The organism is Parabacteroides sp. AF48-14 (assembly GCF_003477465.1).
Lineage (GTDB): Bacteria > Bacteroidota > Bacteroidia > Bacteroidales > Tannerellaceae > Parabacteroides > Parabacteroides acidifaciens.
Genome location: NZ_QUDI01000033.1, coordinates 1 through 57,671 on the forward strand (window position 1 = coordinate 1; position 57,671 = coordinate 57,671).

Annotated in this window: 44 protein-coding genes and 3 pseudogenes (1 of these 47 running past the window's edge); 12 read left to right on the forward strand and 35 right to left on the reverse strand. The window is 48.6% G+C overall.

All coding sequences use genetic code 11. The annotated features are described in order from the left end of the window. Positions 1 to 261 precede the first annotated feature (261 nt). From DW083_RS15195 to DW083_RS15205, 3 genes are all read right to left on the reverse strand, one after another. Positions 262 to 1,563, reverse strand: coding sequence for a PAS domain-containing sensor histidine kinase (locus DW083_RS15195; protein WP_115498166.1), 1,302 nt, complete (start codon positions 1,561 to 1,563; stop codon positions 262 to 264). Positions 1,564 to 1,575: 12 nt separating this feature from the next. Next, positions 1,576 to 2,949: a sigma-54 dependent transcriptional regulator gene (locus DW083_RS15200; RefSeq protein WP_122332951.1), complete on the reverse strand. Its 1,374-nt coding sequence runs from the start codon at positions 2,947 to 2,949 to the stop codon at positions 1,576 to 1,578. A gap of 167 nt (positions 2,950 to 3,116) precedes the next feature. Next, positions 3,117 to 4,598, reverse strand: coding sequence for a TolC family protein (locus tag DW083_RS15205; protein ID WP_115498164.1), 1,482 nt, complete (start codon positions 4,596 to 4,598; stop codon positions 3,117 to 3,119). A 165-nt stretch (positions 4,599 to 4,763) separates the two neighbouring features. On the opposite strand from DW083_RS15205, the gene DW083_RS15210 reads away from it, so the two are divergent. From DW083_RS15210 to DW083_RS15220, 3 genes are all read left to right on the forward strand, one after another. Beyond that, on the forward strand, positions 4,764 to 5,147 hold the full coding sequence (locus tag DW083_RS15210; protein WP_115498163.1) for a diacylglycerol kinase family protein: 384 nt from the start codon (positions 4,764 to 4,766) through the stop codon (positions 5,145 to 5,147). Positions 5,148 to 5,231: 84 nt separating this feature from the next. Beyond that, positions 5,232 to 5,444, forward strand: coding sequence for a hypothetical protein (locus tag DW083_RS15215; protein ID WP_122332952.1), 213 nt, complete (start codon positions 5,232 to 5,234; stop codon positions 5,442 to 5,444). 24 nt (positions 5,445 to 5,468) lie between these two features. Then, the gene (locus tag DW083_RS15220) at positions 5,469 to 6,026 is read left to right on the forward strand and encodes a phosphatase PAP2 family protein (protein ID WP_122332953.1); all 558 of its coding nucleotides are present in this window, start codon (positions 5,469 to 5,471) and stop codon (positions 6,024 to 6,026) included. A gap of 74 nt (positions 6,027 to 6,100) precedes the next feature. Here the strand turns inward: DW083_RS15220 and DW083_RS15225 are convergent, their stop codons facing one another. From DW083_RS15225 to DW083_RS15280, 13 genes and pseudogenes are all read right to left on the reverse strand, one after another. Beyond that, the gene (locus DW083_RS15225) at positions 6,101 to 7,399 is read right to left on the reverse strand and encodes an ABC transporter permease (protein ID WP_115498160.1); all 1,299 of its coding nucleotides are present in this window, start codon (positions 7,397 to 7,399) and stop codon (positions 6,101 to 6,103) included. 7 nt (positions 7,400 to 7,406) lie between these two features. After that, positions 7,407 to 8,708, reverse strand: a complete 1,302-nt coding sequence (locus DW083_RS15230; protein WP_122332954.1) for an ABC transporter permease — start codon at positions 8,706 to 8,708, stop codon at positions 7,407 to 7,409. Positions 8,709 to 8,758: 50 nt separating this feature from the next. Next, the gene (locus DW083_RS15235) at positions 8,759 to 10,039 is read right to left on the reverse strand and encodes an FtsX-like permease family protein (protein ID WP_122332955.1); all 1,281 of its coding nucleotides are present in this window, start codon (positions 10,037 to 10,039) and stop codon (positions 8,759 to 8,761) included. Between the two features lie 12 nt (positions 10,040 to 10,051). Next, entirely contained in the window at positions 10,052 to 10,558 is a 507-nt protein-coding gene (locus DW083_RS22985; protein WP_233552230.1) for an ABC transporter permease, read from the reverse strand. Beyond that, entirely contained in the window at positions 10,555 to 11,358 is an 804-nt protein-coding gene (locus DW083_RS22990) for an ABC transporter permease (RefSeq protein ID WP_233552231.1), read from the reverse strand. Before DW083_RS22990 ends, DW083_RS22985 begins: the two co-directional genes overlap by 4 nt. Positions 11,359 to 11,373: 15 nt before the next feature. Next, positions 11,374 to 12,039 (reverse strand): ABC transporter ATP-binding protein, encoded by a 666-nt coding sequence (locus DW083_RS15245; RefSeq protein ID WP_122332956.1) that lies wholly within the window; start codon positions 12,037 to 12,039, stop codon positions 11,374 to 11,376. Positions 12,040 to 12,223: 184 nt separating this feature from the next. Beyond that, positions 12,224 to 13,498: an ABC transporter permease gene (locus DW083_RS15250; protein ID WP_122332957.1), complete on the reverse strand. Its 1,275-nt coding sequence runs from the start codon at positions 13,496 to 13,498 to the stop codon at positions 12,224 to 12,226. Between the two features lie 6 nt (positions 13,499 to 13,504). Next, on the reverse strand, positions 13,505 to 14,773 hold the full coding sequence (locus tag DW083_RS15255) for an ABC transporter permease (RefSeq protein WP_122332958.1): 1,269 nt from the start codon (positions 14,771 to 14,773) through the stop codon (positions 13,505 to 13,507). A gap of 21 nt (positions 14,774 to 14,794) precedes the next feature. Next, the gene (locus DW083_RS15260) at positions 14,795 to 16,066 is read right to left on the reverse strand and encodes an FtsX-like permease family protein (RefSeq protein ID WP_115498153.1); all 1,272 of its coding nucleotides are present in this window, start codon (positions 16,064 to 16,066) and stop codon (positions 14,795 to 14,797) included. 18 nt (positions 16,067 to 16,084) lie between these two features. Then, positions 16,085 to 17,358 (reverse strand): annotated as a pseudogene (locus tag DW083_RS15265) (ABC transporter permease). 12 nt (positions 17,359 to 17,370) lie between these two features. Beyond that, the gene (locus tag DW083_RS15270; protein ID WP_122332959.1) at positions 17,371 to 18,639 is read right to left on the reverse strand and encodes an ABC transporter permease; all 1,269 of its coding nucleotides are present in this window, start codon (positions 18,637 to 18,639) and stop codon (positions 17,371 to 17,373) included. Between the two features lie 20 nt (positions 18,640 to 18,659). Then, positions 18,660 to 19,928 carry an ABC transporter permease gene (locus tag DW083_RS15275; protein WP_122332960.1) on the reverse strand — a complete coding sequence of 423 codons (1,269 nt, stop codon included), beginning with the start codon at positions 19,926 to 19,928 and terminating at the stop codon, positions 18,660 to 18,662. A 1-nt stretch (position 19,929) separates the two neighbouring features. After that, complete coding sequence (locus DW083_RS15280; RefSeq protein ID WP_115498149.1) at positions 19,930 to 21,174, reverse strand: efflux RND transporter periplasmic adaptor subunit; 1,245 nt, start codon at positions 21,172 to 21,174, stop codon at positions 19,930 to 19,932. Positions 21,175 to 21,380: 206 nt separating this feature from the next. Between DW083_RS15280 and DW083_RS15285 the strand changes: the two genes are divergently transcribed. Next, positions 21,381 to 22,241, forward strand: a complete 861-nt coding sequence (locus tag DW083_RS15285; RefSeq protein ID WP_122332961.1) for a PepSY-like domain-containing protein — start codon at positions 21,381 to 21,383, stop codon at positions 22,239 to 22,241. Positions 22,242 to 22,900: 659 nt separating this feature from the next. On the opposite strand, the gene galB is transcribed toward DW083_RS15285, so the two are convergent. Further along, entirely contained in the window at positions 22,901 to 25,405 is a 2,505-nt protein-coding gene (gene galB / locus DW083_RS15290; protein WP_122332962.1) for a beta-galactosidase GalB, read from the reverse strand. An 85-nt stretch (positions 25,406 to 25,490) separates the two neighbouring features. Here galB and DW083_RS15295 point away from each other — a divergent pair, with 85 nt between their 5' ends. Then, complete coding sequence (locus tag DW083_RS15295) at positions 25,491 to 26,804, forward strand: anaerobic C4-dicarboxylate transporter family protein (protein WP_122332963.1); 1,314 nt, start codon at positions 25,491 to 25,493, stop codon at positions 26,802 to 26,804. Between the two features lie 58 nt (positions 26,805 to 26,862). On the opposite strand, the gene DW083_RS15300 is transcribed toward DW083_RS15295, so the two are convergent. The 7 genes and pseudogenes from DW083_RS15300 to DW083_RS23655 all read right to left on the reverse strand — a co-directional run bounded on the left by DW083_RS15300 (position 26,863) and on the right by DW083_RS23655 (position 35,102). Further along, entirely contained in the window at positions 26,863 to 28,593 is a 1,731-nt protein-coding gene (locus DW083_RS15300; protein ID WP_122332964.1) for an ATP-binding protein, read from the reverse strand. A gap of 3 nt (positions 28,594 to 28,596) precedes the next feature. Further along, positions 28,597 to 29,718, reverse strand: coding sequence for a sensor protein KdpD (locus tag DW083_RS15305; RefSeq protein WP_122332965.1), 1,122 nt, complete (start codon positions 29,716 to 29,718; stop codon positions 28,597 to 28,599). A 16-nt stretch (positions 29,719 to 29,734) separates the two neighbouring features. Continuing rightward, on the reverse strand, positions 29,735 to 30,427 hold the full coding sequence (locus DW083_RS15310) for a TorF family putative porin (protein WP_233552232.1): 693 nt from the start codon (positions 30,425 to 30,427) through the stop codon (positions 29,735 to 29,737). Positions 30,428 to 30,508: 81 nt separating this feature from the next. Then, positions 30,509 to 31,092 (reverse strand): annotated as a pseudogene (locus tag DW083_RS15315) (K(+)-transporting ATPase subunit C). A gap of 116 nt (positions 31,093 to 31,208) precedes the next feature. After that, positions 31,209 to 33,250: pseudogene (kdpB, locus tag DW083_RS15320) on the reverse strand (potassium-transporting ATPase subunit KdpB). A gap of 37 nt (positions 33,251 to 33,287) precedes the next feature. After that, positions 33,288 to 35,000 carry a potassium-transporting ATPase subunit KdpA gene (kdpA, locus tag DW083_RS15325; protein WP_122332967.1) on the reverse strand — a complete coding sequence of 571 codons (1,713 nt, stop codon included), beginning with the start codon at positions 34,998 to 35,000 and terminating at the stop codon, positions 33,288 to 33,290. Positions 35,001 to 35,021: 21 nt separating this feature from the next. Further along, a complete protein-coding gene (locus DW083_RS23655; RefSeq protein ID WP_115498138.1) occupies positions 35,022 to 35,102 on the reverse strand; it encodes a potassium-transporting ATPase subunit F in 81 nt (26 codons plus the stop codon). 363 nt (positions 35,103 to 35,465) lie between these two features. Here DW083_RS23655 and DW083_RS15335 point away from each other — a divergent pair, with 363 nt between their 5' ends. Together DW083_RS15335 and DW083_RS15340 are read left to right on the forward strand one after the other, a co-directional pair. Then, positions 35,466 to 36,755, forward strand: a complete 1,290-nt coding sequence (locus DW083_RS15335) for an AAA family ATPase (RefSeq protein ID WP_122332968.1) — start codon at positions 35,466 to 35,468, stop codon at positions 36,753 to 36,755. Next, positions 36,742 to 37,422, forward strand: a complete 681-nt coding sequence (locus DW083_RS15340) for an HNH endonuclease domain-containing protein (protein WP_122332969.1) — start codon at positions 36,742 to 36,744, stop codon at positions 37,420 to 37,422. The genes DW083_RS15335 and DW083_RS15340 overlap by 14 nt, the downstream gene beginning before the upstream one ends. A 127-nt stretch (positions 37,423 to 37,549) precedes the next feature. On the opposite strand, the gene DW083_RS15345 is transcribed toward DW083_RS15340, so the two are convergent. The 3 genes from DW083_RS15345 to DW083_RS15355 form a co-directional block, all read right to left on the reverse strand. After that, positions 37,550 to 38,443, reverse strand: a complete 894-nt coding sequence (locus DW083_RS15345; protein ID WP_122332970.1) for a PAS domain-containing sensor histidine kinase — start codon at positions 38,441 to 38,443, stop codon at positions 37,550 to 37,552. Between the two features lie 35 nt (positions 38,444 to 38,478). Then, positions 38,479 to 39,030, reverse strand: coding sequence for a PAS domain-containing protein (locus DW083_RS15350; protein ID WP_158582122.1), 552 nt, complete (start codon positions 39,028 to 39,030; stop codon positions 38,479 to 38,481). A gap of 788 nt (positions 39,031 to 39,818) precedes the next feature. After that, on the reverse strand, positions 39,819 to 41,159 hold the full coding sequence (locus DW083_RS15355; RefSeq protein ID WP_122332972.1) for a sigma-54 dependent transcriptional regulator: 1,341 nt from the start codon (positions 41,157 to 41,159) through the stop codon (positions 39,819 to 39,821). A 162-nt stretch (positions 41,160 to 41,321) separates the two neighbouring features. On the opposite strand from DW083_RS15355, the gene DW083_RS15360 reads away from it, so the two are divergent. Continuing rightward, complete coding sequence (locus DW083_RS15360) at positions 41,322 to 42,158, forward strand: OmpA family protein (protein WP_122332988.1); 837 nt, start codon at positions 41,322 to 41,324, stop codon at positions 42,156 to 42,158. Between the two features lie 65 nt (positions 42,159 to 42,223). Here the strand turns inward: DW083_RS15360 and DW083_RS15365 are convergent, their stop codons facing one another. Beyond that, positions 42,224 to 42,727: a hypothetical protein gene (locus DW083_RS15365; RefSeq protein WP_122332973.1), complete on the reverse strand. Its 504-nt coding sequence runs from the start codon at positions 42,725 to 42,727 to the stop codon at positions 42,224 to 42,226. A gap of 356 nt (positions 42,728 to 43,083) precedes the next feature. On the opposite strand from DW083_RS15365, the gene DW083_RS15370 reads away from it, so the two are divergent. Next, complete coding sequence (locus DW083_RS15370; RefSeq protein ID WP_115498132.1) at positions 43,084 to 44,373, forward strand: ATP-binding protein; 1,290 nt, start codon at positions 43,084 to 43,086, stop codon at positions 44,371 to 44,373. A gap of 486 nt (positions 44,374 to 44,859) precedes the next feature. On the opposite strand, the gene fucP is transcribed toward DW083_RS15370, so the two are convergent. Both fucP and DW083_RS15380 read right to left on the reverse strand, forming a co-directional pair. Then, positions 44,860 to 46,092 carry an L-fucose:H+ symporter permease gene (fucP, locus tag DW083_RS15375; RefSeq protein ID WP_122332974.1) on the reverse strand — a complete coding sequence of 411 codons (1,233 nt, stop codon included), beginning with the start codon at positions 46,090 to 46,092 and terminating at the stop codon, positions 44,860 to 44,862. A gap of 5 nt (positions 46,093 to 46,097) precedes the next feature. Further along, positions 46,098 to 47,591 carry a DUF4153 domain-containing protein gene (locus DW083_RS15380; RefSeq protein WP_122332975.1) on the reverse strand — a complete coding sequence of 498 codons (1,494 nt, stop codon included), beginning with the start codon at positions 47,589 to 47,591 and terminating at the stop codon, positions 46,098 to 46,100. A 242-nt stretch (positions 47,592 to 47,833) separates the two neighbouring features. On the opposite strand from DW083_RS15380, the gene DW083_RS15385 reads away from it, so the two are divergent. Both DW083_RS15385 and DW083_RS15390 read left to right on the forward strand, forming a co-directional pair. Beyond that, complete coding sequence (locus DW083_RS15385; protein WP_122332976.1) at positions 47,834 to 48,262, forward strand: Hsp20/alpha crystallin family protein; 429 nt, start codon at positions 47,834 to 47,836, stop codon at positions 48,260 to 48,262. A 152-nt stretch (positions 48,263 to 48,414) separates the two neighbouring features. Beyond that, a complete protein-coding gene (locus tag DW083_RS15390; RefSeq protein WP_115498128.1) occupies positions 48,415 to 48,897 on the forward strand; it encodes a ferritin in 483 nt (160 codons plus the stop codon). Between the two features lie 81 nt (positions 48,898 to 48,978). Here DW083_RS15390 and DW083_RS15395 read toward each other — a convergent pair whose 3' ends face one another. From DW083_RS15395 to DW083_RS15415, 5 genes are all read right to left on the reverse strand, one after another. Continuing rightward, positions 48,979 to 49,755 carry a GDSL-type esterase/lipase family protein gene (locus DW083_RS15395; protein ID WP_122332977.1) on the reverse strand — a complete coding sequence of 259 codons (777 nt, stop codon included), beginning with the start codon at positions 49,753 to 49,755 and terminating at the stop codon, positions 48,979 to 48,981. Between the two features lie 15 nt (positions 49,756 to 49,770). Continuing rightward, a complete protein-coding gene (locus tag DW083_RS15400; protein WP_122332978.1) occupies positions 49,771 to 51,624 on the reverse strand; it encodes a HAMP domain-containing sensor histidine kinase in 1,854 nt (617 codons plus the stop codon). 171 nt (positions 51,625 to 51,795) lie between these two features. Next, the gene (locus tag DW083_RS15405; RefSeq protein ID WP_122332979.1) at positions 51,796 to 52,809 is read right to left on the reverse strand and encodes a metallophosphoesterase; all 1,014 of its coding nucleotides are present in this window, start codon (positions 52,807 to 52,809) and stop codon (positions 51,796 to 51,798) included. A gap of 10 nt (positions 52,810 to 52,819) precedes the next feature. After that, entirely contained in the window at positions 52,820 to 54,208 is a 1,389-nt protein-coding gene (locus tag DW083_RS15410; protein ID WP_122332980.1) for a hypothetical protein, read from the reverse strand. A gap of 39 nt (positions 54,209 to 54,247) precedes the next feature. Beyond that, positions 54,248 to 56,908: a TonB-dependent receptor gene (locus DW083_RS15415; protein ID WP_122332981.1), complete on the reverse strand. Its 2,661-nt coding sequence runs from the start codon at positions 56,906 to 56,908 to the stop codon at positions 54,248 to 54,250. 148 nt (positions 56,909 to 57,056) lie between these two features. Here DW083_RS15415 and DW083_RS15420 point away from each other — a divergent pair, with 148 nt between their 5' ends. Further along, positions 57,057 to 57,671 carry the 5' portion of a peroxiredoxin gene (locus DW083_RS15420; RefSeq protein WP_115498125.1) on the forward strand. 18 nt of this gene lie beyond the right edge of the window, so the window shows 615 of its 633 coding nt (coding positions 1–615); the start codon lies at positions 57,057 to 57,059; its stop codon lies beyond the right edge, outside the window.

A 57,671-nucleotide genomic window follows, 5' to 3' on the forward strand; every position in this document is an offset into this window, starting at 1 on the left:
GAAAGCAAATCACAACTTGACAACAGCTGTAACCAAACGTTTCACTGTTGTTTTCAGTATGTCAAAGATAATAGATTGAAAGCAAATCACAACCGGTCTGTGTCATAACTACTTCGTTTGCTTGTTGTTTTCAGTATGTCAAAGATAATAGATTGAAAGCAAATCACAACATTATCAGAAAGAGCCGTCTTACCTTTTAGTTGTTTTCAGTATGCCAAAGATAATAGATTGAAAGCAAACCACACAACAAACAGAAAAACATCACTCAAACACAATCCTAAACCTCGTCAGTCCGTCCGCATACGTTCGGAGGGAGAAGGTGCAGTTGTGTTTTTGGAGGACTTCGCGGATGAAGATAAGACCAATGCCTTGGCCGCCACGTTTGGTCGAAAAGAAGGGGCTGAACAACTTCGCTTCCGTCGCTTTGTCGATGCCTTTACCGGTGTCGGCGATTTCTAAGCAGACGGGATTATGCGACGTACGGATGTAGATATGACCGTCGTGGTCGATCGATTCGGCGGCGTTCTTGATGATGTTGACAAGCACTTGCTCGAAAAGCGAATTGTCCAAGTCGACAATCGGCGAAACAGGCGACAAATCCATGACAATACGGATATCACGGTTCTGACAGATCGTCTCCATAAAGCGCTTGCAGGAGAAAACAACCGCGTTCAACGGCTGCCTCTTGGTCTGTGGCTCGGGGATGCGCACAACGTCGGCAAAGTTGGTGATGAAATGGCTCATGCTGTAGCAACGTTCGATCGAGACACGCAGCACCTCGCAGATGTCTTCCGTGTCTTGCATCTCGCTAAAGGTGGACTCGAGCGTGTCGAGAGTCGAAGTGATGCCCGCCGTCGTGTTGTTCACCTCGTGCGCGATCATCCGGATCACCTTCTCGTAGGCTTTCTTCTCGGCCTTGAAGACTTCCTGCGTCAAGATCTCGACCAGGTAGAAGGAATGGTGGAAGCCGCGGTCTACAAACGATGAATGCGTACATTTATATATGTTGGCATCGTTCAGGCGGACGGTCTGCGAATCGTACAGCGGAATCCGCTCCAACTCTGACGCGAGCGGAGAGTCGATTTCCGACAACCGGCACCCGGCGAGATCGGACAACGCGGAAACACCGAACATCTTGCGGGCTGCCGGGTTGGCGGAGAGAAGCTCCTTGTCCAGGTTGAGCATGATCACGCCCATCGGAGAGGCGTTGATCAGCAGGTCGAGGAAGTGGTTCTGCTCGCGGAGGTGCAGGCGCTCGTTTTTCAGCTGTTCCATCATCTTATTGAAGATGTCGACGATGCGGTCCGCCTCTGTCTGCCCGACACGACTCAGACGGGAACTGAAGTCCTGCTCTTTCAGCAGCTCCATACCGTTACCGATGATATGGAGGGGTTTGATGATGCGGCTGTAGAAAACAGCCAAATAGATAATCGTCAGCACGACAACGCCTTCCACAATGAAAAACATCTTGGACGAATCGGAATAGAAGGCATGCCAAGTGAGTATCGCCAGCACTGAGAGCAGCAACACGGTCAAGATCCAGAACAGTCCTTTTATCCTCATGCGCTTTCGGGATTATTTGTCAATGGGTATATCATACTTTTCGAGACGCCGGTAGAGGGCGGCACGACTGATACCGAGGGCGGTCGCAACGTGCGAGAGGTTGCCGGCATGCGTCCGGAGAGCTTGAAGAATGGTCTGCTTTTCCAGCTCATCGAGCGTCAGCCCTTCGAGCGACGGCGCGGAGGGTGTCGCCTGCAGCGAGGGCGCGTGCAGGCATTGGCTCTCGAAATCGGAGACTTCGAGGACGGCTTTGCCGGACACTAATATCGTGCGCTCGACCAGGTTTTTCAGCTCGCGGATATTTCCCGGATAGGGTTGTTTCTGCAGGAACGTCAATGCTTCGGACGAGAAGCGGACGGCGGGCAAGCCGTTCATCTCGGACTGCTTGTCGGCAAAATAGCGGGCCAGCAGCGGAATGTCGTCTTTACGCTCGCGCAGGGCAGGCAGGTGAATAGTGATCAGGTTGATGCGGTAGAACAGGTCTTCGCGGAAGGCACGCTGGGCAACCATCTCGCGCAGGTTACAGTTCGTAGCGCTGACTACCCGGATATCGACTTTGCGGGGGCGGCTGTCGCCCAATACTTCAAACGTCTGGTCTTGCAGAACACGCAGGAGCTTCACCTGGCAAGATAATTCGAGGTCACCGATCTCGTCGAGGAAGATCGTTCCTTTATTGGCCATCTCGAAACGTCCGGTGCGGTCAATATAGGCATCCGTAAAGGCACCTTTCTTGTGGCCGAACATCTCGCTCTCGAAAAGGCTCTGCGACAGGCCGCCGAGGTTGACTTTCACGAAGGGTTCTTTCGCACGGGGGCTGTTGGCATGGATCGCTTCGGCAATCAGCTCCTTTCCGGTCCCGCTCTCTCCCGTGATCAGGACGGAGGCGGTTGTCGGGGCGATGCGCGAAACAGTCCCCAACACTTCCATCAGCGGGGCGCTCTGGCCGATTATCTTGTCGAAATGGAATTTATTGTCGGCATCCAGGCGGTTCAGGGGCGTTTCCTGCTCCTTCTTCTGCTCGCTCAGCTCGAGCGCCGTCCGGATGGATTTCAGTAAAACGAGGTTGTTCCAAGGTTTGGTCACAAAATCGAAGGCGCCGGCCTGCATCCCTTGCACGGCAAGCGAGATGGAGCCCCATGCCGTCATCAGGATCACAGGGACGTCGGGCCGAAAGATTTTCACCTGCTTCAATAGTTGTATGCCTTCCTCACCGGTGGTAGTCAACGTAAAGTTCATATCCATCAGGATAAGCTGCGGAGCTGTCTGACGCACGACAGCCAAGGCTTCCTCCGGACCCGGAACGGCTTCCGGCTCGAATCCGGCCCGTTTCAACAGGAAGGTCAGCGAAGAACGAACGGCAGAATCATCGTCTACTATTAGGATCATTGTTGTTTATATTATGTTTGTATTACCGGACGCAGATTTCGCAGACGACGCAGAAGAACGCAGATCATTTATTGTTTTAAAAGGGAATAAATAAATCTGCGTTCCTCTGCGTAATCTGCGCCCGTTTGCGTCCGGTAAATATTTGCAAATTTACTGAATTAAATCGATTACCGCCGTACGATCTCTTCGAAATCGGCATCGAGGTTGCGGTCATTGATGAAATCGTAGAGGGTAACGCTACGGATATTATAGTAATAATTCCAATAGTCGTAGAGTTCCTGGATGTGCTTTTGCTTGGCTTCATCCTTGGACTGCTGCGCGTCGTTCAGGTCCAGAATGTTAATCTTGCCGATCATGAATGTTTCGATGGAGGTCTTATACCGTTTCTCGGCGATCGCATCGGCTTCCTGGGCAATCTCCAACTGGGCTGCCTGGTTGTTGAAATTCTCGACCAGCAGGAAGATGTCCTGGTTGAAACTGATCTCTTCCTGACGTATCTTGGAAAGAGTCACATCGCGGTTGGACTCGGCGACCTTCACTTTCCCCCGGCGTTTGCCCCAGTCGAGGATCGGGATCGTCATGCCGACTTCGACCACCTGGTTTCCTTTTAGGCGGTTGTAGGCGGCATCGAACGTATGGTCTTTCCCGGTATATCCGATGGAGGCGAACAGGTTGATGCTGCGGCGGTTTCCTTTTGCGGTGGCGACGGCATAGTCGGCTTCCAACTGGCGGCGACGTATATTTTTGGCAAACGAATTATTTTCCTGCGCTTTCTGTAACACTGCCTGATAGACCATCCGGAGCGAGGGAGCCGATTCGGGAAGGATCGGTTCGATCACTTCCTGCTCGCTCAAGCCCAAGAAGGCACGGAGCTGAAACATATTGGCGTTGAGATTGGACTGGGCTTCCGTCAGCTTCCCTTTCATTTGCAGGGCCGACAGCTTCAACTGCATCAGCTCGCTTTCGGAGATGTGCCCGATCTTGCGCTTGGCGATGGCTATCTCGTAGAGCTTGTCGGCGTTCTCGAGGTTCTGGCGGGCGATCTGCAGGTTCTCATCGGCCAGCAACAGATTGAAGAAGTAGCCGATCGCGTTGAGCGTGACAATCTCCACGCTCTCGATATAGGCGGCTTTCGCCTCCTGGTAGCGGACAGGCTCAATGCGGCGTTTCCATTTCTGGTCGTTCACGCCGAATATCGGCTGCGTCAGGGTCAGCCCGACAGGCACGCTCATATATTCGTTGAAGGCGCCATGGCCTAACTGGCGGTTGAAATCGAGAGAAGAGTTGAGCGATATCTTACCGCCGGTCAACGCGATATTCTGGTCGATCGAAATCTCGCCGTTCAGCCCGAGCGCGTTGTTCTGCACAAAGGTGTACGAACCGTCGGACTGCTGGTATTTGGAATATTGCTTACTGTAAGAAGGCAATGTCCCCTTGAAGTTAATTTCCGGCAACTGGTCAGCGACGTGCGTACGGTATTCCCAATAGGCCGTCTTCAGTTCGTTGAGGGCAACCGCCGCATCGACTGACTGCAGCTGCGCCAGGTTGATCGCCTCTTTCAGGGTCAGCCTGATCGTATCTTGTTCCTGCGCCTGCAGCCCGATGCCCGGCAACAGGAAATAAAGAATGGCTATATAGATCTTTTTCATCGTAATAAATGTTTTGCCATTCTTCTGGCAAAAGCTATGCCAAAAAGATATACAACTGATTATCTGCATTGTATAATAAATATCAGTGTCCGAAAATGAACACTGTGTCCGTTTTTGAAGTATTATTCATATCTTTGCGACAATCTCTCAAAAACAATAAATAAGATGAAAAACAGCGGCTTCACTTTTCGTAAACGACTGGCCAGTTTCCGGTACGCTTTTAATGGTATCCGTTTATTGATACAAAAAGAACAGAACGCATGGATACACTGTTTTGCTGCTATTTGTGTAGTTATAGCAGGCTTTTTCTTCGGTTTATCCGAAGCTGAATGGATAGCTGTTATCATCGTTATTGGAGCCGTATTGTCGGCAGAAGCAGTCAATTCCGCCATAGAATCGCTTGCCGATTTGGTCTCGCCCGAATACAACGAGGCCATAAAAAACACCAAAGACCTCGCAGCCGGAGCTGTTTTAATTATAGCGATAGCTGCCGCAATAGTCGGATTTATTATTTTTCTCCCTAAACTCGGTGTTTTACCGGCTATTTAAAATAATAATCCGTTATTTCATTGTTTTACAATTCTCTTTGTTTATATTTGTGCCATTATTAACAAAATATTAAAACAGGAGATTATGGCACGCACAGTAAATTATCCGAAAAGGGCAGAAAAAATCAAAGAAATGATCGATGATTTAGTAAATGAAATGGGACATTCTTCACGCTCGAGAATGATGAGAAAAGACAAAATCAAACTCATCGATATCGACTTTGAAAATGTTGACGTCGTAACATTGATGCAGGTACAGGCTCGTATCAGCCGCATCATTCTTGAAAAAAGCAAATAAAAAAGAACAAGAACATATCTATAAATGAGACGAATTATCACCCTGGTTTTCGTGTTATTCGTTTGTTTATCGGGGAGAGCGCAAGAGGTTGAAATAAGCGGAAGTCGCAAGGCTGTCCGTACATCCGGTGATGTGCTGGCATTCGTAACGCCGGCGGCAAGCTTGGCCACCGTATTGGTGTTGCAGGATTGGCAAGGATTGAAGCAAGGCGCTTTGGCAGGAGTTTCTACTATAGGTATGACGTATGCCCTGAAATATCTGATCAAGAAAGAGCGCCCGGACGGCAGCGACAACCATTCGTTTCCTTCGATGCACACTTCGGTATCGTTTACGGGGGCAGCGTTTATCCAGCGGCGTTATGGCTGGAAATGGGGTATTCCCGCTTATGCGGTCGCTTCGTATGTAGGCTGGAGCAGGACGTATGCTAAAAAGCATGATTGGTGGGATGTGGTGGCGGGAGCCGCTCTCGGAGCAGGAAGCGCCTATATCTTCACCCGCCCGTTTGCTGAAAAGCACAATTTATCTATCAGCCCGGTAGCAAGCGATAAACATTTCGGAATATATGCTTCCATGACTTTCTAAAAGAAACAAGCCCGGTCCTGCAATCACTGCAGCGCCGGGCTTTTAAACAAAAACAAATAGTGTTTATTAAAAAGCTATTCATAGTGCAGGGCTTCTGCCGGCGCCATCTTCGCAGCCTTATCGGCCGGAAGCCAGATTGCAGCCACAATGGCCACAGCCAGCACAACCCAGGTTAAACAGTTGGTCAGGATAAAACGCAGGACTGTCCGGTCCGGAAGATAGGTCACCGACGAACTATTGCCGCCTCCTAACGTATCGATCAGCCCGAGATACACGAACTGCATCTCGACCAGCACAGCCGGGATCATCATCACCGTCAGGAGGCAGATACCTTCCCACAACAGCATCTTGCGTATATCGGCACGCGTCGACCCCATCGCCATGCGCAGGCCGATCTCTTCGCGCCTCACTCGGATACGATACCAGAACGTCCCCATCACGCAAAGCATGATATTTATCAGGAAAAAGAGCGTCATGGCGGTTCGGATGCGGACACTGCTCGTCATTCCGAAACTGAACTCCGTATCTTTATTGATCCGGTTATAAGATTTCACCCCTTTCAGGTAGAAATTGCCGATACGCAGTTCCCGGCTCATCGCATTCTTGAAATCTTGCAGGAAACGGGCATCCGGCACGGATTCGCGGGCGCGGACGGCGATCTCCATTCTGTCTTTTATGTTATCGGCATTGATCCGCTCGGCCCGGTAGAAAGTCAGCTGGGGACGTTCGTAATCGAAACGCTTCGTATCTCCGATCACGCCCTTCACGATGTAATTATAGGAATCCGGCTGACGCGGGCTTTCCAATATCTCCCCGACGGCATTACCATCCGGGAAGAAGGTCTCGGCCGACAAGCCGCCAAGCACGATCGCTTTCGGGTCCGACCAGTCGAAGTCGGCTACAGAAACCGGTTTGCCATCCCGTGTCGTATAGCGGAAGACCTTCAGGAAGTCCGTCTGCGGATCAAACGTGAGAACCTGCCCGCTTCCCTCGCGCGTCGTATCCCGGCGGCTACGGAGCCAATTACCGGAATAACTTCCACCACCCGGCGTGCTCCAGGTCGTCAGGACGGCAACTTCCTCGACATCCTTATAATCACGGATGCGGTCGAGCAGGCGGTAATAGTTGTTTTCAAGGGCGGTCGAGTCGCTTTCACCCGGTTGATACTCCGGATGTTCCGGCGGGAAAAGCGCCACGTTCACCTGCCAGGTGTTGTTCAGATCGCGGTTGGAAGGCAAGCTCTTGTTATATTCCAGGACAAAGAAATAATCCACAATGTACCAAAGCAGGCAAAACACCAGCAACAACTCCACTCCGATCCAGAGGTTGGCCCGTCTACGGTTCCATAACTGTTTTAATATATGTTTCAACATAAGGCTACTATTTTGCGTTCAACGAATAAATGATCTGACGGTGTGAAGCTCTCCAAGCAGGTATCAGCGCAGAAAGCAGGTTCAGCACGAAGCACACGAAGAGGGCGATGCCGAACACCTGAAAGTTCATCAGCATCCCCGGCGTAAAGACCACATCGGCTCCTTCCGGCAATACGTCGACAAAGGTCGCATCAAGCTGCAAGATCCAGTCGCGGCTCAAATAGATCAGCAAATAGGAAAACAGCAGCCCGAACAGCCCTCCCAAAAAGGTGAAGAGGAAGTTTTCCGAGATGATCTGCCCCATCAGCGTCCCGGTCGGAGCACCGAAAGCCCGCCTGACGCCCATCTCGGCCAACCGCCGCTCCATACGCGAGTCGGTCATCCCCGAGAGGCTGACGGACGGCACCAGCAGCAGAATCAAGACGATCAGCCCGTATTGAAGGAGCAGACTTCCGAAATCCGGAGCGCTGTTGCTCCAATAGCGGAAAGTAGACTGCCAATAATAGTCCGGTTGTCCCAAAGCAGTGAACGTACCGCCTTTCAGCGATTTCCCATAGCGTTCCACCCGCTCTTCAGCCTCCTGCTTCAAAGCTTTCAGGTTCGTGCCACGTGAAGCCAGTATGTAGGCGTTGAATTTACCCAATACTCCGGTATTGTTCCAGCTATCGTTCGGCTTATAATCATCGGCCACCGTGTAGGGGAACCAGATCTGTGCATAGGTCTTCTCCGTCACTAACGAAGCGTCCTGCACAATGCCGCATACACGGTATTGCCTGAAGTTAACCGAGATATACTTGCCCGTGGCCTCCTCATCACCAAAAAGCCGGTGCGCCAGGCTCCGGGCGATGACAGCTGTCCGGATAGCCGACTGCTGATCTGCCTCGGTGAAAGCTTTCCCTTCGAGGAAGCGGAAAGGAAACACCCGCCAGAAGTCCGTATTCACAAACTTCACCGTCACCGGCAACTGCACAGGATCACCTTCAGGCTGTACCAGGAACTCGTCGTCTTCTCTTGCCATCAATGCGATTGCCTCCACGCCTTTCAGCGACCCAAAGCAGGCGTCGATCATCCCCTCAGAAAGCGAGCTGCTGGACTGCCCGCCTCCTTCACTATTAAACGTCCCGCTCTTGGCGACCAGAATCCGGTCGCGGTTCGTCTCCGGATAGATATTCGCTACCCTCATATAGAAGACAATCGACAGCACCATCACCATCGACACGGACAGCCCCGTCCCGACAACATAAATCAGGCTGAAGAGACGTTCTTGCCGGATCAGGTTCCAGGCTTGTTTGAGATAGATTTTCAACATATTGTTTGATATTAGATATTTATATGATAGTGTGTCAAAAGTCCTATTTATTACTCATAGTGCAACGCCTCCGCCGGTTCCAGCCGTGACGCCTTACGCGAAGGATACCAGGTGGCAAGGAAAATAACGAACGCCAGAACGCTCCATGTCAGCAAGCTGACTGTAAGGAAACGTCCCACGCCAGCCGCCATGACCGTTGTCGAAAGCACGTCCATCCAAACCAGATTCAGGCAGACCAGCAACGCCGGCAGCGCCGCCAACGTCAGCAACAACAGCCCTTCCCCAACCATCAGCCCTTGAATGCCCGAACGGGAAGAACCGACAGCCATACGCAAGCCCAACTCGCTACGTCGGCGGCGCACCCGGAACCAGAATGTCCCGATCACCGCCAGGAAAACATTCACCAGAAAGAATGCACCCAGAGCCGAGAACAACTTCCGGCTGCCCGTCTCCGGCGAGTTTGCCAGATAATCGGCACGGACCTTCTGATAACTTCTAATGTCCGACACCCAGAGGTTGCCCGCCATCAGCTGCCGCTTCATCTCCCGGAGGAACTTCCCGGCATAATCCGCCGAAGCGATGCCCGGACGGGTGCGGAAGGTTATTTGCACATTCGTCAAATCCTCTTCCCCCATTCCTCGCTCACTCGCCAGCTCGGGCAAACTGAAAAGGCCGAAAGCAACATGCCGGTGACCGATGCTATACTCATCATTACGCACAGGTTCCGTCACCGCCACAATATGCCTGGGGACCGAATCGCCACCGGAATACAACTCCGACCCGATCACATCCGTACGGCCGAACAGCGTCTCGGCTATGCCGGCTGAAATCACGATATCCGTCGTGTTCTTCATGCCCGGCAACTTTGCGCCCAGCTCTTCCGGCGAACCGCCCGATATCGAACCGATGCCGAACACCCGGAAATAGTCGGGCGAAACCAGCATATAACGGATATTAAGCCGTGTGGAATCGCGCCAGACCCCGTTCCCGATATTGGAGTGCGTATAAGGCAACGAATAGTAGGACAACCCGACCACCTCCACATCGGGATGCTGGCGGATGCGTTCCACGATACGCTCGAGGTTACGCATCGGTTCTTCGCTTCCTTCCTCATACTCGATGAACGAAGGATTGTCCGACGAACGGAGCGAAACGACCGCCTGATACACATTGTCGAGCTTATACCCCACCGGACGGTGCATCAATACACCCTGCATCAGGAAATAGTCAGTCATGAACCACAGCACCACGAACACCACCAAGAGCTCCGCCAACACCCACGTGTTGCTCCGGAACTGCGACCAGATCAATTTCAATATATGTTTTATCATAATCGTCCGATTTTAAGCATTTAGTGCCTCTGTTATATTCACCTTCACCGCCCGCCAGGCAGGAACCATCGAAGAAAGCAGGTTCAAGACCAGACAGACCACAAAGGCATAGAGAAAAACTTCCCAGTTGAGCAACATCCCCGCCGAGAGGAAAATCGACCCGCCCGTCCCCATCTGCATCGCAAAGACGCCGGACGACAGCAGGAGATTTCGAAACAGGAACACCAGCACGTACGAGAACAGCAGCCCCGCCACTCCGCCGGGCAGCATCAACAGCATATTCTCCACGAAGATCTGCGACATCAACGTCCCACGCGGTGCGCCGAACGCCTTGCGGACACCGATCTCCGGTATACGGTCTTGCATATGCGACGTGTTTAGCCCCGACAAGTTCAATGCCGGAACGAGGAGGAAAAGCAGCAGGACGATCGACAGCGTCATATAGGTCTGTTTCACATCCATCCGGAGCAAGCTGCCGACCATCTGGTCTACATAAGAGACAGGATCGTTGCAAGTCACCTGCCTTCCGTCAAGGTCGTGTTATAACGTTTCACCTCCTGCGCCAATTCGTCTTTAAGGAGACCTATGTCGTCCGCATCGCGCAGCAGGATATTCGCAACCAAGATATGAGCCGACCCTTCCTTCTCATCCGCCATCTTATTCATAATGACAGCCATCGAAGTATAGGGGATCCACACATCTGCACACACATCAGAAGCAACGCCGGACACATCCGCCACGACTCCGCTCACAATATATTTCACATCATTGATCAGCACCGTCTGCCCTGTCACCTCCGTTTTCCGGAACAGCTTCCGGCTCAGCGACTCCGTAAGCACGGCACGCGGCAGACCGGACTGGAAATCGGCCTCCGTAAATGGTTTCCCCTCCTCAAACGTAAAGGCATAAACTCTCCAAAACTGGTCGTTGCATCCCATGAGGCTGACTTTCGGCGCCTCATCGTGCCCCGGCGCCTGCATGAAGACATCGCCCACCGTGAAAGGCATCATCTGCGTCATAGTCGCGACAGCGACAGCTTCAGGTGTCTTCAGGTTATACATAACCTCTTTTGCGAAGCGGGGACCGACACAGCTGTTGAGGTGACCTTTATCGTCATTCATGTTGAAGGAAACATTCGTCACGTAGCACATCCGGTCACGGTTCACCTCCGGGGCGATATTGGCTGTCCGGATATGGTAGACCACCGCCATCACCATGACCATCGAGATCGCCAGTCCCGTCCCGATGATATATACGGCGCTGAAGAAGCGATTCTGCTTCATCAACTGCCAGGCTTGTCTGAGATATTGTTTATACATATTACGAATTATAAGTTACATCACTTGCCGTCCGTCGAAGAAGCGCACTGTGCGTGAGGTTTGCTTGGCCTGCTCGTCGTTATGGGTTACCATGACGATGGTGCGGCCGTCTTCCTTGTTCAGTTTGTGGAGCAGTTCCATGACTTCGGCTCCCATCTTGGAGTCCAGGTTACCGGTCGGCTCATCGGCGAGGATGATGTCGGGGTTGCCGACAATGGCACGGGCGATGGCGACACGCTGACATTGACCACCGGAGAGCTGCGTCGGGAAATGGCGCATACGGTGCGAAAGGCCGACCTTTTCGAGCACGGCTTCGGCAGCGGCACGGCGTTCCTTGGCACTGACCTTGCGGTAGAGCAACGGAAGCTCGACGTTATCGAGTACGTTCAGCGAGTTGATCAGGTGGAAGGACTGGAAAACGAAGCCGAGCTTCTGGTTACGAAATGTCGCCAGCTGCTTGTCGTTCATGTTGACGGTGTTAGTGCCGGCGATCTCGACAGATCCGGAAGTCGGGGAATCCAGCAGGCCGATGATGTTCAGCAGTGTCGATTTACCACAACCGGAGGGGCCCATGATACTGAGAAACTCTCCTTTATTGACTGTCAGGTTCACATTTTCCAAAGCTACCGTCTCGATCTCTTTCGTCCGGTAGATCTTCTCAAGATTTGTAAGTGTAATCATAATCGTTATTGTTTGTTGGGCGGGGTAAGCCGACCGTTGTTATTATATCCTGTGTTTAACCGGAATCGTTCACCCGGTATATCCTCCGATAGGCAAATTGCGTGCCAAAGAAGTAAGTTGTTATTAATCAATTATTTTCAAAACAAGACAGTGTCCGATATTGAACACATTGTCCGTTTTTGTGTTATTCATCGTGCAACGTGTCTGCCGGCTGCATCCGCATGGCGCGGAAGGCGGGGAAGCCCATGCCGATGACGACCATTAAGCCGATCATCATGAGCGTCAGTCCCATGCCCCACAGGATGCGAGCGGCAGCGGAGAGTTGCATATCCGTCTGCGTCGTCACCTCCATATACGCCAGGTTGGCGAATATGATAGCTGCCGGGACAAACGCGATCCCTAACAGGACGAAACCCTCGGTGAAGAGATGCCGGAAGATATTGCGGCGCGAAGCTCCCATCGCCATACGAAGGCCTATCTCCGAGCTACGCTGCTGGGTGCGGAACCAGAAGGTGCCGATAATCCCTAAGAAGACGTTGAGCAGGAAGAAGAGGATGCAGGAGGCGTACATCCGGATATTATCGACCCAGGAACGGAGGAACTCGTTCCGGTAATAGGTCATCGGAATCACTTCCTTCAGGTAAATATTGCCAAGACGCATCTGTTGCGACATCTCGCGAGTGAAGTCGTCAACGAAGCGGCTGTTGTCCGCCGCAGGCTTCACACGGATAAAGAGGTTCAGTACGTCAGCCACTACAGCACTCGAATTGCGGAAAGCCTCCTCCGTTCCCACCGGCTTATAATAAGCATAGTCATAACTGCTGAAATCAGCGTAGCGCTGCAGCTCGGAAACAGCCCCGATGCGATAGGCCATACTATCGGTACGGCCCTGGTCGGTGATCCATATCTCCTTCCGTTCCGCCTTCCCGGCATCGCCAAAGAAGGTTTCGGCAACGGTTCCCGTCACCACAATCTGGTTGTCACGCAAAGCCTGTTCCAACTTTTCCCATGATTCTCCGTGTGCCGTCTTCACCCGGAAGACGCGAAAATAGGCGGGGTCCACATGGCGCAAATAACCTTGACGGGCCAAGGAGTCGTTCTTGAAGGTGGCGAAAGAGTTACTTCCCCTGTAATGGAAATGGTTGTTGCTGGTGTAGCAGACACTCTCGACCGACGGGTTATGGGCCAGACGATCATAAAGCGTCAGGAAATCGCCCCCGCCGTAATGGCTATGGATGGCGGTCGTATCATAGTCGGCGCTACTCTGCGGAACCGTTGCCAGCCGTACGTGATAGACATGCGAGATATCAAAGCCCAACGGCCTTTCATATTCTTTATAATTGACGTACAACGTATCCACCATATACCAGAGGAAGACGGAGACGACTAACAGTTCCAGAAAGATAAGCACATTACCCTTGCGCTCATTCCAAAGTTGTATAAAGATCATTCTTAACATAAGGCATCAATTGTTTATGGAGTCTATAATATTCACCTGCGACACCCGCCAGGCCGGAATGCCGGCTGACATAAGATTCATCACCAGGCAAAACAGGAAGGCTGCAAGAAAGACATAGCCGTTAAGCATACCGCCCGACAGACCTGCGTCGCCCAGGGATGTGACCAACAGCCAGTCCCGCAGCAGCCAGATGGCAACGTACGAGAAGCAAAGCCCCAGCAACCCGCCTACCAACGTAAAGACCAGGTTCTCGAACAGGACTTGCCCGATGATATTGCCTTTCGACGCACCGAAGGCACGCCTCACACCCAACTCGGCTATCCGCTTGCGCATCCTCGACAGGGTGATGCCGGAAAGGTTAAAGGCCGGTACCAGAAGCAGGATGAAGAGGATGATGCCGTAACGGAGAAAAGCGCCTGCCATATCCGCCTTCCCTTCGTTGCCTCCGTTTAGCCACTCCACAATCTGCGAATTGGGCTGATATCCGATATCAGCTTTACAATCGGAAAGGGTGGAGTTGAATTTTGCAATACGGCTCTGCACTTCCCGGCGAAGTTCTTCCTCCGTAACACCTTCTTTCAGTAGGACACAGCAGTTGAAATGTCCGTTGATGCCTTCAGACCAATACGCATTGTACTCCATACCTGCCGTATAGGGAATCCACATCTCCGCCCATGCCGTGTTAGCAAAGCGGGAGACATCTTTCACCACTCCGCAGACGCGGAAAACATTGAAGTTAAGTTTCATCTCCTTCCCCACCGCCTGTTCGCTGCCAAAAAGAGCGCGGGCGACATGCTCGCTCAGGACTACCGTACGGATGCCACTGTCGAAATCAGCTTCCGTGAATGGCTTACCTTCGATAAAGTCGAACGAGAAGAGCTTCCAGAAAGCAGGATCGGTCTGGATCACTTTGCCGTTGCTGCTCTTCAAACCGTCCATGCTGAGTGCGGATTGGTTATTCCAGCGGTCCCGTATAATGGCGGTCGTCACTTTTGCACATTCCAGGGGATAATAACATTCACGTATAAGCGGTAGGCCTATGCTTCCGAAGGAAAGCCGCCGTCCGTCGTCTTTGCCTACTGACATGGCAACGGAAAGATAATACGTCCTGTCCCGGTTCACCTCGGGACGGAAGCCGGCAGTCTTTGCTATATACAAGATCACGATCACCATAACCATGCAGATCGCCAAAGCTGTCCCAATAATGGAGATCACGCTCAGGAGCTTATTTTCCCCGAGTAGCCGGAGGGCTTGTTTGAGATATTGTTTTATCATATTACAGTGTTTTTGCAGTGTTTATTCATAGTGCAACGCCTCCGCCGGCGCCAGCCGGACCGCCTTGCGGACGGGGAACCAGATGCCGATGCAGATCATGGCGGCCATCAGCAGGTAAGTCAAGCCAAAGGTCACGAGGAAGCGCATTGCGGTGAGTGGCTGGCGATACGTATCGAGCCGGTCCATATACACCATATTGAAGGCGAAGATGATGATCAGCGGCAAGGTCAGCGCCAACAGGCAAAGGCCTTCGGTGTACATATAGCGCTGGAGCGTGATGCGGTGGGCACCCAGCGCCATGCGGAGACCGATCTCGCCCTTGCGGTTCTGCATCCGGAGCCAGAAAGTACCGATGATACCGAAGAAGACATTCACTAACATAAAAGCCATCAGTGACATCTTGTTGCTTGCCTCCCGTTCGTAATATTCGAGGTGGCCTTCACGAAAGTAAGAGATGGGGGTGACACCGTAGACGTAGAGGTTGTTCACCGTCAGCCGGTCGCCCATGCCGTCGAGGAAGCGGTTCATCTCGTCCTGCGTGTAAGCCCGTTTCATGCGGACGCAGAACTCGGCCCGTTCGGCTCCGAAACCACTTACAACCGAGTTGAAGATTTCTCCTTCGAGACATTGGTAAAAGCTGGCTTCCGGACGTTCGTATTCGTTCGACCGGATGGAAGTGGAGACAGCGGCGATCTCGGAAGTCTGTTCGTTCTCGCTATGGTAGACGCGGCGGCCGACGATGTTGGGGGCTCCGTGATAGAAACCTTCTGCCATCTCCGGCGTGATCACGATAGCGTTGTGGCGGCCCTTAATTTTGTCGTAGACCTGCCCACCGTCGTTCGTTTGGATACGGAAAAGGCGGAAATACTCAGGCGTAACGTTGCGCATCTGAAATGACTCCATCGTCTTGGCATAGAGGGTATCGCCATCCACCGGCTTGACGGGACGCCAGGAGTTACCGTTCGAATAGGGACAGGAGTAGAAGGTGACGCAGACATCCTCGACCTCGGGGTTCTGGCGGATCTGGTTCATCAGTTGTGTAAGATCTTCGGGATCGGACGAATGGTAAAGCGAATCGACGACATAACCCGGTGCCTTTGCATTCAGTTTGCCTAACTTGAAACGCCAGACGTTCTCGATGTCGAAACCTAATGGTGCATGATAGGTGCGGTTGTCCACCCAGAAAGTATCCACCATCACCCAAAGGACGCCAGCGACAATCAGCAGTTCCGCAAATATCCAGCCGTTCGTGCGACGCTGGTTCCACATTATTTTCAGTATATGTTTGATCATGGGGTCATGAATTATGAATTATGAATTATCGTTGTCTTTTAGGGCATCCACAATCTGTTCCCGGGCTATGCGGATCGCCGGCAGACCGGCACTCAGCAGGTTGAGCAACAGAGTGAAAAAGAGGGCAGCGGCAAAGAGGGCGGGTTTGAACAGCATCTCGAACGTAATCACCATCTCTCTGGACAGCAAGAACGACTTGCAAAGATGAAGGAGCACGACGGAGAGGATGATCCCGATGATCCCTCCTATCATCGTCGTAATCAGGTTTTCACACAATACCTGTGTCAGCAGACGCCCTTTCGTCGCCCCGAAAGCTTTGCGAAGCCCCATCTCGGAACGGCGTTTCTGGACAGACGACTGGATGACACCCGTCAGGTTCAACGTCGGTACCAGCAGGAGGAAGAGCAGTAAGGGCACCTTCTGGGTCAAGTATTCCAGCCAGCCGACTTGTATGCCTCCGTTCATGTCGTTCGAGCCCAACGCCACATCCACACGGGAGAAAACGTAGTTGATTCCCAGCACAAAGTCACGTCCGCCAGCATTATAGCGGGCGACCGCCTGCTTGATCTCCGCACGGATAGCATCGAAGTCACCGGAGCTATGCGCCAGGATCACAGCCTGGAAGTTGCCACAAACACCTCCGCACGACTGGTTATTCACGTAATTGGTATTACTGGTATAAGGCACCCAGACATCGGAATAAGCACTACCTGCCGCCCGCGAAGGCTCTTTCACCACGCCTGTAACCGTATAAGAAACATATCCCATCTCGATCTCCTTCCCGACAGGTTCCTCTGAGCCGAACAGTTTGCGGGCCAGCGTATTCGTGATCACGGCACGGGGCAGGCCCGAACTGAAATCAGCCTCCGTAAAGGGCTTGCCGGCGAGGAAGTGGAAGTCGAAGACTTTCCAGAATCCGGGATCGGTATAGCAGATCACATACTCTTCGAACAACCGCCGGTTCGGCAGGGAAACGATCGACCTGTCCTTTGCCATAGCAGTCACAGACTCGGGTGTCTGAAGGGGATAAAGACATTCCTTCACTACACCGTCCGACATGGCTGTGGAGTTACGGTTGTTCGGATCGGTTTGAGAATCGGCCCGTATGCCGAGGATATAGAGCATCCTGTCACGGTTCGACTCCGCCGGAAACCGACCAGCCTGATTTGGAACTGAAGCACAACCACCAGTATCATTGCGATAGAGAGGGCCGTTCCTAAAATCGAGATCACGCTGGTAAGGCGGTTCTCCTTCAGCATCTGAAGGGCTTGTTTGAGATATTGTTTGAACATGTTCGTCGTGTTTTATTCGTAATGTAATGATTCTGCCGGATCCATCTTCGCGATCTTCTGTGCCGGGAACCAGATGCCAACCCAGATCATGCCGGCCAACAGCAGGCAGGTTCCGCCAAAGGTAACCAGGAAACGCCACAAGGAATAAGGCTGACGATAAGTATCCGGCATATCGAAGTAGAGCATATTGACAATAAAGATCAGGACCAATGGCACGGTGAAGGACAGCAGACAGAGACCTTCCACATTCATAAACTGCTTCAGTTTGCTCCGGGAAGCTCCAAGAGCGGCACGCAGACCAAGTTCGCCCCGACGGTATTGCGTGCGGAGCCAGAAGGTTCCGACGATGCCGAAGAAGACGTTGACCAGCATGAAACCGATGAGAACGGACTTCTTCGTCAGGTTGTCCGTACGGGGTTTCAGGAAAGAGGTCCGCATTTCCTGCAGTGACTTTACGCTGGAGACATAGAGGTTATTCACGGTCAGGCGGTCGCTCATCTGTTGCAAAAAAGCCTCCATATCTTCCGCACGGAAACCGTCTTTCATCCGGATGAAGCATTCCATGTTCTGGGCCTGTGCCCAGTCAGCGGCATCAATGACATCCTTGTCGCTGCGCCACAGGAGATAGAAGCAAGGTTCGCTCTTATCATATTCTGTCCGCCGGATCGGAGTGGAAACGGCAGCTACAGTTATCGATTCATTGGAAGTACTGCCCACTTTCACTTGCCTGCCGGCACCTGCCTGTCCGTTCCAAAAGTCTTTCTCCATATCAGCAGTAATAACAAGCTCACCCGTATGCTGCTCTACAATCGGACGCAAGGGATGTCCCTCCTGGTCCGTAAACCGAAAGACATCATAATAGGAAGGCTGCACCGTTAAACGCTGGAATGTATTGGCCTTTTGCGTCGTATCAGCCTCCGCCTGGATCAGAGAACTCCAAGAAGTATTCCAGGAATAAGGACAGGCAGCATAAGCAAGACTGGCCTCTTCCACCTTGGGGTTCTGACGCAGGTTATCAACCAGACGTATCAAATCTTCCCCGTCGGATGTCTGGTGGAGTTCGTCCGGAACGTAACCGGGAACATCCGGGCTTATCTTCCCGAGGTTTACCTTATATACATTTGTGATATCGAAACCTAACGGAGCTTTGTAGGTACTAACATCCACAAACAGGGAATCCATCATAACCCAAAAAATGGCTACGACCAACAGCAACTCCATAAAGATCCAGACATTGCTTCTGCGCTGGTTCCATATTATTTTCAGTATATGCTTAATCATTGTCTTATCGTATTAATGGTTTATCTATTATCTTCTCCATCTTTCAGAGAGGTCACAATCTGTTGGCGGGCGACCTGTACAGCCGGAATACCGGCCGAAAGCAGATTGATCAGCAGGCTGAACAACAGAGCCAGTAAGAAAATAGCAGGCTGGAAGATCATGTCACCGCTCAACAACGTTCCGCTGTCCTTCAACAGGAAGTCTTTACAAAGCGGCAGGAACGACAGCGACAAAGCCAGCCCTAAAACACCTCCCAAAAGGGTTATGACGCAGTTCTCATACAACACCTGGCGGACAAGTACCCCGAAAGTCGCTCCGAACGCCTTGCGCACTCCCATCTCCGAACGCCGTTTCTGTACGGAAGACTGCGTCACGCCCAACAGGTTCAAGGCGGGGACGAGCAACAAAAACAGCAGCAAGCCGCCTGTCTCCATCAGATAGTCTTTCAGTTTCACTTTACGTTGCCCGATAGAACCGATCGCAACATCAAAACGGGTGATCGGGTTCTCGAAGAAGTTGATCTGTGCATCTTTCTTTGTTGCATTGTAGCGGGCCGTCTGTCCGAGCAATTCCTGGCGGATAGCGTCGAAATCATGGCTATCCTTTGCCAACAAGCATACGGAAAACCATCCGGACATATTCTCCGAATAGACATTCGACATCAGGATATGATCGGATGTATAGGGGACCCACACGTTTCCATAGGCCGTATCGGCCGCCCGGCTGACGTCTTCCACCACGCCGCAAATCGTATAAGTAGCCAAATCGATGATAACAGGTTTCCCGACGACATCGGCCGTCCCATACAGATGCTTCGCGATACTCGTCGACACCACTGCCTGCGGAATAGCCGAATCAAAATCAGCCTGCGTAAAAGGCTTGCCTGCCACGAAGCGGAAAGAGAATATCTTCCAGAAACCGGGGTCTGTGTATTTGATATCATAGGCCTTATACATCCGTTTGCCCGGTATGGAAAGCGGTTTCGCCTGTGAAGCATATCCGGAGACTGCTTCGGGTAATTTCAGGGAATAGAAGCATTCCTTTACGGCTTCGGGCGACATATTACCGCGGTTCCAGCCGTCGTTCGACCGAACTTCCGTACCGCTGTCCACATACATCATCCTGTCGCGGTCATTCTCTGGATAAAAGCTGGCAAACTGTATCTGGAACACCAGCACTACCACCATTATCATGGCAATGGAGATCGCCGTACCGGCTATGGATATGATGCTGATTAGACGGTTCTCTTTCAGCATCTGAACAGCTTGTTTAACGTATTGCTTAATCATGTTATTCTAATTTCAGTTTGTTCTTGTCTTTATAAGCATTCATATCGGAAACTACGACTTGGTCGCCTTCCTGCAGGCCGCTGACCACTTCCACGTATTCGAAGTTGCTGTCGCCCAACTGTACCTTGCGTTTGAGCAGCTGATCGCCGTTGACGACAAAGAGTTCGTATTCCCCTTTCCCTACATAATAGGAAGAGTTGGCAATGCGGAGTACATCGTCTTTCACAGCGTTCATCACGTAGACATCTGTCTTCAAACCGGAGCGCAAGCGCTTGTGGTTGTCCTCATCCAACTGTACGGTGAAGGAGATCACTCCGTTTTTCGAGAGTGGCGTGACGTCGCTCACCGTACCGTCCAGCTTGTCACTGCCGATCTTGATGACCGCTTTACTGCCTGCGGCAATGCGATCGCCATAGGTGTCGGCAATCTCACCCTCGATCTTGAAATGGGACAAGTCGGAAACGATTGCCACCTTCGCCCCCTGCCCGATCTGCGAACCGATCTCGTTATTTACATATGTTAGGATCGCTTTGCGGGGCGAACGGATCTGGGCATCGTCCAGGGTCCGCTTGGTTTCGGCAAGGCTCTTGCGGAAGATATTCAGTTCCAGTTCCTTTACTTTCAAGTCTGCTTCGGTCAGGGCCTGTTCGTTCGTGTACTTCTGTTCATCTTCTTTTAGTTTAAGAAGGCTCACGTTATAATCGAGTTCCACTTGGCGGACCTTGTCGGTCGTTCCAGCTCCGAGGCTGTCTAAATAGCGTTCGTTCCGGAGTTCCACGGCCTTACGGTCCAGTTCCATGCGGGAGACTTTCAGGTTCATTTCCATTTCCGACAACTTGTTATGGTTCACTACACGCTGTTGTTGCAGTTGCAGACTCTTCATCTGTTCCTCATCCAGTTGCTTTTTATACTCTGTTTCGGCGCTCTGCAAATCCAGTTTCAGGATAGGCGTGCCGACATCCACCGAGTCACCGCCACGCTTGTAGACTTCCACGATACGCGAGTTGATCGGCGAGTTGATAATCTCTTCAAACGCCGGGATCACTTTACCGGAAGCGCTGACCGATACTTCGATCACACCCTTGTCGACTGTCGAAATGTTCAGATCCTTCCGTTTCAGACTCGTCTGAAGCATGGAGATCACCACCACGACCAGGACGATAAGACCACCGGCGACTGCTCCTATTTTGAGAAACTGCTTGCGTTGTTCTTTCTTCTGTACTTCTTTTGATATCTCTCTGTCCATATTTTGTATTGTTTTAATTCACGTTTACCGGCATTACTGTCCGGTTGGCATCTACAGGGCAAACTCCGTGCCAAAAACCTAAGCAACTGATTTAGTGGAAATATCCTCCCTGAATAAGTGTTCAATATCGGACAGTGTGTTCGGTTTTGAGAGAACTTTTCCCTACTTCCCCTTGTTTATCCCCTAACAACTTAAAATGATAAATTATGAACGCTAAAATTTCAATCTTTGCACTCTTCACAAGTCTCACCCTGCTCTTTACCGGCTGTGACAGGCACGACCATGACATACCCGGCGGCATCGAGCCGCCCGAAACCATTCTGAAAGCTTTCGATGCCAAATATCCGGATGCTCGCGACACGGAATGGACCGTCAACGACGATTATTACGTGATCGAATTCAAAAACAATGCCCTCGACAACACCGCCTGGTTCGACCACTTAGGTGTATGGGCGATGATCAAGACAGAGCTACCGCTCAACCAGTTGCCCGCCCCCATCACGGCAGATATCCGGCAAGGAAAATACGCCGGCTGGAAAATAGAGGAAGCCGATACGATCGGCCGGGCCGGCATGGGAACCGTCTACAAAGTGGAAGTGGAAAAAGGACAACAGGACACAGCGCTGTATTACACGGCATACGGCGACCTGATCAAAGCCGCAGCCGATAAAGACGATGCCGACCAGCCGGTCACCATCCCGGAAAAGGTCGCCAACCTGATGGAACAGACATTTCAAGGCGCAGAACTGTTAGATATCGAAAACACGACTTTCGGCGTACAACTGGCCGTATTGGACAAAACCGTATTGAAGATTGTCAAACTAACCCAGATATACACCTGGGAAAGCACAACCTGGAAACTCTCCAAGCAGGAAGTCCCATCCGTTATCATGAACGCATTCAGGACTTCCGAATATAGGAATGACACCGTGAAGTCCATCTATATGTATGTAGACGCCAACGGTGCCTTCTATAAGTTCAATGTGGTCCACAACGGACAGGCGGTCACAGTGGAGTTTGATGTATTCGGGAATATTGTTACAAACAGAAAGGGAAATATTTCATAAATAAGATGGCTTTTTTATATTTCAAATATGTTAAAACTGACAATAACCCCCTTCCCGGGATATTTTTCTATTTCGTCCGAAAAGTTGATCGATTTTGAAGTGACTTTTTTCATGATTTTAGCCTGCTCAACTGACAACAGAGGAGATGAGGTGCGCAGCCCATTCAGGAAAGTGTACAATTTAATAGCCGGAAGGCATAAATGCCGGCAAAGTGATAAACCTTAACTCCCGGAGAATCGAATATTTGAAAATAAAACGGACGGCGTCCCAAATATCTCAAGGAAATTTAGGGGCTTTTTTGCCCTGAAGACGGTCCTCTTTCCAATTACGACCGTCCAAATCGCCATTACGACCGTGCTAATCTTCGCGAGCTGCCGAGTGCACTACACATTAGCACGGTCGCAGTGGCAAAGAGGACGGTCATAGTTGCGGGAAACGCTCAAAAAAGGGTGAAAAGCACCTTTTTGGCGGTTAAAAAGAGGATTAACATTTGTTAGAATTAGGAACTCTTTTAGGGCCTAAAAAATGCGTTTTATACAATAAGCCCCTGGATATTGAAAAAGTATCCATGCCCATCCATTCGGAATTTCATGCCCATGCAATCCGATTTCCATGGGCATGAAACGTGAATCATAACTGAACCGATAAATCTTCATTTATTATTCACTGATCAGTTCTATCTTCGCACTCTTCACACCCGGAGCCGAAGCCTCGAACATGATGACGCCTGGCTGCTCTTCGGTCTGCACGATAGCGGTCAGCTGTCCTTTGAACAGAGACATTTGCGGGGCCTGGAAAGATTCGAGGGAAGCTGCATCGCCGTTGGCAGCCGCACGATAGGTGCCGGCACCGCGCACACTGAACTTCACCTTATGGGTGGCATCCGGACAAAGGTTGCCGTTCTTGTCGACAACACGGACATTGATGAAGGAAAGATCCTTGCCATCGGCCGTCAGGCGGTTGCGGTCGGCTGTCAGTTCGATGTGGTGAGGCTTGCCTGCCGTGTGCACCTCTTCTTCGGCAACGGCATTGCCGTCCTTGTCGTAAGCAACCACTTTCAGCGTTCCCGGTTCATATTTGGTATCCATCCACATCAGGCGGTAGCGCTTCTGTCGTTCAAAACTCTTCTGGGCGGCTTCCGTATAGCTGCTGTCCAGTTCCACGCTCAGGTCTTTCGTGCGTTTGCCCTGGCTCTTGCCATTGATAAAGAGTTCGGCGGTGGGATAATTGGTATAGACGAAGACGGGCGTCACTTCTCCTTCACGTCCGGGCCATGTCCAGTGAGGCAGGATGTGAAGCGTACGTTCCACCTTGTTCCAATGGCTGCGGTAGAGGAAGTAACGATCCTTTGGAATACCGGCCAGGTCGATGATGCCGAACAGGGAGCTATGGCTTGGCCAATCCGTATAGTACGGAGTCGGTTCACCCAGATAGTCGAAACCGGTCCACACAAACTCGCCGATGCAATACGGCAGGTCTTCATGCTGGATAAAGTCGTCTTCCGGCAGGTTGGACCAGCCGCAGTGTTCCACGTCGTAACCGGAACTCTGGTGATCGTCGTATTTCGCCATTGCCTTACGTTCCACCGGGAATTTATACACGCCGCGGGAACTGACTGTCGAGGCCGTTTCGCTGCCTAAGATGATCCGCTGCGGCAACTTCTTGTAGTTGACCTTATATCTGAACGGACGGTAGTTGAAACCGGCCACATCCATGACGGCGGCAAAGTTATTGTTCACCACGGCATCCGGGGCATCCATCCCTTGCGTTACCGGACGAGTCGGGTCTTCGCGGTGGCAGATATCCTGTAATCTTTTGGCGATCTTGCAATCTCCTTCGTTCCACTGATTGGGAACTTCGTTGCCGATGCACCACATCACCACGCTCGGATTATTCCGGTAATGATGAACCAGGTTCACCAGGTCTTTCTCCACCCATTCGTCGAACAGCAGGTTGTAGCCGTTCTTGCACTTTGCCACGTTCCATTCGTCAAAGCTCTCCGCCATAATCATCATACCCATTTCGTCACAGGCCCGGATCAGTTCGGGAGCGGGCATATTATGGGAGGTACGGATCGCGTTGCAGCCCATGTCTTTCAGGATGCGCACCTGGCGGCGGATGGCTGCATCGTTGACGGCTGCGCCTAACGGACCTAAGTCATGATGGTTACAGACACCTTTAAAAACAGTCTTCACGCCATTCAGGAAGAAACCTTTGTCGGGAATAATCTCGATCGAACGGATACCGAACGGAGTGGTGTAGATGTCTTTCAGCTGGTCACCTTCATAGAGGCGGGTTTCAGCCGAATACAAGGCCGGCATATCCGGTGACCATAAAGACGGGCTCTGGATGATAAATTCCTGCTCCGCCTGGTCGTTGTTGTATTTCATCTGTTCAAGAGAGGTGCGGACAGCCGTCAGCTTCTGCTTATTCGGATTCCAGACGCTGGTCTCCACGCTGTATTTAGCAGGATCAGCCCCTTCGGGAAGCACCACTTTGGTACGGATGTTCACTTTGGCAAATTTCTCGTTTACCGAGGGAGTCGTCACGTAAGTTCCCCAAACCGGAATATAGGCGTCGTCCGTCACGATCACATGGACATTGCGATAGAGTCCGGCACCGGGATACCAGCGGGAAGACTCCGGCAGGTTCTCTAAACGGACGGCTAACGTATTCTTCTGTCCGGCTTTCAGATATTTCGTGATATCGAAATGGAACGAGTTATAACCATACGGCCAGTAGCCGACCTTCTGCCCGTTGATGTAGACATTGGCATGGCTCATCGCCCCGTCGAACAGGATCGTCGCCCGCTTGCCTGTCTGGAACTGCGGAACCTCGAACTCGGTGCGATACCAGCCCACACCGACGAAGGGAAGACCGCCGGTACGTCCGGCATGCTCCATCGCTTCCTTCTGTCCGTCTTGCGCAATCGCCACCTCCTGTTTATCGTTCTGGGAACTGAAAGGGCCATAGATAGCCCAGTCGTGCGGGACGGTCACAGACTGCCACTTGCTGTCGTCGAAGGCAGGCTTTATAAACTCATTGTTATCCTCGCGGGTGAACTTCCAGTTTTTCTCCAACAAGAACTCACTGCGGACCTGCGCCGTCATTGCCGACACACACCCGAACAACCCAACTAAAGCTGCGAAATAGATTCTTTTCATCTGTATTTAGTGTTTTTGTAGTACTTAGCAGGACAAAAATAACTAAATTTGCGACCTTTACAAACTAAATCTGCATTTTACAGCCATGTTGTTACAATTACTATTCGTTTTAATTGCAATTATAATAGGAGCCCGCCTCGGAGGCATCGGATTAGGTGTATTGGGCGGTCTGGGATTGGCAGTCCTTACTTTCGTATTCGGACTGGAACCGACTTCCCCACCTATCGACGTGATGCTTATGATCGTAGCGGTCATCGCGGCAGCCAGTTGTATGCAGGCAGCCGGCGGCCTGGACCTGATGGTGAAGTGGGCGGAAAAGCTGTTACGCAGGAATCCTTCCAAGATCACGATATTGAGCCCGTTAGTTACATACGTTTTCACTTTCATTGCCGGAACGGGGCACGTGGCGTATTCCGTCCTTCCGGTGATCGCGGAAGTCGCAACAGAGACAAAGATTCGTCCCGAACGCCCGTTAGGAATTGCCGTTATCGCTTCCCAACAGGCCATTACCGCCAGTCCGATATCGGCGGCAACGGTGGCTCTGCTCAGTATGTTGGCGGGATATAATATTTCATTGATGAACATTCTGATGATTTCCGTTCCCTGTACACTGGTCGGTGTTCTGGCCGGCGCGTTCTATTCCCTCCGCGTCGGAAAGGAACTGACAGACGATCCGGAATACCTGCGCCGTGTCGCCAACGGAGAGTTTACGAATGACAAATATGTGGCGAAAGGCGTCGAGAACCATCGTGCCGCCCTCCTGTCGGTGGTAATCTTCATTATGGCGACCATCGGGATCGTCCTCTTCGGTTCGATGGATTCATTGCGTCCCGTGTTCGCGTTGGCCGACGGGGCAACCCGGCAGATGCAGATGGCGCATATCATCGAGATATTGATGCTTTCGGCCGCCGCCCTGATCCTGCTCATCACCCGGACGGACGGGATAAAGGCCGTACAAGGTTCCGTCTTCTCCGCCGGTATGCAAGCGGTAGTTGCTATCTTCGGTATCGCCTGGATGGGCGACACGTTCATCGGCGGGAATATGGCCGAACTGAAAGGTTCGATCGAACATATCGTAACGGAAATGCCCTGGCTGTTCGGCCTGGCCCTGTTCGTGATGTCCATCCTGCTGTTCAGCCAGGCTGCGACTATCCGTGCATTACTGCCGTTAGGAATCGCCCTCGGTATCTCCCCTTATATGCTTATCGCACTTTTCCCGGCTGTAAACGGCTACTTCTTCATCCCGAACTACCCGACAGTCGTAGCCGCTATCAACTTCGACCGTACCGGAACAACCCACATCGGCAAATACATCCTCAACCATTCGTTCATGATGCCGGGACTGATTGCAACCGGGGTGTCGGTGGCGTTGGGGTTGCTGATGATACAATTGTTCTAACTGATCCGACATCTTCCCGACCGGTTATCATGAGTGTTTTTGTTACTTCTAAACGAGATTAAACATTAAAGGTGATGATAAACGTACTCCCCTTGCCCACCTCACTCTCCACGCGGATCGTGCCGCCGTGTGCTTCGATGAAGTCTTTGCTGATGGCGAGGCCGAGGCCGCTCCCTTGTACTTTTGTGCCGGGAACACGGAAGTAACGGTCGAAGATACTTTGATGGTAACGGGGATCGATGCCTTTGCCGAAGTCCCGGACGAATATTTCCACCGTCTTGTCTGCCTGGCGTGCACCGATAATGATACGGCCGTTCTCCGGCGTGTAATGGATGGCGTTGGAAAGGAGGTTTGTCAACACCCAGGCGATCTTCTCGCTATCGACAAAGAGTTTGGATATCTTTTCCGGATATTCCACCTCAATAAGGCAATTGAAACGCTCAGCCTGTACCCGGTTCGCCTTGATAGCATAATCGATCAGTTCGATCGGCTTCGTGATCTTCGGATTCAGTTGCAGCTTGCCCGTTTCCACCTGTGTCATCTTGAGGAGTTCGCCGGTGATTTCGAGTAGGCGGTCGCTGCTTTCCTTAATGCTTTCGGCAAGCGCCTTCTGTTCGTCGTTCATGTCGCCCACCCGCTTGTCTTCAAGTAGTTTCAGGCTCATTAAGATGGCCGATATCGGAGTTTTCAGCTCGTGGGAGATGGTGGAGATAAAGGTGGTTTTCGCAGAGTCCAACTCTTTGAACTCGGTAATGTTCTTCAGGAGGATGACATCGCCGGCATACTCGGTTTCGCGTCCGTCACTGTCCGTCACATGGATCGGGATGTACTTTGCCTGGAAATAGCTTTCTTTATTGTCGGCATAGATCTTCAGAGGCTCCTTCTTCTCGTCGGGCTGGATCAGTTCACGAACCAGACGGCGGAGCAAGTCATTTTTCAACGCCAGCTCGGCTGCGGACTTTCCCATCACGTTTTCCCGTTTCAAATTCAGGATGGTGAGCGCTTCGTCATTCGCGAACAGGATGGAACGGTCGCGGTCGAGCCCTATGATCGGTTCGGTGATGCTGTTGACAATCGCTTCGATGTATTTTTTGGCTTGAATGATATCAGCTAACGTGCTCTTCCGGTACTCCGTCAGCCGTTCAGCCATCCGGTTGAAGGAGGCGGCAACTCCGGCGAACTCCTGATTATCGCCTAAGTCGAGCCTTTTTTCGTAATTATGATTTGCAATCTCCATTATGCCGTCGGTCAGTTTGCGGATCGGCGTCGTGATGGAACGGGGCAGGCGGATCAGAAATGCAAAAGCGATCAGGATGCAAGCCATCGCAATGATACATATCCAGAGTAACGCCTGGTCCGCCGTATGCCCGGCAACCTGGCTTTTCCTGTAGATCGTCGCCATATTCAGGGTCATGATGTCATTGAGGGCTGTCCTGACACGCCGGATAGTCGTGTCGTTCTGGTTACGATGCATTGCCTCATACTGTGTGATTAGGTGCGCCGTCGCCACATTCTCGTCGACCTCGGTGATATTCTTCTTTTGCAGTTCGAGGTTCTTTTCGAACTCCGTTCGTGCTGTCGGGTCCGTCTCAATCCGTTCGAGGGCATCCAGCATCCGGCGGGAATAGAGAAGCGAATTATAATTATCCGCCAGGATGTTCTGCGTGTCGGCAGACATATCCGTAATGTTCTTGACCGCCACGCCGCCAAGCAGGACGATCAGCGTAAACAACAAACCGATACCGGAGGTCAGTTTCGTTTTTATTTTCAGACTAAAGAGCTTATCCATACACTATGCTATTATTATCAGGTCAATATTCAACTGCGACAAACTATTTAACAAGATCCTGTACTGAAAGATCGACACCAGTACGGAACGAAGACTGAACGAAGGTTTTCCCACGCACACCGTTGTAATCTGTTTCTCCCTGCACACTTGCACGATACTTTCCGGGATGTTCTCCGATTGGATTTGGATCACTTCACCACCCAGCTCGGTAGCCAACTTGAAATGGTTCGAAAGATACCGCTGGTTAGCCAATGGTATCCTATCTATACTTTCATGCGGAGTCTGGACATACAGAACGAAGAACTTCGAATTATAGCGCGTAGCTAAGCGTGCCGCCTTACGGATCACCTTCCGAGGCGCCTTCTCGTGGCTGCTGATACAAGCAAGGAATCTTTCATGACGGACGCCCGTATTGACAGGGACAGAGTTTTCAACCTTCTTTTCCACCCTCAAAGCCACCTCCTTCAAAGCCAGTTCGCGGAGCTGCAGGATGTTTTCGGACTTAAAGAAATTGTTCAGCGCCGTCTGCACCTTCTCCGGCTTGTAAATCTTACCGGCTTTCAGGCGTGCCACCAGCTCGTCGGCGGTAAGATCGATGTTCACCACCTCGTCCGCCTGCTCCAGCACACTGTCGGGGATGCGTTCTTTCACCTCGATGCCGGCGATATCCTGCACTTCTTCATTCAGCCCTTCGAGGTGCTGGATGTTGACGGCGGTAATCACGCTGATCCCCGCCTCCAGGATGTCCATCACGTCCTGCCAGCGTTTTTCGTTCTTGCTGCCCTCCACGTTGGTATGGGCCAGTTCGTCAACGATTACCACTTCGGGACGGATGTTCAGGATAGCGTCCAGATCCATCTCTTCGACCTCCTTGCCCTTGTAAAACGACTTTCGGCGCGGGATAAGGGGAAGCCCCTTAACCAACGCCTCTGTCTCGGCCCGGCCATGCGTCTCGATGTAGCCGATCTGCACATCTATCCCGCTGCGAAGCAACTCGTGCGCCTCCGACAGCATCCTGTACGACTTACCTACACCGGCAATCATGCCGATGTAGATTTTGAAGTTACCGCGGCGGGACTTTTTCAGCAAATCCAAAAAGTGTTGTACGCTCTCTTCTCTGTTCATTTGCCTGAATTACTGTTTACGGTTTCAATGTAAAGCCGAAGACCAAGTGCGCATCTTCCAACCGGGGATTCCAGATGGCCTGTGCAAAAATAGGTAAAGAAAACGAATCCGTAACCTTTATCGCAGTAGTTCCTTTCAATGCCACGTTCGTAACGGCAAAGCCGTTGGTATAATACTGGGGTGCCTTGTAAGGGACCAACCCGCAGGTGACGTTCAGATCGACACGTTTCACTGAGAACGGATAGTTCAGCTCGACGTAAGAGGAATAGTTCTGACCGCCCTCCGCATCCTTGTCCTGTCCGGCAAACATCGTGTACCAGGCCACCGACAGCGGGAACTTCTCCACGGGAAGTGTGTAAGCCAGACCAGCCTCAAAGTGATGTGCCGTCTCATGGCTCTTAAAGTTAAAGTACTTGTTAGCCCCCTGTCCGGCCCACCAGAGGTCGGCGACAGACAAGGTCAGTCCGGAATTGCCGAACGTATAGGCAGCCGTCAGGTCGATCTCCTTGTTGGCAAGTCCTTCCGAAGCCTGATACCCGTCGAAGTCGGTCGATCCCCAGGCTGTCAGCGAAAAGCCGGCGATGCCGAAGGAAAATGCAGGCTGGAAGCTGGCGCCCGTCTGGTACATACCACGCCAGATATAGGAGCTGACCAGGTCGCCCTGGACGTTAAATGTCGCCCCGCTTTCGTCATCCTGCGCTTTTATCATCCCGAAGGAGCAGAAAGAAACTGTTATTACTGCGGCTAATGCCTTTTTGATTCTCGAGTTCATATTTTCTTCTTATTTTATTTACCGATTACTTGTTTCCAACTTCTCTAAAGCCACGTTCAACTTCAAGACGTTGACTTTCTCCGGGCCGAACAGTCCCAACAGCGGGCCTTCGACGTTCGCGTTGACAATGGCCATCACCTTTTCCGGAGAGATACCGCGTGCGCCGGCCACCCGTTGCACCTGCGCATAGGCCGCTTTCGGGGAAATATCCGGATCGAGGCCGGAACCGCTGGCGGTGACCATTTCGGCAGGCACCTGCTCCCGTTTCAGGTAGGGATGATGTGCAAGGAAAGTATCGATACGCATCTCGATGTCCGCCAGATATTCTTCGTTGGACGGTCCTTTATTGCTGCCCGCCGAGCTGGAAGCGTCGTAACCGTCACCCGCATGCGACGGGCGGCCCCAGAAATAAATATCCTTTGTGAATTGCTGCCCCACATTGGCAGCTCCCACTACCCGGCCGTTCAGTTCGACCACATCGGCATTGCCTTATTCGGACCGGCTACCTGGGCAAAAAGCCACAGGATGAAGATATAACTGACACTGAAGAGGATGCAGAAAGCAATCGTCAGCTTGAATGATTTAAACAGATTCGATATCATATGATTTGATTTTCTTTACGTTCTTAATTGCGAAACACCCGCTGCCGCCCGGCAGCCTTTCCGGATCATGCAGAAACATCCGCCGGACAGCGCGCAGTGTCAAGAGATATTTATACTTAGAAAAAAAGAGAGACTACCATGTCGATTAACTTGATTCCGATGAACGGAGCGATCACGCCGCCCACCCCATAGATCAATAAGTTACGGCGTAGTAAGGCCGAAGCCCTATAGGCTTATAAGCCACCCCCCGCAAAGCCAACGGAATCAGGATCGGGATAATAACGGCATTAAAAATCACCGCACTCAGGATCGCACTTTCCGGACTATGCAAACGCATGACGTTCAGAGCCGCCAATTGCGGGATCGCCACCATGAACAGGGCCGGAACGATTGCGAAATATTTCGCCACATCGTTTGCGATGCTGAAGGTCGTCAGCGTACCGCGCGTCATCAGCAACTGCTTACCGATCTCCACAATCTCGATCAACTTCGTCGGGTCGTTGTCCAGGTCCACCATATTACCGGCTTCCTTAGCCGCCTGCGTACCGCTGTTCATGGCTACCCCGACGTTTGCCTGCGCCAGTGCCGGGGCGTCGTTCGTCCCGTCGCCCATCATAGCCACCAATTTGCCGGATTCCTGTTCTTTCTTGATGTAATTCATCTTATCCTCCGGCTTGGCTTCGGCGATAAAATCGTCCACACCGGCCTTTTCGGCGATATATTTAGCTGTCAAAGGGTTATCACCCGTCACCATCACCGTCTTGACACCCATCTTGCGCAACCGTTCGAAACGTTCCTGGATGCCCGGTTTAATAATATCCTGCAACTCGATCACGCCGATGATGTAATCGTCTTGCGAAACCACTAACGGAGTCCCGCCGTTGCCGGAGATCTTCCCGACCAGTCCGGCCACCTCCTCCGGGTACTTGTTTCCGGCTGCCTCGCTCATCCGACGGATCGCATCGAAAGCGCCTTTGCGGATACGGGTTCCGTCTTTCAGATCGACACCCGAACACTTCGTCTCGGCGGAGAATTTGATCATCCGGGAACCCGAAGTGCTCAGATCGCGGATGCGGATGCCACGCTCGCGCCCCAGTTCGACGATCGATTTGCCTTCGGGCGTCTCGTCAGACAGGGAAGCCATCAGGCAAGCCTGTACGAAAGAATGTTCGTCGACCCCGGCCACCGGATAGAACTGTGTCGCTTTACGGTTACCGATCGTGATCGTACCGGTCTTGTCGAGCAACAGGGTGTCTATGTCGCCGGCTGTCTCTACAGCCTTGCCGGATTTGGTTATTACGTTGGCTCGCAAGGCACGATCCATACCGGCAATACCGATCGCGGACAGCAGCCCTCCGATGGTAGTCGGGATCAGACAAACAAACAGGGAGATGAAGGCCGCAATGGTGATTTGTGTTCCCGAATAGTCGGCAAGCGGCTTCAACGTACCGCATACAACCACAAACACCAACGTGAAACCGGCCAACAAGATCGTCAATGCTATCTCATTCGGCGTCTTTTTCCGTGAAGCGCCTTCCACAAGGGCGATCATCTTGTCGAGGAAGCTCTCGCCCGGCTGTGTCGTCACCATCACCCGGATCTGGTCGGACAGCACTTTCGTACCACCCGTCACAGAGCTCTTGTCGCCCCCTGCCTCACGGATGACCGGAGCCGATTCGCCCGTAATGGCACTCTCGTCGATCGAAGCCAACCCCTCGATGATCTCGCCGTCGGAAGGGATCGTGTCGCCTGCCTCGCAGATAAAGACATCGCCTTTTTTCAATTGCGAACTGCTCACCGTCGTGGTCGTACCGTTAGCTTCCACCCGTTTCGCAGGCGTCTCCTCGCGGGTCTTACGCAGGCTGTCGGCTTGCGCCTTGCCACGCGCCTCGGCGATCGCTTCGGCAAAGTTGGCAAAGAGCAGCGTCAGGAACAGCACAATGAAAACAACTATATTATACCCGGCCGACCCCTGTGCGGTATTGCCTGTAGCCGCCGCCCAAACCGTCACGATCAACATCACGAAGGTCACCACTTCGACGATAAACATAATCGGGTTGCGGAACATCGTCCGGGGGTCCAACTTGACGAACGACTGTTTCAGGCTTTCTATAACAAGCTCCTTCGGAAACAAAGAAGCAGATCGATTCTCTTTCATCGTATTACTTTTCAATTTTCAATACTCGATATTCAACTTAAAGATAAATGCTAAAATATTCGGCAATCGGCCCTAAGGTCAGTGCAGGGAAGAAAGACAGGGCAGCCACGATAAAGATCACGCTGAAGGTCATCACGGCAAATGTCGCAGTGTCCGTCTTTAATGTCCCCGCACTTTCCGGTATGAACTTCTTCTGCGCCAGCAGACCGGCAATGGCAACCTGCCCGACGATCGGGAGGTAGCGCGAGATGATCAGCGCAAGACCTGTCGTAAAGTTCCAGAACCAGGTATTATCGCCAAGCCCCTCGAAGCCCGAACCGTTATTGGCGGAAGAAGAAGTATATTCGTAAAGCATCTCGCTCAGCCCATGAAAGCCGGGATTGTTCAACCAACCTCCCTCCGCCTCCACGAAGGCCGGATTATAGACATAATAATAGCAAGCCACCGCCGTACCGATCAGGATCACAAACGGATGAGCTAATGCCACGATCGTAGCGATCTTCATCTCACGCGCCTCCACCTTCTTCCCTAAGAACTCAGGCGTACGGCCGACCATCAGACCGCTGATAAAGACGGCGATAATCAGAAAAGCATAGTAGTTCATAAATCCTACCCCGACGCCGCCGAACCAGGTATTGATCTGCATGTTCAGCATCTCCATCATCCCGCTTAGCGGCATCGTGCTGTCATGCATCCCGTTCACCGAGCCGTTGGAAGTGACTGTCGTCGTACAACTCCACAGGGCTGTGGCGGCTGCACCGAGCCGGGTTTCCTTGCCTTCCATCGCGCCGGCTGCCTGGTCGATTCCCATTTCAGCGATCTTCGGGTTGCCGTTCATCTCGTAATAGGTATTAATACCCACGCTAACCAAGTAGGCAAAGAGCATGACACCGAAAATCGTATAAGACAACTTCTTCCTTTTCAGATAGAATCCCAACGCAAAGACCATCGCCATCGGGAGAATCAGGATCGCCCAGCATTCCACCATATTGGTCAGGTAGGTCGGGTTTTCAAGCGGATGCGAAGAGTTTACGCCGAAGTAGCCTCCCCCGTTCGTCCCCAACTGCTTGATCGGGATGACGGCGGCGGCCGGACCTTGCGAGATTTGTTGCTCGTTGCCCTCCAATGTCGTAAGCTGCATCTTCCCGTCGAATCCCATCGGCGTCCCTTGCAGGATCAGGATAAACCCGACAACCAACGACATCGGCAACAGGATACGGGTGCAACTCTTCATCAGCAAGTCCCAGAAGTTACCGATCGTCTTCGTCGTCTTGGCAGCCATCGCCTTGAAGATACCGGCAAGGGCGGCCATTCCCGTAGCGGCCGTAATGAACTGGAACAGCATAATGACGAATAATTGCGTGAAATAGGTCAACCCGCTTTCTCCGCTATAATGTTGCAGGTTGCAGTTTACCATGAAGCTGATACATGTATTGAATGACAAATGGGACGACTGTCCGGCATTGCCATCCGGGTTCAAGGGCAGGTACTGTTGCGTCCACAGCAGGATCATACCCCAAAAGAACCAGAAAAGGTTGACCGTCAGGAGCGCCTTCAGGAAACTTTTCCAACTCATCTCCTCCTTCGGGTCGATCCCGCAGATTTTAAAGATCCATCTTTCTACCGGGGCCAGAAAATCAAAACAGGTTTTCTCCCCTTTATATACCTTTGCAATATACTTACCTAACGGATAAGCTAAAACGACCATCAAAATGATCTGGATAATGCTACCTAATAATTCCGTATTCATCTTTTCACCTAAACTAATTGTTTAAAACTTTTCGGGCCTGACCAACACATACATCAGATACCCGAAGATAACCAGGCAGAGTACAAACAGTGCTGCAAACATAATCTTCCTCCTTTCCTAAATCTTCTCGAACCAATCCACACACTTAAAGAAAAACCAGTAGCAGGCCACCCCCACCACGCACAAGAATCCAAAAGACACAAATTCATTTTCCAACATATCAAAATACTTTTAGAGTTAATACTATTCATCGTCTCGCCGTTCTATATGCCAACGGCGTGCCAAAGAGGTGGCCTTTTTGATTAAGAGAAGAATATCAAGGAGTTAAGCTTTCAGTATGAAATTCCGGGACGATGCAAACCCTTCCATTTTGAAAAGGTTACCTTTCCAGAATGGAAAAGTTTATCATTTCGGTAGTATATGGAATAAATGTTGTAAATTTGTGATATAAAAGATATCAAAGTTATGGCAGAGCATACTCCTGTTTATATTAAAGAGGTCGGGGTGACTAATTATAGATGTTTCACTGGCGAAAATAGGTTCAAATTTGTTGATGAAAATGATAACTGGTACAGATGGACGGTCTTTCTTGGGGATAATAATACAGGAAAGACGAATCTTTTGAAGGCTATTGCAAATATGGAACCTCATTTTGATCCCAAATCGAAAAATTACACTATTGAACCTTATTTCCTCGTTGTTAATGTATCCTCTGATACTCTTGTTGGAATAAGTACTATTCCTGAATTATGTAATAAAGCTTCTAAAATAAATAACACAGCTGATTATGACTTATATATTGCCTTAAAATATAATGTGGAAAATCCTATGGAATCATATCTGATGTCAGGAAATTCTACTTCTGGCAGGTGTAAAAATCTTTTGATTTACGGATATGGAGTCGTTAGAAATATCGAGAGTAAAGGAATTAATTCAAAAATAGATAAAATATCCAACGTAAGTAACTTACTTCATACTACAGATCTCCTTAACTTCGAAGACTGGCTGTTCCAATTAGATTATGCAGCGAAAAACGACAGCGCACCGATTGAGAACCGCCAGAAAGCCATTGAACGAAGAAATTTATTGATCTCTATATTAAAAGGTGATCTTTTCCCCGAAATAGAAGATATCCGTTTTATCTCGGATGCTAATCTATACAACTATATCGAATTTCGAACAAAAGACGGTTGGCACAAACTTTCCGACTTAGGCTACGGTTATCAGGCAACCTTATCTTGGATGGTCGACTTTTGTAAGAAGCTTTTCGACCGTTACCCGGATAGCCCGAATCCTCTCAAAGAACCCGCCATCCTTTTAATCGACGAAATCGACCTGCACCTCCATCCGCAATGGCAGCGTAGCATCATCAAATATCTGTCCGATATCTTTACCCAAACCCAATTTATCGTGACAACGCATAGTCCCTTTATCATCCAATCGATGGAAAAGGTCAATCTTTATGCTTTGCAACGCGAGGGCGATCATACGAAAGTCAAACACTTCGGTGTCCGTTCCTTCATCGGTTGGCGGATAGAGGAAATCCTTCGTGAGATCATGGGATTGGAAGACAACATACAGACAGACATTTATCAGGAGCTAATGAAACAGTTCGAGGCGGCAATCGATACCGACGATTACAAATCCGGTAAAGAAGCCTACGACAGACTCATGAAGATACTTCACCCGCAAAGTGAAGAAAGAAAACTATTAGACATCCAATTCTCACAACTCATACCAGATGATCAAGCTTGAACTAAAACCCAAACCGGAAAAACTTACTGACGAACTGGTCAAATCCAAAACCGAAAAATACAATGCCGACAACACGCAGCAGGTATGGGACATTGACTGGTTGAAAGTCGCTATTGCCGACCTCTCGTTCGGTAAATGCTGTTATACCGAGATACGTCTCGGCGAGGAAAGCAAGTATATGGAAATAGAACATTTCCATCCTAAAAGCCGCTATCCGGATGAAGTACTGTTGTGGGGAAACCTCCTGCCAAGTTGTAAGAAATGCAATGCGACAAAAGGCGAACACGACACCATAGCGGAGCCGGTCGTAAATCCGTTCGAGGATGATCCGAAAGACTTTTTCTATATGGAAAATGGTTTCTACCGGGTAAAAAACAACTCCGACATCGCCAGACGTACCATTCGGAAATTAGGGCTGAACGATATCGAACATTTCGTCAAACCCCGCAACCGAATTTATGAAAAGATAAACGGGACACTTTCAGATTTGAAAGAAGACATCCTCGCCTCATCCGACGAAAAGCTACCGACATACGCCCGGCGGCTCAAACGCTTGATGAAAGAGGGACGCAGACAGGAAGAGTATGCAGCACTTGTTTCGACAACCATTCTTTCCAGTCCGGACTTCACGGAGATAGAAGATTATCTGACCGTAAAACGATATTGAGATACAGAATGCGATTCTCTAAAAAGTGAGTTACAATATTGTTCCCTGACACGCTGAAAAAATGAAAAAAGCCGCACCTTCACAGGCGCGGCTCTCTGAGTGATCGAAAAACGTAAAGACACATAGTTCATCGATTCAATAATAAATGTAAAATTGTCTCTGTTCCTCTTCCCTTTTCTGATATAACTGTTATGTTTCCATTTAATTTTTCGATAATCGTTTTACAGATAGAGAGTCCCAGGCCCGTTCCCTGCACATGCGGGCTTCCCTTGTAAAAGCGATTAAAGATTTGGGAGAGCTCTGCCTGTTCCATACCGCATCCCGTATCGTGCACGAAGATGTAGACGCTTTTACCGTCGTCTTCCAGATGGTAACCAAACCGGATGAAGCCTTCTTTTGTGAATTTACGGGAGTTATTGATCAGGTTGTTCACCACCTGCGTCAACCTTGTGCTATCCGTCGTCAGACAGGTGTTATACTCCGGCATCTGCAAGACCAGCTCGACCTCCGGCGTCATCCGGAGAGATTGCGCCTTATAGATATCCGTCAACAACGCATTCAAAGAATATCGCTGCATATTGAACACCATCTCGTTCGATTCGATCCTCGAAAGATCCAGGATATCGGAGACTAACGTCAGCAGATGCTGCCCGTTCTGGTTGATGATATTGGAGAACTCTTTCGCTTCGTCAGTACCCAACTTTACATCCTCGTCGGTAAGAAGATTGGAAAAGCCCATTATCGCGTTCAACGGCGTCCGGATCTCGTGGCTCATATTGGCTAAGAATGCGGTTTTTAGCTCTTCGCTTTGTTTCGCCTTTTCTAATGCCTCCTGTAGCCTGATTTCCGTCTCCTTGTATTTTTGCGTACTCATACAAATGCCGATAAGTTGAAAAGGAGAACCCGACACACTCTTCATATAGGTAGATTGGGCCTCAAACCATTCCCACGTGCCGTCGCCACGCAGAACCCTGTAGGCGACATGGGCATCCAACGACGCCCCGCGGAACTGCCCGGTCAACGCTTCAAATAATGCATCGACATCATCCGGATGAGTTAGTGTTCGAAAATCATCGATCGTAATAACATCCTTACTGGCCGGCTTCCTATATAATCGTAATAACGCGAATCAATCTTGAGTATGCCGGTATCAATTTCGATTGTCCAGGGAAAGATATTTGTCTTGTCCAAAATCATATCCATTGTGTACTGCTGCCTCTTTTCCTTATTTATACTCCGAAAGAAAAACAAGATATGCAATAATTGTCCGTTCCGGTCACGTATGCCAAAGGCAGCTCCCCCGACTAACTGAACCGCATCCTGATCTTTTTCGCTTAAATAGGTGTCCGCTTTAAATTCTATATAATCTTTCCCCTGCCTTAATTCCTCCAATATATCCGGGAGAATATCCGACTGCCCATGAAAGATCGAGAGTACATCCGTAACCTTTTTTCCAATCAAATCTTTCCTATTGATATCCAAGCACTTGAATATATATTGATTCACATACCGGATAGTCCCATCAATATCTACGAAAGCGAAATTGGCAGCTAAAGAGTCGAGCAAACGGGTGATTACTGCATCCTCTATACTCTTCAGGTCGCTCACTTTATGTTTAAACTTTCTCCTTTCAATATAAAGGAAAAGCAAAAAGATAAAGAGAATAAAAATACAGGCCAGTTGTATGATATGAAAAAAATCAAAACCAATGGCGACCATCGGAAGATGGCATAAAAATAATATATCAACAACTATAGTCTGCATATCTTATATTTGATATTCATAAAATCGATCTGTTATTTTAAGCGTATCAGTTTTTCCAAATGACTGTATTTTTAGCATAAATACCCTATTCTATTATCCATTTTTGTATTATTTCTGGCGTCCACGGTTTATCGGGAAGATTCACTTTATCTTTGTTAACATATAAATGACTAATGAAAACGTTCCTTTTTTTTTAGTCATTTTTTCCGTTGAAAAATAATATCTATATCTTTTCTGTAAACATGAAACAAAATGAAGCAAAATACAGTCTACAAACGCATTTTATTTCCCATATCCATTGATTATTAAAATATTTACCCTACATTTGCAAATGACTAAAAAAAAGGAACGTTTTCATTAGTCATTTAACATTAACAATTCATCCTTTATTTTTCAATGTGCATAACCTCTCCGGCCGCCATTTTTAACATTTCATTTTTGTTGTTTTTAAGGAAAAGGCTTTCTATCCCTTTTTGTTTTGTTCTATTTGCCGAAACTCTGATGCAGAAAGGGTTTTAACGGGTAGAAAATATCGAAAATCACCTATATACAAAAAGGGGAAATCAGGGCAAAAAAGTGGCTTTGAGGAAAAAAGTAACTATTTATAGAAAAACAAGGAGAATTGCGGAAGGTCAAAGGCCGTATTCCTCGATCTTCCGGTAGAGTGTGGTCAGTCCGATACCCAACAGACGGGATGTCTCCGTCTTGTTGCCGTTGGTATATTTCAAGACTTTCTGGATGTGCATCTTTTCGACACCGCTGAGGTCGAAGCCCGAATAGCTTCCGTCGGCGGCGGTCTGCGGGGTCTGCATGTTAAGGGGCAAGGTGTCGGGCGTCAGGGTGTCGCCTTCGGAGATAATCAGGCTACGTTCCACAACGTTGCGTAGTTCGCGTACGTTTCCTTTCCAGGGGTACTGCTTCAGGATGCGGATATAATCGGGCGAGATCGTCCGGATGTCTTTTCCCATCTTGGAGGAGAGGGCGGAAACAAATGCCCGGACATGCAACGGGATGTCGCCCGTCCGTTCACGAAGCGGCGGCAAGTGTATCTGGAAAACGGAAAGGCGGTAGAACAAGTCTTCGCGGAAATGGCCGTCGGCGATCTCTTTTTCTAAGTCGCGGTTGGTGGCGGCTATCACGCGCACATTTACTTTAAGGGGCTTCGTGTCGCCGATCTTGATAAATTCGCCGGTTTCGAGGATGCGGAGCAGCTTGGCTTGCAGGTCGAACGCCATCTCGCCGATCTCGTCGAGAAAGATCGTTCCGTTGTCGGCTTCTTCAAACAAACCTTTCGTCTCTTTCAAGGCGCCGGTGAAGGCTCCCGCCTTATGGCCGAACATCTCGCTTTCTAACAGGTCGCGGCTGAAGGACGAGCAGTTGATGGCGACAAAGGCTTTATCGCTACGGGAACTGTGCTGGTGGATGGACTGGGCGAAGACCTCCTTTCCCGTACCGGTTTCTCCGGTCAGCAGGACAGGGACATCGGTGGCGGCCACCTTACGGGCCAGGACGATGGCTTCCTGTATGGCGGGCGATTGGCCGATGATGGTATCGAAAGAGTATTGTTTGCCGACTGCCGGGGCGGCGGCTTTCTGCTGCTTGCAGGCGGCGGTAGCCTTTTCCATGGCCTTGGCGATCAGGGGAAGGATTTTGTTATTGTCGTCGCCCTTGGTGATATAGTCGAATGCACCGTTCTTGATGGCTTGCACGCCGTCGGGGATGTTCCCGTGTGCCGTGAGCAGGATGACTTCCGAAAGGGGGTTGAGGCGTTTCAGTTCGGAGACAAGCTCCACCCCGCTTCCGTCCGGCAGGCAGACGTCGCAAAGGATCACCTCGGGACTATGCTGTTCCGACTGCCTGATCCCGGCCTTGCAGCTTGCCGCCTGAAGCACCTCGTAACCTTCCAGCCCGATAATGCGGGACAACAAGCTCAGGATCTGCTTTTCATCATCGATAATCAATACTTTTCCCATCTTTTTACATCCAATAGAGAAGCACAAAAGTATAAATTATTTGTAAACCACAATAATAAATGGACTATCACCACCTATTAATCATTAAATACAACCAAATTCCCTAAAAAGCGGATACAAGTAATAGGTATATATTTTTACTTTGCAGAAAATATGAATGCAATGAAAAAGGTTCTATTAGTTGCAGTCTCCGCACTGCTTGTCTGCACCTCTTGTGTGACGAAGAAAAAATATCTGCTGGCCGAGAACGGACGCCTGGAAGCTATCGCCCGGGGAGACGACCTGCAGAACCAGCTTGTGAACTGCCGCGACAACAACGACCAGCTCTCATCGCGCCTTGCCGCCCTCGAGCGAGACACCACCCGCATGGGGAAAAACATCCGTAACTATCAAAGTATGCTCAACACCAACATGACGGAGCAGGAAAAACTGAACTCCCTGCTGAGCCAGAAAATGAGTGAACTGGATGAACGCGAACGTACCATCAATGAATTGCAGGACATGATCAACGCCCAGAACGAACGGGTGCAAAACCTCCTGAACAGCGTGAAAGACGCCCTGTTAGGTTTCAGCAGCGACGAACTGACAGTGCGTGAAAAAGACGGGAAAGTCTATGTCGCCATGTCGGACAAACTCCTGTTCGAATCGGGAAGCGCCCGCGTAGACAAACGTGGGAAAGAGGCTCTGGCTAAACTGGCCGAGGTCCTCAACAAACAGACCGACATCGACGTTTACATCGAAGGCCATACCGACAGCAAGCCGATCAACACCGTCCAGTTCAAAGATAACTGGGATCTTAGCGTGATACGTGCTACCTCCGTCGTCCGTATCCTGACAAAAGACTACGGTGTCAACCCGTTACAGATACAACCTTGCGGCCGTGGCGAATTCATGCCTGTTGCCGACAACGAATCGGCCGACGGACGCGCCAAAAACCGCCGCACGGAGATCATCATGGCTCCGAAGTTAGATAAGCTGTATCAGATGTTGAATCAGTAAGAATCATAAAAAGAGGCATGCTATAAATACATTATATTTATGACATGCCTCTTTCTTTATCAATGTTACATACGAAGTGACAAGAAACTCCAAACTAAATCTTCCGGAGCAACCGGCAACCAACGATCCACCGCCTCTCCGCTTTCATTCTTTTTCACATAAATCAGGTATGTTCCGATAGTAGCAATCGTATCTCCGCTGTAACTATATACGCTCCGGCTTTCGAATTGTTCATTATATCCCACCTTTTTCATATCCGGTGTACCAAATCCCATATGTTCATTCTTTTTCTTCGGGATATTAGCAACAGTACTATATGTACTATAAGTATAGACGCCCTCCATGCCGAACTCTTCTGCTACGATTTTAGGCAAAGCGCCTTTTAAATCATTGTTTGAAGTACACACACTAAAACCCTTCACGGAAATAGAATCCAGGTTTTCCTCCAACGGAAAGACCGAATAGACAGGTTCTCCTTTATAAACAACACGCTCCACTACATGATCTTTTGTACATCCCATCCAGAACAATGCACAAAACAGACTAAATACAAACACAATTTTCTTCATAACCCTTCTTTTTCGTTTCTTATAGAACGACGGGACAAAAAGGATATTGCGTTATCAGTAAAAACAATAAAGGTATGCTTCACCACCGGAACATACCTTTATCAACCTATCCAAAATCAAGTTTAGAAAACACTCACTTTTCGAGAGGTCTTCGTCCCTTCTATCTTACCCCTGAAAATAGATTTGCCATCTATCGAAATAACGACAATATCGACAGCCGCACACGGATAAGTATGTAAAATATCGCATTCAGAAATGAAATATTATGCATATTATCGTATTCTAAATCAAGAAAACATGTAAAATATCGCATTTAAAGAAAATAACTGTATCTTTACAGGACAATTTTTAAAGCTATGATAGATAAACGTATTCTTGAAACCATCCTTTCCGACCAGTCGGAAGAATTGGAAATGAAACAGTCCATTCGTTTCTGCCGAAGAAAAGAGGAAGATCTGGTAGATTTGGAAAGCACGCAGGCGCAAGTTGTCATCGGAGTACGACGAAGTGGCAAGTCAACCTTGTGTTACAATATCCTTCATCGAGCCGGGGTCAAATATGCCTATGTGAATTTTGATGATGAGCGTCTTGTCAACTTAAAGGGAGAAGACCTGAATGATGTGCTGGAGGTCTTATACAAAATACACGGAGACTTTAATTATCTTTTCATAGATGAAATTCAAAATATCCCGGAATGGTATTTGTTTGTCAACAGGCTTTTACGCCGGAATATGCATATTATCATTACAGGATCCAACGCCAAACTGCTAAGCGGAGAATTAGCCACCCATCTGACCGGACGTCATCATTCCATCCCACTTTTTCCATTTTCTTTCGCCGAATATTGTGACTATAAACAGGTGGATGTAAAGAAGCAGACAACACAGGCAATCGCACTCCGCCGGGCAGCATTCGATGAATATATGCAACAAGGAGGATTTCCTGAATTGCAAAATATTACAGGTGACCGTGAATATATCGATACGCTTGTGGATAATATCTTAAAACGAGATATAGAACAACGCTTCAAGATTTCCCACAAAGCAGCTTTTGAGCAAATGGCACAACATTTATTAAATGTGTCTCCTGTCATTGTGGTAGATAATACCTTGAAAGAACTGTTTGGTTTCAAATCAGAACATACTTCCAAGAATTACGTCGACTATCTCCGCCAAGCTTACCTTTTAGTGGGGCTTCGTAAATACTCGCATAAGAGCAAGCAACGTATTGTGGGGGAAAAAGTCTATCCGATTGATGTTGCATTGATGAACAAACGGGCAGATGCTTTTGTCGGAAAAAACCTGGGATGGCGCTTGGAAACCATTACCTATATTGAACTGTTACGCAGGTGCAGGAACAAAGGTTTGGATATTTACTATTACAATGATCGTTCCGGAGAATGTGATTTTGTAGTATGCCAAGAAAATGAGACTGTCCTTTGCATCCAGGTTTCTTACGACATTTCAAATGCCAAGACCCGAAAGCGTGAAATTTCCGGTTTACTCCTTGCAGCCAAAAAAACCGGTTGCAAAAATCTACTGTTGCTTACCGACCACCAATATGAGGATATGGAAGAAAATGGCTATGCCATCGCTGTCAGACCTGTATATGATTGGTTGTTGCAATGCGAAACAAAATTACAATAACCCCCTTTTTGACCATTTTTCTATTTCGTCCGAAATTTTGATCGATTTTGGATTGACTTTTTTTGCAGTTTTGGCCTTTATGGCTGACAACAGAAGAAATGAGGTGCCAGGACAATTCCAAAAAGCGTGCAATTTGATTATCGAAAGATGAAAATGCCGTCAAAGTGATAAAGCTTAACTCCTGGAGAATCGCCTGTAGCAAAACAAAACGGACGGCGTCTCAAATATTCAAAGGAAATTTAGGGGCTTTTTTGCCATGAAAACGGTCGTTTTTCAAAAGAGGACGGTCGTAATCGCCACGACGACCGTCCTAATGGGTGATGTACTCGGCAGCTCGCGAAGATTAGAACGGTCGTAATGGCAAAAAACTCTCAAAAAAAGGGGAAAAGCCACTTTTTGACGTCTGAAAAGCGAGTTAACATTTGTTTGCTTTCAACTATCTTTCGAGCCTGAAAAATACGTTTTTTACAATAACCCCCTTTTTTGCTACCCCTTTTTGCATTTCAGTGCAAAGAACAGGATATATAAAAATGCCACAAGCGGAATCACGAATCCGATCGCCATATTTTCCGCACCGATATACCCCATCAACATCGGGGCGAAGGCACCGCCAGCCACTCCCATCACAATATAAGAAGAGGCTTTCTTCGTATAAGCACCCATCCCTTCCAGACCGAGAGCGAAGATTGTCGGAAACATGATAGACATAAAAAAGAAAGACAGATAAAGGGCATACAACGAAATAGTACCTATGGAAACGACTACCAACGCCATACAAACCGCATCCGCCAATGCAAACCAAGTCAGAAGACGGGCAGGCTTCATCCATTTCATCGTAAAACTGCCGGACAAACGACCGATCATAAACAATGCCATTCCTCCGAAAGCTAAGATACGCGAAGCCTCGATATTCGTCATAGAAGAATCGACCTCCGTCACATAATTAATGAAGAAACTAAAAATCCCCGTCTGCGCCGCACAATAGCAGAACTGCGCAACGATGGCCCGGACAAACTGCGGATGCCTCCACATGGAAATTCCGGCGGATGGGCATGCATTTTCATTTACATGCCCATCCGTCTCTTCTTCCACCTGCACTTCCGGCAATTTGGTAAAGAAGAAAAGAATAGCGACCAGCAGGACGATCGAACCAACCAGGATATAGGGTTTTGTCAGCGTAAACGGGTCATCTTCCGCCCCACCGAAAATCAGCATACCGCCAACCAGCGGACCTAAAATCCAACCTAATCCGTTAAACGACTGGGAAAGATTTAATCGTTGCGCACCCGACTCCTTCGGTCCTAAAACCGTGGAATAAGGATTCGCCGCTGTCTCTAAAATACACAGCCCGCAGGCAATCACAAACAAAGCGACTAAAAACGGGGAAGCCGAATGCAGATAAGCCGCCGGAATAAAGGCGAACGCTCCTATGGCGAACAAGCATAATCCTAAAATAATCCCTTTCTTATAGCCGAACCGCTTCATGAACATACCGGCAGGAAGCGCCATCAGGAAATAGGCGATATAAGTAGAGAACTGCACAAGGCCGCTCTCCGCTTTTGTCATGGTAAAGACTCCCTGAAAATGTTTATTCAATACATCCAACAGCCCATGAGCAAAGCCCCATAATAAAAACAGGCTGGTGATCAACAGAAACGGGACCAGATAAGACTTCCCGTCGGGTGCGGAAAACAAAGTTTTCTGATTATTCTTTTTCATGCTTGCTATTTGTTATCAGTCGGCAAAGGTAAGCTTTTTTTCAGATAATAACCTCCCCCCATATGCGAGACTGTATAAGCTGAATCCGGCGAACTGCGATAAGCAGAAATCTCCCCAAATACATACAGGGCTGAATCCATATCCAGTCGAAGGATAGACGGATATAAATCTTCCGGAATCGAATCGGTCGGAGCCAGTCCTGCTTTTTCCATCTGCCGGACAAGAAGGGAATCCTTTTCCTCTTCAAAAATCACCTGTAAGTTTTTGTCGCATAAATAAAAGGTATCCGCCTGCATCATGCTGTTTATAGGACCTTCGTCATAACGGCCTACGGCTTGAAGCGTTTCATAGCCTGTAATATCCAAAGGCGAATAATCCGAAATGGAGATGTATTCATAATAATTTCCGAAGTTTTCCCGGATCGGATAATTGTCCCGTTTCTCCTGTGAAATCCGTTCTATATCCTTTGCCGTTATGCCCGGTATATACGTTACCGCCGATAGCAAAATGACGGCAAGCACGGCCGCATACAGATAATGCCCCGTACGCCTGGTCAAAAACAACAAGGCAATCCCTGTCAGGACAGCTCCCACCGCGACCAGATAAACCCGCGCTTCCGTATATCCATACTGATTAATCCGGTAGAAAACCCCTATCCAATACATGGCCAGTGCAGGAAACACCACCCAACTGGAATGCCGGTAGAACCAGTCATAATATCTTCTTTTCAGGAATGGCTGACAACCCTTCAGAATAAAGGTAGCCGATATAAAACTGACGACAATATACGCAACCGCCCCTTTAGGCAAAGACCATAAAACCGCCACCTTAATAAAATAGAGATACAAAATGACCGCATATATCAACAATGCCGGCGAGAGGACATAGTTGAGCAAAACATTAAACAATTTATCAGCACTCCCTTCTTCTTCTTTCCCCTGGTTAAACAGAAGGAATAGCAACGGCATTATACCGGCAAACGCAATACTCGACGAATATGCCATAAACCGGCGGTCTCCATATTGCCATATCTCAAAAATATACTGAATTGAATAATAGATGGACACAGACAATAGCCAGGCAATCATCGCTAATAATCCCGCCGAGCACATGGCCCGGAGATAACGAAGCCCTTTCCTGACAAATCTCTCGTTATCACGTCTCCAGTCACAAACCAGATAAAGCAGTTGGACCACGACGAGTGTCACCAAGTAAAAGGCAGACCAGGCATCTTTCTCCCTCCAGAAAAACGGTATAAAGAATAGCAAAGACAAATAATAGGCGAACCGCCAGCGTTTTCCTTCCGTCAGTGAATTTAGACTGTAAGTAATCAGGAAGAAAGCCGGAAAATAAGGAACTACGGCCATCAGTCTTGTGTTATTCGTCTCATACAATGCACAGCCAAAACAGCAAAACAAAGCTGCAAGGATCACTTCGACCGGATTATGTCGGACCGCAATATGCAAACGCCCGATAAAGGCTTCTATTTTCTTTTTCATGCTCTTGATAATATAAGAATCAGGGGATAAAGATAAGAGTTATTACTTTTCCACCTCCATCTATCTGCCAAAATGGTTCATTTTCTGTCAATCTTTCTCATACTAAAACATTCTTTAACTGTCAGATTTTCATCCTTTTGCTTTGGCATATTGTTTGAAGTAAGTATAATGCTTCCGGGGCGGAAACGAGACGGAAGCAGAAATAAAATAAATGTTTAACTAAATAATTGGAGGACTGTATTATGACACCGATGAGAAGAAGTCAAAGTTGGTTACCGTATGTATTCAATGATTTGTTTGACAACGACTGGATGATTAAAGCAAACTCTACAGCTCCGGCCATCAATGTGATTGAATCGGAAAAGGACTATCGAGTAGAAGTTGCTGCTCCGGGCATGACAAAAGATGATTTCAACATCCGTATCGACGAAAACGACAATCTGGTCGTATCGATGGAGAAAAAAGAAGAAAAGAACGAAGACAAGAAAGACGGACGCTATCTGAGACGTGAATTCTCTTATAGCAAGTTCCAACAGACAATGGTTCTTCCTGACAATGCCGAGAAAGAAAAAATCGAAGCAAAGGTAGAGAATGGTGTGTTGAACATCATCATCCCGAAAAAGAGTGAGGAAGACATTAAGAAGGCTGAAAAGATTATTGAAATCAAATAATCGTCCGCCCGTATAAACTAAAGCTTATAATGGTTTGTTTTATAGGAAAAATAATATCCGGTTAAAGCAGACCATTATTTTTTTATCTATATCTTTGCCTGTATAAAATTGTATTGTATTATAAATCTAACTGAAAGAAAGGAAACAGAATTATGGTTTTAAGCAAGAAATTATCTGAAGCATTTAACGCACAGGTTAATGCAGAAATGTGGTCATCAAACTTGTATCTTTCCATGTCCGTACATTTCAAGAAATTGGGACTGAACGGTTTCGCTCACTGGATGAAAAAACAAGCGGAAGAAGAACTGGAACATGCCCATAAAATGATCGATTATGCTATCGACCGGGGCGGCAACGTCACCATCGGCCAAATCAATGTTGTTCCGACTGCATGGGGAAGCGTCACAGAAGTATTCGAACATGTCTACAAACACGAATGCTACGTTTCCGAACTGATCGACAAAATGGTCGATATCGCCGAAAAAGATAAAGACCACGCTTCAAGAGACTTCCTTTTCTGGTTCGTTCGCGAACAAGTTGAAGAAGAATCCACAGCCAAAGAAATCGTAGAACAGTTGAAGAATTATGGCGAATGCCATGTCGGCATCCTTGACCATAGACTGGGAAAAAGATAAATCTTTTTCCAATTGACAATGGATAATTGACAATGAACAATTAGCTTCGCGCTCACATTTTTAATTGTCAATTGTCCATTGTCAATTTCCAATTACTTTCTGTATGGCTTTCCCCCAAAGCTCCCCCAAAGCGGCCGCGCCTTTTTTATTGGGATGCAGGTAAAAGGTTCCGGCATTTCCTTCTTCGGGGAATAAATCTGTTTCATAATGAGTTTTGAAATAATCGAAGCCTTCCGTATCACCCATAAAGACCTGTCCGGGGAAACGTTTGGAATAATCGAGCACTAACGCTTGCAGCTGCGGATAATAGCTTTGCAGACGATTCAATCCCTCTTCAAGATATTTAGCACCGTTGTAAGTATTCGGGCTGTACCAGACCGGACGATGCAATACGATCTTGCAATCCGGATACAGTGCTAACAGCCTGTCGACAATCGACTTCATATTCCCGTAATAATCGGAAGGAGAAACGGGAGCACCGTTCGGGCCGGTAATGGCACTGTCGTTCGTTCCGAGCATAATGGAAAAAATCAAAGTTGCCCACGTCTCATCCTTGAACTGATCGGCTACCTGTACAACTTTCGGGAAAAGAGATTCGTTTTGGGGCAGAAAATCGAGAGTCGTGCTTCCGCTCACACCCTGGTTGGAATAACGGACAGTCCCGCCCGTCGGCTGTTTACGCAGATAAAGGGCTGCCTTCACAGGGGGCGCATCATGCCTCGGATCTTCCAATAAGGCTCCTTGCGTAATACTGTTCCCGATAAAGACAATATTCAGATTTTTCTTTTCCTCTCCCAACGCATAACTACAGAACGTTATACATAACAACAAGCTGACTATTACTCGAATTCTTTTCATGACATTTAATGATTATCACGGATTTAACGGTAACGTAAAACTAAATGTCGATCCTTTTCCCACATCAGAAGTAGCGGATATCGTTCCTCCCATTTTACTTACCAGCCCTTTACAGATGGCCAAGCCCAAACCGATCCCCTGTTTATTTCCTTTCAACTGGACAAAACGGCCGAAGATATTTCCCAATTCGGATTTCGGGATGCCCCGGCCTGTATCGGTAACATAAAAGCGGACAAAGTTACGCCGGATGCCATAACCGAAGCGGATATTTCCTTTCTCCGTGTATTTGGTTGCATTCGTCAGTAAATTGATCAGCACTTGCATAACCCTGTTTTTATCTGCATTTAAAGTTATTACCGGACAAGGGTCCAATATCAGCGTGACGTTTTCCGGGACACGAAATTGCATCGTCTGATGTATTTCATGCATCATCGAAGGCAAATGAACATCTGTATAAGTAAATGTCAGCATATCGGACTCGATCTTCGATATATCCAAGACATCATTGATCAGGTTTAGAAGCAATTCGTTGTTTGCCTTGATCAGTCCCGTATAAGTCTCCCGAAGCTCAGGATCTTCTTCCAAGCTCAACAGATCGGAAAAACCGACAATCGCATTCAAAGGAGTACGGATCTCATGTGTCATATTTGCAAGAAATGTCGATTTCAGCAGATCGGCGTTTTCTGCTTTCTCTTTGGCTTTAATCAGTGAATTTTCATATTCCACATGTTTCTGGTTATCGATCACGCAACCGACAATCAGATTCGTTTTGCCTTCAGCATCCTTTTCCAGCGCTTTACCGATAACTTCATAACTCCGGTATTGGTCATCATAATCGTTTTTCAAACGGAAGTTAACCGAATGTTCCTCCAGGTTCTTATCGCGGATCTCATTGAACAAAAGAAAGAAATCCTGCCGGTCTTCCGGATGGCGCAACACAGACAAGGCACGGCAGATATACCGGTTTCGTTCCAACAATTCATTATTTGCACCGTAAAACTGAAAGCAATGGTTGCAACTCTCCTTATCACAGGTGCGGAACAAGTCGAAATTAAAAGAATAAGTCGAAATATGGCTGTTCCGTAGAGCAAGTTCCATCATGCTGCGGCTTTCGGATAATTGGTGAGACAAATGCCGGTTTTCCTTTTCCTTCTCCACCATATCCGAGACATTCCGGATATAAGCCACCACATATTTGTGCTGAATCGGGACCAGCCTCAACTTAAAATAGACAACCGGTGCATCGTGCCCGGGAATTGAAAATTCCATATTGGCCGTTTCTGAAGTGTCCAGGCTCTTTTGAACAACAGAAGCGATCTTCCTTTTTATGGCTTCGGGATAGATAAATCCGGGAAGGTCATCTATACGGCGGTTCAAGGCCTCCGGCGTGATGCAGGTTTCGGAAGCATAAGTGATAATACGTTCTACCACCAACTGATTATTAATCAAAAGGATCGTATCGGGGACAGACTGGGCGACCTTATCCGAGATATCTTTCAGTTCCTTCATCTTGCTGTCATACCGCATCATATCCCGATCCGGATTGTAAGATTCGGTATCAGTCAACAACAAGGTGTAACCGATAGTATTCCCCTCGCTGTCAAACCCCGGAATAATGGAATATCCAAGCGGCTGATTACCCGCCAACACACTTCCACTCCTCAGATGATTCTTCTGCAAGTCTGATAAATAATCCGTCTCAAAAAGATTATTCAACACGAAATCATGCTTATCCGTAATAGCAAACTTCTCATACATGATTTTATTTATTTCCAACAAAGCGCCCTCACTGTCATACAAGGCTCCCCCTGCCGGATAATAAGTAAAGAAGTCTGTTAAAAGTATTTGTTTAGCTGAAGTCTCATCCATGATATTCTGTGTTTTGTATAGGATTTATGCAAAGTAAATCAAAGTTTGAATACAATGGACACATATTGGACTTAAATAACATTACCAAAAGAAAAAGTCCGGCACCATCCTTATTCAATCAAAGGATGTTACCGGACAAAAGAAAATAAGTGTGTGTGTTTTTCAGTGATACTATTTCGTACGGCTGTACGCGTAAAGTTTTTTCCCTTTTCCGTTCATCAAGTAAAAAGATAATTGATTGTCTTCCATACTGACAATCGTAAATCCGGCATCCGGACTACAGAACTTTGTCCCTTCTATCTCCTTCACCTTACGAGGTAACGATCCGGAAGTATTCACCAGATAATCGACTTTACTTCCGGCAGGCTGGATATGCTGGAAATTATGGATATGTCCGCAAAAATACATATCGACACCATATTTATCCAAAAGCGGTTCCAGACGGCTACGCATATCTGCACGTTCGCTTTCGCTTTTCGGAGTATCGGCATAAACGGGATGATGCCCGATCACAATCTTCCATTTTTCTGTAGAGGCAGCAAGCGTCTTTTCAATCCACTGTAACTGGGCGTTCATATCCTGCCGGACAGCATCCGGATATTGCTCCGTATCCTTCCGGTACTTATCGATCAACGGGGGAGTATCGATAAACACCAGCAGGGCCTTTTCATTCTCGCCTCCCTCCACGACTTTTGAATAATAGCGGGAAGGCATCACCCAGCGACGGCTTTTCTTGCTGTAATCCAACACCGCCTGTGTATTTCCGCGATATTCATGATTGCCGTTTATGGCAAACCATTCCAACATCAGTTCGGGATGGCTGTAGATCTGTTCATAGTTTGTCATCCAAAGCGGGTCGTCTATACTGGCTACACCTTCGAAATGATGTGTATCGCCTGCTGCTGCAATAAACTCGATGTCTATTTTCTCTGCCAGATTCCCCATCAGTCCTGCAATCATTTTTTGTTCGTAATAGCCATTACGCCCCAGATCGCTGACTAAATAGAAATTCTTGCTTTCTTTAGATAAAGCCGGAATATCAAATGCATTTCCGTCCGAAACAGAATTGGCGGTATTCGGTTTGTCTTCCGCCCTCTCTTTCTGTTTGTCAACAGAAGTGCAGCCTCCCAAAGCGGAGGCTGCAAACAGGGCCGACAAGGTCTGTAAATAATTTCTTCTATTCATCCTTGCTTTCTTATTTTACACCAAAGGCTCCATACTGTGCTTTCACAGCCGGTGAATTATATGTCACACCGTTTACAGACAACCCGTTAGAGGAAAAATACGGTGTCAGATTGGCATCTGTTCCGCTATAAGCGCCTGTCAAGACAGGAGAACCGGATTTGACGTGGAAATCCCATCCTTCTTCATAAGCATATTCAGTCAAAGCAACACCGTTTACATCAAAATTTTCAAATTGCGGGTTCTTTAGGTCATTTTCCGTTGCAATCACACTATGCGCATCGACAACCCCGGTATTATAATTTTTATGTTCGTAATTATAACCTGCCCAGGCATAAGCAACGCCACTTTCTTCTTCATAGACAATATCGCTCTTCTGGCTACCGGAAGCATAGAAGTTATAGTCAATCACAGACTCGCTGTTATATCCTTCTTCCGGGTCATTCGGTTTTTTGAAGCTGGGAGTCATCGCACGGAACTTACAGTTCACCATCAGATTATTGAAGACATTTGCCAAAGCGTTCTTTTCAGCATATACGCAACCACCTTTCTCTCCGTCGCGACGCCATCCGGCGTTGATGATCGTATTGTTATAGGCCTGGATCTTTGCCATTCCGCGTGTTTCGCTCTGGCCTGAACTTGAAAGTTTCAAACCGTTGGTGTTCGGGCTGAACATAATATTACCGGCTACATCTGCAACACATCCGGCCTTTACATTCACAGCTTCCGCCCCATCGTAGCCATTGGCGGCAAACGTATTGTTGGCAATGATAGCCTGGCCGCCCATCAAATAGATACCATCAGACCAGCCGTTACGCAGAACCGAGTTGGTAATAATATATTTTCCATTGATATTGTTAGTCGTAATCTGCGGATACGCATCATCACCGGCAGTATATATGCCATTAGTTGCAGCCGGAGAACCTTCTACAACCTGACCACCCGTATATTCGATGATTGCATGATCGATCAGCATCTCCCCGCAGCTGTTCGAGGCTACGATGCCGCCCCACAGACCGGCGAAAATGTTTTCTTTCTTACGATCTTCCTCTGCAACAGAGAACAGGACCGGTTTTTCGGCAGTTCCTTTACAATACAGGTTGCCATCTACCGTAAACTCGATGGGTACATGGTTGGCACCGACACCTTTATCTTCAAAAATAATCTGTACGCCTTCTTCAATCGTTAAAGATTTACCGGCCGGAACCGTAATATGGCCCGATACATTGATGATGGTATTTGCTTCCCAAGTACCTTCAACATTTCCTTCCACGGTTTCTATCGTTGGCTCTTCGCCGCCACCTCCCTGGTTATTATCCGGATTAATTGGATCGTCTTCACTACAAGCAGCCAAAGTCATTGTCATTAGGGCTGCACTTACAAATAATGCATTGAATTTCATAAAATAAATACTTAATGTAAATATTAATATAATTGTTATTTAAAGTTTATATCTGATACCGATCATGAAGGATTGCCCGTGCCATTCTTTCCGTTCGATCACATTTCCTTTATGGCGGTCGGAATCCACACTTTCCGTATGAGGTCCGTTTTGAATATAGCGTAACACCGGTATATCCAACAGGTTGGAAGCCTTGCCGAACAAGCTTATCCCGTTTTTGAAGTTCTTCTCTACCGAAGCATCCAACCGGGTATAGCCGTCTTCCCAGATATCATCATCAAACCAGTTAGAGATATCACTTAAGCGCTTGCCGGTATAGCTGGCGGACAACTGTCCCTCCCAACCCTGTTTGACATTCTTGAAAAGAAGAGAGAGGTTCGCTACATGGGCTGCCTGTCCGAACAACGGACGGGACTGGCTTACAGACTTTACATCCGAGCCTTCCATGATGCGCTTATCCGTTGTAACCTTCGAATGCGTATAAGTATAGTTCGCTTTTATTCCGAACCAGTTGAAGTATTTCATAATATCCACCTCCAGCCCAAGGTTCCGCGCATCGCCGAAGTTCATTGGCTTGTAATAGGTATCCTGCCCTTCATTCAGCAAACCGTATTCGATAGGGTCTTGAATGTTTTTATAGAACAGGCCCACCATAAACTGTTCGGAAGATTTCGGGAAAAACTCATACCTCAAATCGATATTGTCGGCAACCGTATGTTTCAACTCCGGATTCCCTTTTTCCTTATAGTCTTCATTGATTATGTTATAGGGAACAATCTCGAAAAAGCTCGGACGGTTTATGGCCCGTGCATAAGAGAAACGCAGGTTTACATTCTGATGGATGCCGTATTTGGCATGGAAACTCGGCAATATGTCCGTATAATTCTGATTACCCTCCGGATCGACATCGCGCGGGAATTTCAGGACATATCCCTGGTCGGTATGTTCTATACGCACACCTGCGATCAGTTCCCACTTGTCCCATGTATATTTTACCATTCCATATCCGGCTCCGATCTTTTCCGTTGCATCATAATTCAGCGGATCACCGATATTCCCGTAAGGACGGGGCACAAACTGTATTTCATCAAAGTTATACCAATCCTTGTCTATGTACTGCGGATTTTGGGTTCCGGTAGCCGAGTTGAATGTATATTCATTAAAGAAGCTGTCGCGTTTCTTATCCCGGAACATACCGCCGGCGGAGAAATCAACACTCTTTCCTCCATCAAGTTTCAGCTTATACATCAAATCGAGATATCCGGCCTTGTCTTTATCCGAGTTATGTTCCCAACGGCGTTTGGCCGCATCCGTAGAAGAGATGTGCGAACCGAGAAGATAGATTTCCGCATTGTCGGGAGTTTCGCTATATGCCTTAGACAGGACAGCCGACCAGTTCAGACGCAAAGCCCCATCATGCAGGAATACATGTTCGCCTTTTAAGGTCGAGTTGATAATATATTGATGATTCCATCGCATACGGACGGCGCGCTCTTTTTCATCTTCCCCGTCACGAACTTCGGCTTCGCTCATGTCCATATAACCGTTATACCATGCCAACTTATGATTGCTGTTTATGGAATAATCCAGTTTGGCATGCGCACCGATACGTGTCTGCCGGGAAGAATAATTACGATACTCTATCCCGTTATGGCTTGACCCCGGTTGATAATAGAGTTGACTCTCCTTTCCACGATTTGTATTCAGATAACTTCCTGCCAACATAACCCCTAATTTATCAGCAAAGAAACGGTCGCCATAAGAAAGACCGCCAGTCAAGTCAGGCAACTGTTTCTTCCATTTCATGTGCAGGTTGGCAGTCGTAAAATCCTCCATTGTCACTTTATAATCGTCCGGTTTCCCCATCGCTTCATAAGGAGATTTCTTTACGATCACCCCCCGATTGAAAGACTGGAAGTCACGGTCGAAATACATCGCATTATAGCCGGTCGACAGATTTGCCGTAAACTGGCGTTCGGAAGGTGCGTCCTTCATAATCAGGTTGACAGCGCCCCCGATTCCGTCTCCTTCCATATTAGCGGTCAAAGATTTGGTCACTTCCAAACGGTCCAGCATTTCAGAAGGGAAGATATCCAGCGGAACAAAGCGGTTCTTATTATCAGGACTCGGAATCTTCACTCCGTTCACCAACGTATAATTGTAACGTTTGTCCATACCCCGCAGAATGGCGTATTGTCCTTCGCCGCTACTATTGCGTTCGACCGTCACGCCGGACATACGCTGGATAACATTGGCAACCGTAATGTCGGGCGAAAGTTCGATAGCTTTTGCACTCATGACGTTAACAACATTCATTGCCTGTTTTTCAATCCCCCGGGCACCGGCTTCGGTTCGTCCCGGATTCGTTGCTATGATCGTGACACCCTCCAGATCCATTGCCGAAGGTTTCATCTTGAACACAACATCCTGACCGGAAAGAGTATTCACTTTTTGCTCCTGTGTTTCATAACTGATATAACTGCACACTAATGTCACGCTTTTCCCTTCCGGGACATTCTTCAGGGTAAACGTCCCGTCCAAACCGGTTGTAGTTCCTGTTCCGGGACTTTCTTTTACATAGACAGCTGCACCGATAAGCTCTTCACCAGTCTGTGCATCTTTTACCAAACCTTTTACTGTGGTAGCAGCCAGAGAGGCTGTACTTTGGATTAGAATTAAAACGAGTAGAATATGCTTCATTATTTGTTGTTCTTTACGCCGCAAAAGTAGAGTGTAAGAATAACAACTATACTTCATTCTTTTTACAATTATATTACAATAGCCGTTATCCAACAAAGGAGGGCATTATCTTGTTATGGGAATAGTTAAACAAAAACACATTAGTAATATGAAAGCATTAATAGGTAAAAAGGCGCCGGAGTTTCATGCTCCCGCCGTTATCAACGGTAATCAAATTGTTGAAGACTTTTCTCTGGAACAATACTTAGGGAAGAAATATGTCGTTCTGTTTTTCTATCCGATGGACTTTACGTTTGTCTGTCCGACCGAGCTTCACGCTTTCCAGGAAAAACTGGGTGAATTTGAGAAGCGCGATGTTGCAGTGGTCGGCTGCTCCGTCGACTCCGAATTTTCTCACTTTGCATGGTTGAATCAGGATAAGAACAAAGGTGGTATTCATGGGGTGAAATATCCGATCGTTGCAGACTTCTCCAAAACAATTGCAGAAAACTACGGCGTATTGGCAGCCGACTACCTGACTAACGAAGAAGGCGAATTGGTTGCCACAGGCGCCCCTGTTGCTTACCGGGGCCTGTTCCTGATCGATAAGGAGGGCAAAATCCGTCACTATGTAATCAACGACCTGCCGTTAGGACGTAACGTGGACGAAGCGATCCGTATGGTAGACGCCTTGCAGCACTTCGAAGAGTTCGGCGAAGTCTGTCCGGCAAACTGGTCGAAAGGCAAAGACGCGATGAAGGCAACGAACGAAGGTGTTTCCGGA

Coding starts and splice junctions, on each gene's coding strand:
- DW083_RS15245 (WP_122332956.1), bottom strand. CDS start 12,039: ATGATTACACTTACAAATCTTGAGAAGATCTACCGGACGAAAGAGATC.
- galB (WP_122332962.1), bottom strand. CDS start 25,405: ATGAAAAGAATCTATTTCGCAGCTTTAGTTGGGTTGTTCGGGTGTGTG.
- DW083_RS15355 (WP_122332972.1), bottom strand. CDS start 41,159: ATGGGAAAAGTATTGATTATCGATGATGAAAAGCAGATCCTGAGCTTG.
- DW083_RS23655 (WP_115498138.1), bottom strand. CDS start 35,102: ATGTTTGCAGCACTGTTTGTACTCTGCCTGGTTATCTTCGGGTATCTG.
- DW083_RS15340 (WP_122332969.1), top strand. CDS start 36,742: ATGATCAAGCTTGAACTAAAACCCAAACCGGAAAAACTTACTGACGAA.
- fucP (WP_122332974.1), bottom strand. CDS start 46,092: ATGAAAAAGAATAATCAGAAAACTTTGTTTTCCGCACCCGACGGGAAG.
- DW083_RS15210 (WP_115498163.1), top strand. CDS start 4,764: ATGAAAAACAGCGGCTTCACTTTTCGTAAACGACTGGCCAGTTTCCGG.
- DW083_RS15335 (WP_122332968.1), top strand. CDS start 35,466: ATGGCAGAGCATACTCCTGTTTATATTAAAGAGGTCGGGGTGACTAAT.
- DW083_RS15205 (WP_115498164.1), bottom strand. CDS start 4,598: ATGAAAAAGATCTATATAGCCATTCTTTATTTCCTGTTGCCGGGCATC.
- DW083_RS15235 (WP_122332955.1), bottom strand. CDS start 10,039: ATGATAAAACATATATTGAAATTGATCTGGTCGCAGTTCCGGAGCAAC.
- DW083_RS15250 (WP_122332957.1), bottom strand. CDS start 13,498: ATGTTAAGAATGATCTTTATACAACTTTGGAATGAGCGCAAGGGTAAT.
- DW083_RS22990 (WP_233552231.1), bottom strand. CDS start 11,358: ATGTATAAACAATATCTCAGACAAGCCTGGCAGTTGATGAAGCAGAAT.
- DW083_RS15260 (WP_115498153.1), bottom strand. CDS start 16,066: ATGATCAAACATATACTGAAAATAATGTGGAACCAGCGTCGCACGAAC.
- DW083_RS15215 (WP_122332952.1), top strand. CDS start 5,232: ATGGCACGCACAGTAAATTATCCGAAAAGGGCAGAAAAAATCAAAGAA.
- DW083_RS15310 (WP_233552232.1), bottom strand. CDS start 30,427: ATGATAAAAGCGCAGGATGACGAAAGCGGGGCGACATTTAACGTCCAG.
- DW083_RS15410 (WP_122332980.1), bottom strand. CDS start 54,208: ATGAAATTCAATGCATTATTTGTAAGTGCAGCCCTAATGACAATGACT.
- DW083_RS15415 (WP_122332981.1), bottom strand. CDS start 56,908: ATGAAGCATATTCTACTCGTTTTAATTCTAATCCAAAGTACAGCCTCT.
- DW083_RS15365 (WP_122332973.1), bottom strand. CDS start 42,727: ATGAAGAAAATTGTGTTTGTATTTAGTCTGTTTTGTGCATTGTTCTGG.
- DW083_RS15270 (WP_122332959.1), bottom strand. CDS start 18,639: ATGATTAAGCATATACTGAAAATAATATGGAACCAGCGCAGAAGCAAT.
- DW083_RS15380 (WP_122332975.1), bottom strand. CDS start 47,591: ATGAAAAAGAAAATAGAAGCCTTTATCGGGCGTTTGCATATTGCGGTC.
- DW083_RS15255 (WP_122332958.1), bottom strand. CDS start 14,773: ATGATAAAACAATATCTCAAACAAGCCCTCCGGCTACTCGGGGAAAAT.
- DW083_RS15280 (WP_115498149.1), bottom strand. CDS start 21,174: ATGGACAGAGAGATATCAAAAGAAGTACAGAAGAAAGAACAACGCAAG.
- DW083_RS15300 (WP_122332964.1), bottom strand. CDS start 28,593: ATGGATAAGCTCTTTAGTCTGAAAATAAAAACGAAACTGACCTCCGGT.
- DW083_RS15395 (WP_122332977.1), bottom strand. CDS start 49,755: ATGAAAAGAATTCGAGTAATAGTCAGCTTGTTGTTATGTATAACGTTC.
- DW083_RS15285 (WP_122332961.1), top strand. CDS start 21,381: ATGAACGCTAAAATTTCAATCTTTGCACTCTTCACAAGTCTCACCCTG.
- DW083_RS15195 (WP_115498166.1), bottom strand. CDS start 1,563: ATGAGGATAAAAGGACTGTTCTGGATCTTGACCGTGTTGCTGCTCTCA.
- DW083_RS15200 (WP_122332951.1), bottom strand. CDS start 2,949: ATGATCCTAATAGTAGACGATGATTCTGCCGTTCGTTCTTCGCTGACC.
- DW083_RS15305 (WP_122332965.1), bottom strand. CDS start 29,718: ATGAACAGAGAAGAGAGCGTACAACACTTTTTGGATTTGCTGAAAAAG.
- DW083_RS15225 (WP_115498160.1), bottom strand. CDS start 7,399: ATGTTGAAACATATATTAAAACAGTTATGGAACCGTAGACGGGCCAAC.
- DW083_RS15385 (WP_122332976.1), top strand. CDS start 47,834: ATGACACCGATGAGAAGAAGTCAAAGTTGGTTACCGTATGTATTCAAT.
- DW083_RS15390 (WP_115498128.1), top strand. CDS start 48,415: ATGGTTTTAAGCAAGAAATTATCTGAAGCATTTAACGCACAGGTTAAT.
- DW083_RS15220 (WP_122332953.1), top strand. CDS start 5,469: ATGAGACGAATTATCACCCTGGTTTTCGTGTTATTCGTTTGTTTATCG.
- kdpA (WP_122332967.1), bottom strand. CDS start 35,000: ATGAATACGGAATTATTAGGTAGCATTATCCAGATCATTTTGATGGTC.
- DW083_RS15370 (WP_115498132.1), top strand. CDS start 43,084: ATGATAGATAAACGTATTCTTGAAACCATCCTTTCCGACCAGTCGGAA.
- DW083_RS15405 (WP_122332979.1), bottom strand. CDS start 52,809: ATGAATAGAAGAAATTATTTACAGACCTTGTCGGCCCTGTTTGCAGCC.
- DW083_RS15230 (WP_122332954.1), bottom strand. CDS start 8,708: ATGTTGAAAATCTATCTCAAACAAGCCTGGAACCTGATCCGGCAAGAA.
- DW083_RS15400 (WP_122332978.1), bottom strand. CDS start 51,624: ATGGATGAGACTTCAGCTAAACAAATACTTTTAACAGACTTCTTTACT.
- DW083_RS15295 (WP_122332963.1), top strand. CDS start 25,491: ATGTTGTTACAATTACTATTCGTTTTAATTGCAATTATAATAGGAGCC.
- DW083_RS15360 (WP_122332988.1), top strand. CDS start 41,322: ATGAAAAAGGTTCTATTAGTTGCAGTCTCCGCACTGCTTGTCTGCACC.
- DW083_RS15275 (WP_122332960.1), bottom strand. CDS start 19,928: ATGATTAAGCAATACGTTAAACAAGCTGTTCAGATGCTGAAAGAGAAC.